Annotated in this window: 74 protein-coding genes and 2 other annotated features (1 of these 76 cut by a window edge); of the genes, 69 read left to right on the plus strand and 5 right to left on the minus strand. The window is 43.8% G+C overall.

The annotated features are described in order from the left end of the window. Nucleotides 1-281 precede the first annotated feature (281 nt). The 27 genes from EDD57_RS06340 (at nt 282) to EDD57_RS06470 (ending at nt 27810) form a co-directional block, all read left to right on the plus strand. Nucleotides 282-767, plus strand: coding sequence for a CarD family transcriptional regulator (locus EDD57_RS06340; protein ID WP_131848639.1), 486 nt, complete (start codon nt 282-284; stop codon nt 765-767). A gap of 109 nt (nt 768-876) precedes the next feature. Next, nucleotides 877-1971, plus strand: a complete 1095-nt coding sequence (locus EDD57_RS06345) for a PIN/TRAM domain-containing protein (RefSeq protein ID WP_131848640.1) — start codon at nt 877-879, stop codon at nt 1969-1971. Nucleotides 1972-2050: 79 nt separating this feature from the next. Continuing rightward, nucleotides 2051-2740 carry a 2-C-methyl-D-erythritol 4-phosphate cytidylyltransferase gene (gene ispD / locus EDD57_RS06350; RefSeq protein WP_131848641.1) on the plus strand — a complete coding sequence of 230 codons (690 nt, stop codon included), beginning with the start codon at nt 2051-2053 and terminating at the stop codon, nt 2738-2740. Next, on the plus strand, nt 2737-3213 hold the full coding sequence (gene ispF, locus EDD57_RS06355) for a 2-C-methyl-D-erythritol 2,4-cyclodiphosphate synthase (RefSeq protein ID WP_131848642.1): 477 nt from the start codon (nt 2737-2739) through the stop codon (nt 3211-3213). The genes ispD and ispF overlap by 4 nt, the downstream gene beginning before the upstream one ends. 799 nt (nt 3214-4012) lie before the next feature. Beyond that, nucleotides 4013-5473, plus strand: coding sequence for a glutamate--tRNA ligase (gltX, locus tag EDD57_RS06360; RefSeq protein WP_131848643.1), 1461 nt, complete (start codon nt 4013-4015; stop codon nt 5471-5473). 29 nt (nt 5474-5502) lie between these two features. Then, nucleotides 5503-5746: a binding site (T-box leader), on the plus strand. Nucleotides 5747-5805: 59 nt separating this feature from the next. After that, a complete protein-coding gene (cysE, locus tag EDD57_RS06365; RefSeq protein ID WP_131848644.1) occupies nt 5806-6552 on the plus strand; it encodes a serine O-acetyltransferase in 747 nt (248 codons plus the stop codon). Next, nucleotides 6521-7918, plus strand: a complete 1398-nt coding sequence (gene cysS, locus EDD57_RS06370) for a cysteine--tRNA ligase (protein WP_131848645.1) — start codon at nt 6521-6523, stop codon at nt 7916-7918. The genes cysE and cysS overlap by 32 nt, the downstream gene beginning before the upstream one ends. Next, nucleotides 7903-8331 carry a Mini-ribonuclease 3 gene (locus tag EDD57_RS06375; protein ID WP_243649466.1) on the plus strand — a complete coding sequence of 143 codons (429 nt, stop codon included), beginning with the start codon at nt 7903-7905 and terminating at the stop codon, nt 8329-8331. The genes cysS and EDD57_RS06375 overlap by 16 nt, the downstream gene beginning before the upstream one ends. 15 nt (nt 8332-8346) lie before the next feature. Continuing rightward, nucleotides 8347-9087, plus strand: coding sequence for a 23S rRNA (guanosine(2251)-2'-O)-methyltransferase RlmB (gene rlmB, locus EDD57_RS06380; RefSeq protein ID WP_131848646.1), 741 nt, complete (start codon nt 8347-8349; stop codon nt 9085-9087). After that, nucleotides 9080-9604 (plus strand): NYN domain-containing protein, encoded by a 525-nt coding sequence (locus EDD57_RS06385; protein ID WP_131848647.1) that lies wholly within the window; start codon nt 9080-9082, stop codon nt 9602-9604. The genes rlmB and EDD57_RS06385 overlap by 8 nt, the downstream gene beginning before the upstream one ends. 83 nt (nt 9605-9687) lie before the next feature. Then, complete coding sequence (gene sigH / locus EDD57_RS06390) at nt 9688-10350, plus strand: RNA polymerase sporulation sigma factor SigH (RefSeq protein WP_072332884.1); 663 nt, start codon at nt 9688-9690, stop codon at nt 10348-10350. Between the two features lie 234 nt (nt 10351-10584). Further along, nucleotides 10585-10734, plus strand: coding sequence for a 50S ribosomal protein L33 (rpmG, locus tag EDD57_RS06395; protein WP_131848648.1), 150 nt, complete (start codon nt 10585-10587; stop codon nt 10732-10734). Between the two features lie 35 nt (nt 10735-10769). Continuing rightward, on the plus strand, nt 10770-10997 hold the full coding sequence (secE, locus tag EDD57_RS06400; RefSeq protein ID WP_207896804.1) for a preprotein translocase subunit SecE: 228 nt from the start codon (nt 10770-10772) through the stop codon (nt 10995-10997). A gap of 54 nt (nt 10998-11051) precedes the next feature. Further along, nucleotides 11052-11585 (plus strand): transcription termination/antitermination protein NusG, encoded by a 534-nt coding sequence (gene nusG, locus EDD57_RS06405; protein ID WP_131848649.1) that lies wholly within the window; start codon nt 11052-11054, stop codon nt 11583-11585. A 158-nt stretch (nt 11586-11743) separates the two neighbouring features. Then, entirely contained in the window at nt 11744-12169 is a 426-nt protein-coding gene (rplK, locus tag EDD57_RS06410) for a 50S ribosomal protein L11 (RefSeq protein WP_072332875.1), read from the plus strand. Nucleotides 12170-12256: 87 nt separating this feature from the next. Beyond that, a complete protein-coding gene (rplA, locus tag EDD57_RS06415; protein ID WP_131848650.1) occupies nt 12257-12955 on the plus strand; it encodes a 50S ribosomal protein L1 in 699 nt (232 codons plus the stop codon). A 58-nt stretch (nt 12956-13013) separates the two neighbouring features. Further along, nucleotides 13014-13137 (plus strand) — a sequence feature (ribosomal protein L10 leader region). A gap of 23 nt (nt 13138-13160) precedes the next feature. Then, a complete protein-coding gene (gene rplJ, locus EDD57_RS06420; RefSeq protein ID WP_131848651.1) occupies nt 13161-13667 on the plus strand; it encodes a 50S ribosomal protein L10 in 507 nt (168 codons plus the stop codon). 79 nt (nt 13668-13746) lie between these two features. Next, entirely contained in the window at nt 13747-14109 is a 363-nt protein-coding gene (rplL, locus tag EDD57_RS06425) for a 50S ribosomal protein L7/L12 (protein WP_131848652.1), read from the plus strand. A 69-nt stretch (nt 14110-14178) separates the two neighbouring features. Continuing rightward, nucleotides 14179-14778, plus strand: a complete 600-nt coding sequence (locus EDD57_RS06430; RefSeq protein ID WP_131848653.1) for a class I SAM-dependent methyltransferase — start codon at nt 14179-14181, stop codon at nt 14776-14778. A gap of 266 nt (nt 14779-15044) precedes the next feature. Beyond that, entirely contained in the window at nt 15045-18596 is a 3552-nt protein-coding gene (rpoB, locus tag EDD57_RS06435) for a DNA-directed RNA polymerase subunit beta (protein ID WP_131848654.1), read from the plus strand. Nucleotides 18597-18670: 74 nt separating this feature from the next. Next, a complete protein-coding gene (gene rpoC, locus EDD57_RS06440; RefSeq protein WP_131848655.1) occupies nt 18671-22279 on the plus strand; it encodes a DNA-directed RNA polymerase subunit beta' in 3609 nt (1202 codons plus the stop codon). A 97-nt stretch (nt 22280-22376) separates the two neighbouring features. Further along, on the plus strand, nt 22377-22625 hold the full coding sequence (locus EDD57_RS06445) for a ribosomal L7Ae/L30e/S12e/Gadd45 family protein (protein WP_131848693.1): 249 nt from the start codon (nt 22377-22379) through the stop codon (nt 22623-22625). Nucleotides 22626-22779: 154 nt separating this feature from the next. Then, on the plus strand, nt 22780-23193 hold the full coding sequence (rpsL, locus tag EDD57_RS06450; protein ID WP_131848656.1) for a 30S ribosomal protein S12: 414 nt from the start codon (nt 22780-22782) through the stop codon (nt 23191-23193). A gap of 46 nt (nt 23194-23239) precedes the next feature. Next, nucleotides 23240-23710, plus strand: a complete 471-nt coding sequence (rpsG, locus tag EDD57_RS06455) for a 30S ribosomal protein S7 (protein ID WP_131848657.1) — start codon at nt 23240-23242, stop codon at nt 23708-23710. A gap of 44 nt (nt 23711-23754) precedes the next feature. Further along, the gene (gene fusA, locus EDD57_RS06460; RefSeq protein WP_131848658.1) at nt 23755-25830 is read left to right on the plus strand and encodes an elongation factor G; all 2076 of its coding nucleotides are present in this window, start codon (nt 23755-23757) and stop codon (nt 25828-25830) included. Nucleotides 25831-25944: 114 nt separating this feature from the next. Further along, complete coding sequence (gene tuf, locus EDD57_RS06465; protein ID WP_131848659.1) at nt 25945-27132, plus strand: elongation factor Tu; 1188 nt, start codon at nt 25945-25947, stop codon at nt 27130-27132. 234 nt (nt 27133-27366) lie between these two features. Continuing rightward, the gene (locus tag EDD57_RS06470; RefSeq protein ID WP_131848660.1) at nt 27367-27810 is read left to right on the plus strand and encodes a hypothetical protein; all 444 of its coding nucleotides are present in this window, start codon (nt 27367-27369) and stop codon (nt 27808-27810) included. A 134-nt stretch (nt 27811-27944) separates the two neighbouring features. Here EDD57_RS06470 and EDD57_RS06475 read toward each other — a convergent pair whose 3' ends face one another. The 5 genes from EDD57_RS06475 to EDD57_RS06495 are packed head-to-tail and all read right to left on the minus strand — an operon-like array spanning nt 27945 to nt 31833. Then, complete coding sequence (locus EDD57_RS06475; RefSeq protein WP_165873693.1) at nt 27945-28811, minus strand: ATP-binding cassette domain-containing protein; 867 nt, start codon at nt 28809-28811, stop codon at nt 27945-27947. After that, nucleotides 28811-29227 carry a GntR family transcriptional regulator gene (locus tag EDD57_RS06480; RefSeq protein WP_131848662.1) on the minus strand — a complete coding sequence of 139 codons (417 nt, stop codon included), beginning with the start codon at nt 29225-29227 and terminating at the stop codon, nt 28811-28813. Before EDD57_RS06480 ends, EDD57_RS06475 begins: the two co-directional genes overlap by 1 nt. 16 nt (nt 29228-29243) lie before the next feature. Continuing rightward, on the minus strand, nt 29244-29951 hold the full coding sequence (locus EDD57_RS06485) for a hypothetical protein (RefSeq protein ID WP_131848663.1): 708 nt from the start codon (nt 29949-29951) through the stop codon (nt 29244-29246). Nucleotides 29952-29965: 14 nt separating this feature from the next. Then, a complete protein-coding gene (locus EDD57_RS06490) occupies nt 29966-31090 on the minus strand; it encodes an ABC transporter permease (protein ID WP_131848664.1) in 1125 nt (374 codons plus the stop codon). Continuing rightward, nucleotides 31087-31833 carry an ABC transporter ATP-binding protein gene (locus EDD57_RS06495; RefSeq protein ID WP_131848665.1) on the minus strand — a complete coding sequence of 249 codons (747 nt, stop codon included), beginning with the start codon at nt 31831-31833 and terminating at the stop codon, nt 31087-31089. Before EDD57_RS06495 ends, EDD57_RS06490 begins: the two co-directional genes overlap by 4 nt. Before the next feature lie 190 nt (nt 31834-32023). On the opposite strand from EDD57_RS06495, the gene EDD57_RS06500 reads away from it, so the two are divergent. The 42 genes from EDD57_RS06500 to EDD57_RS06705 all read left to right on the plus strand — a co-directional run. Continuing rightward, on the plus strand, nt 32024-32410 hold the full coding sequence (locus tag EDD57_RS06500) for a GntR family transcriptional regulator (protein WP_131848666.1): 387 nt from the start codon (nt 32024-32026) through the stop codon (nt 32408-32410). Further along, nucleotides 32407-33105 (plus strand): ABC transporter ATP-binding protein, encoded by a 699-nt coding sequence (locus tag EDD57_RS06505; protein ID WP_131848667.1) that lies wholly within the window; start codon nt 32407-32409, stop codon nt 33103-33105. The genes EDD57_RS06500 and EDD57_RS06505 overlap by 4 nt, the downstream gene beginning before the upstream one ends. Next, nucleotides 33102-33824: a hypothetical protein gene (locus EDD57_RS06510; RefSeq protein ID WP_131848668.1), complete on the plus strand. Its 723-nt coding sequence runs from the start codon at nt 33102-33104 to the stop codon at nt 33822-33824. The genes EDD57_RS06505 and EDD57_RS06510 overlap by 4 nt, the downstream gene beginning before the upstream one ends. A 323-nt stretch (nt 33825-34147) precedes the next feature. Continuing rightward, nucleotides 34148-34456 carry a 30S ribosomal protein S10 gene (gene rpsJ / locus EDD57_RS06515; RefSeq protein WP_093291968.1) on the plus strand — a complete coding sequence of 103 codons (309 nt, stop codon included), beginning with the start codon at nt 34148-34150 and terminating at the stop codon, nt 34454-34456. A 33-nt stretch (nt 34457-34489) separates the two neighbouring features. Next, nucleotides 34490-35119: a 50S ribosomal protein L3 gene (gene rplC / locus EDD57_RS06520; RefSeq protein WP_131848669.1), complete on the plus strand. Its 630-nt coding sequence runs from the start codon at nt 34490-34492 to the stop codon at nt 35117-35119. A 25-nt stretch (nt 35120-35144) separates the two neighbouring features. Continuing rightward, on the plus strand, nt 35145-35771 hold the full coding sequence (rplD, locus tag EDD57_RS06525) for a 50S ribosomal protein L4 (RefSeq protein WP_131848670.1): 627 nt from the start codon (nt 35145-35147) through the stop codon (nt 35769-35771). Next, on the plus strand, nt 35768-36055 hold the full coding sequence (rplW, locus tag EDD57_RS06530) for a 50S ribosomal protein L23 (RefSeq protein WP_093291965.1): 288 nt from the start codon (nt 35768-35770) through the stop codon (nt 36053-36055). Before rplD ends, rplW begins: the two co-directional genes overlap by 4 nt. A 34-nt stretch (nt 36056-36089) precedes the next feature. After that, nucleotides 36090-36920 carry a 50S ribosomal protein L2 gene (gene rplB / locus EDD57_RS06535; RefSeq protein WP_072332812.1) on the plus strand — a complete coding sequence of 277 codons (831 nt, stop codon included), beginning with the start codon at nt 36090-36092 and terminating at the stop codon, nt 36918-36920. Between the two features lie 42 nt (nt 36921-36962). Further along, a complete protein-coding gene (gene rpsS / locus EDD57_RS06540) occupies nt 36963-37244 on the plus strand; it encodes a 30S ribosomal protein S19 (protein ID WP_072332809.1) in 282 nt (93 codons plus the stop codon). 31 nt (nt 37245-37275) lie between these two features. Next, on the plus strand, nt 37276-37608 hold the full coding sequence (rplV, locus tag EDD57_RS06545) for a 50S ribosomal protein L22 (protein ID WP_072332806.1): 333 nt from the start codon (nt 37276-37278) through the stop codon (nt 37606-37608). A gap of 24 nt (nt 37609-37632) precedes the next feature. Further along, nucleotides 37633-38298 carry a 30S ribosomal protein S3 gene (gene rpsC, locus EDD57_RS06550; RefSeq protein ID WP_093291964.1) on the plus strand — a complete coding sequence of 222 codons (666 nt, stop codon included), beginning with the start codon at nt 37633-37635 and terminating at the stop codon, nt 38296-38298. Nucleotides 38299-38301: 3 nt separating this feature from the next. Continuing rightward, complete coding sequence (gene rplP / locus EDD57_RS06555; protein WP_072332801.1) at nt 38302-38724, plus strand: 50S ribosomal protein L16; 423 nt, start codon at nt 38302-38304, stop codon at nt 38722-38724. Further along, nucleotides 38721-38933, plus strand: a complete 213-nt coding sequence (gene rpmC, locus EDD57_RS06560) for a 50S ribosomal protein L29 (RefSeq protein ID WP_072332798.1) — start codon at nt 38721-38723, stop codon at nt 38931-38933. The genes rplP and rpmC overlap by 4 nt, the downstream gene beginning before the upstream one ends. After that, a complete protein-coding gene (gene rpsQ / locus EDD57_RS06565; RefSeq protein WP_093291962.1) occupies nt 38930-39196 on the plus strand; it encodes a 30S ribosomal protein S17 in 267 nt (88 codons plus the stop codon). The genes rpmC and rpsQ overlap by 4 nt, the downstream gene beginning before the upstream one ends. 39 nt (nt 39197-39235) lie before the next feature. Then, nucleotides 39236-39604 carry a 50S ribosomal protein L14 gene (gene rplN, locus EDD57_RS06570; protein WP_072332792.1) on the plus strand — a complete coding sequence of 123 codons (369 nt, stop codon included), beginning with the start codon at nt 39236-39238 and terminating at the stop codon, nt 39602-39604. A 58-nt stretch (nt 39605-39662) separates the two neighbouring features. Then, nucleotides 39663-40019, plus strand: coding sequence for a 50S ribosomal protein L24 (gene rplX / locus EDD57_RS06575; RefSeq protein WP_131848694.1), 357 nt, complete (start codon nt 39663-39665; stop codon nt 40017-40019). Nucleotides 40020-40045: 26 nt separating this feature from the next. Continuing rightward, on the plus strand, nt 40046-40585 hold the full coding sequence (gene rplE / locus EDD57_RS06580; protein WP_131848695.1) for a 50S ribosomal protein L5: 540 nt from the start codon (nt 40046-40048) through the stop codon (nt 40583-40585). Nucleotides 40586-40613: 28 nt separating this feature from the next. Beyond that, on the plus strand, nt 40614-40799 hold the full coding sequence (locus EDD57_RS06585; protein WP_072332786.1) for a type Z 30S ribosomal protein S14: 186 nt from the start codon (nt 40614-40616) through the stop codon (nt 40797-40799). Nucleotides 40800-40825: 26 nt separating this feature from the next. Further along, nucleotides 40826-41224, plus strand: a complete 399-nt coding sequence (rpsH, locus tag EDD57_RS06590) for a 30S ribosomal protein S8 (RefSeq protein WP_131848671.1) — start codon at nt 40826-40828, stop codon at nt 41222-41224. Nucleotides 41225-41255: 31 nt separating this feature from the next. Then, nucleotides 41256-41792 carry a 50S ribosomal protein L6 gene (rplF, locus tag EDD57_RS06595; protein ID WP_131848672.1) on the plus strand — a complete coding sequence of 179 codons (537 nt, stop codon included), beginning with the start codon at nt 41256-41258 and terminating at the stop codon, nt 41790-41792. A gap of 33 nt (nt 41793-41825) precedes the next feature. After that, on the plus strand, nt 41826-42185 hold the full coding sequence (rplR, locus tag EDD57_RS06600; RefSeq protein WP_131848673.1) for a 50S ribosomal protein L18: 360 nt from the start codon (nt 41826-41828) through the stop codon (nt 42183-42185). Beyond that, on the plus strand, nt 42182-42700 hold the full coding sequence (gene rpsE, locus EDD57_RS06605) for a 30S ribosomal protein S5 (RefSeq protein WP_131848674.1): 519 nt from the start codon (nt 42182-42184) through the stop codon (nt 42698-42700). The genes rplR and rpsE overlap by 4 nt, the downstream gene beginning before the upstream one ends. A gap of 11 nt (nt 42701-42711) precedes the next feature. Continuing rightward, on the plus strand, nt 42712-42900 hold the full coding sequence (rpmD, locus tag EDD57_RS06610) for a 50S ribosomal protein L30 (RefSeq protein ID WP_131848675.1): 189 nt from the start codon (nt 42712-42714) through the stop codon (nt 42898-42900). 31 nt (nt 42901-42931) lie between these two features. Next, complete coding sequence (gene rplO / locus EDD57_RS06615; protein WP_072332768.1) at nt 42932-43372, plus strand: 50S ribosomal protein L15; 441 nt, start codon at nt 42932-42934, stop codon at nt 43370-43372. Between the two features lies 1 nt (nt 43373). Continuing rightward, complete coding sequence (secY, locus tag EDD57_RS06620; RefSeq protein WP_131848676.1) at nt 43374-44678, plus strand: preprotein translocase subunit SecY; 1305 nt, start codon at nt 43374-43376, stop codon at nt 44676-44678. A 113-nt stretch (nt 44679-44791) separates the two neighbouring features. Continuing rightward, nucleotides 44792-45445: an adenylate kinase gene (locus tag EDD57_RS06625; protein WP_131848677.1), complete on the plus strand. Its 654-nt coding sequence runs from the start codon at nt 44792-44794 to the stop codon at nt 45443-45445. Then, on the plus strand, nt 45442-46188 hold the full coding sequence (gene map / locus EDD57_RS06630; protein ID WP_131848678.1) for a type I methionyl aminopeptidase: 747 nt from the start codon (nt 45442-45444) through the stop codon (nt 46186-46188). The genes EDD57_RS06625 and map overlap by 4 nt, the downstream gene beginning before the upstream one ends. Before the next feature lie 11 nt (nt 46189-46199). Next, nucleotides 46200-46514 carry a KOW domain-containing RNA-binding protein gene (locus EDD57_RS06635; RefSeq protein WP_207896805.1) on the plus strand — a complete coding sequence of 105 codons (315 nt, stop codon included), beginning with the start codon at nt 46200-46202 and terminating at the stop codon, nt 46512-46514. A 3-nt stretch (nt 46515-46517) separates the two neighbouring features. After that, nucleotides 46518-46736, plus strand: coding sequence for a translation initiation factor IF-1 (infA, locus tag EDD57_RS06640; RefSeq protein ID WP_072332755.1), 219 nt, complete (start codon nt 46518-46520; stop codon nt 46734-46736). A 32-nt stretch (nt 46737-46768) separates the two neighbouring features. Further along, on the plus strand, nt 46769-46882 hold the full coding sequence (gene rpmJ, locus EDD57_RS06645; protein ID WP_072332752.1) for a 50S ribosomal protein L36: 114 nt from the start codon (nt 46769-46771) through the stop codon (nt 46880-46882). A 20-nt stretch (nt 46883-46902) separates the two neighbouring features. After that, nucleotides 46903-47271: a 30S ribosomal protein S13 gene (gene rpsM / locus EDD57_RS06650; protein WP_131848679.1), complete on the plus strand. Its 369-nt coding sequence runs from the start codon at nt 46903-46905 to the stop codon at nt 47269-47271. Nucleotides 47272-47293: 22 nt separating this feature from the next. After that, entirely contained in the window at nt 47294-47695 is a 402-nt protein-coding gene (rpsK, locus tag EDD57_RS06655) for a 30S ribosomal protein S11 (RefSeq protein WP_072332746.1), read from the plus strand. Nucleotides 47696-47926: 231 nt separating this feature from the next. After that, the gene (locus EDD57_RS06660; RefSeq protein WP_131848680.1) at nt 47927-48880 is read left to right on the plus strand and encodes a DNA-directed RNA polymerase subunit alpha; all 954 of its coding nucleotides are present in this window, start codon (nt 47927-47929) and stop codon (nt 48878-48880) included. Between the two features lie 26 nt (nt 48881-48906). Continuing rightward, entirely contained in the window at nt 48907-49299 is a 393-nt protein-coding gene (gene rplQ, locus EDD57_RS06665; protein WP_072332740.1) for a 50S ribosomal protein L17, read from the plus strand. An 80-nt stretch (nt 49300-49379) separates the two neighbouring features. Next, entirely contained in the window at nt 49380-50237 is an 858-nt protein-coding gene (locus EDD57_RS06670; RefSeq protein WP_243649467.1) for an energy-coupling factor transporter ATPase, read from the plus strand. Next, a complete protein-coding gene (locus EDD57_RS06675) occupies nt 50213-51070 on the plus strand; it encodes an energy-coupling factor transporter ATPase (protein WP_131848681.1) in 858 nt (285 codons plus the stop codon). The genes EDD57_RS06670 and EDD57_RS06675 overlap by 25 nt, the downstream gene beginning before the upstream one ends. Further along, nucleotides 51067-51861: an energy-coupling factor transporter transmembrane component T family protein gene (locus tag EDD57_RS06680; protein ID WP_131848682.1), complete on the plus strand. Its 795-nt coding sequence runs from the start codon at nt 51067-51069 to the stop codon at nt 51859-51861. Before EDD57_RS06675 ends, EDD57_RS06680 begins: the two co-directional genes overlap by 4 nt. A 7-nt stretch (nt 51862-51868) precedes the next feature. Further along, nucleotides 51869-52618, plus strand: a complete 750-nt coding sequence (gene truA / locus EDD57_RS06685; RefSeq protein WP_131848683.1) for a tRNA pseudouridine(38-40) synthase TruA — start codon at nt 51869-51871, stop codon at nt 52616-52618. A gap of 223 nt (nt 52619-52841) precedes the next feature. Continuing rightward, nucleotides 52842-53279 (plus strand): 50S ribosomal protein L13, encoded by a 438-nt coding sequence (gene rplM / locus EDD57_RS06690; protein ID WP_093291951.1) that lies wholly within the window; start codon nt 52842-52844, stop codon nt 53277-53279. 19 nt (nt 53280-53298) lie between these two features. Next, nucleotides 53299-53691: a 30S ribosomal protein S9 gene (rpsI, locus tag EDD57_RS06695; RefSeq protein ID WP_072332725.1), complete on the plus strand. Its 393-nt coding sequence runs from the start codon at nt 53299-53301 to the stop codon at nt 53689-53691. 153 nt (nt 53692-53844) lie between these two features. After that, nucleotides 53845-54600 carry an N-acetylmuramoyl-L-alanine amidase CwlD gene (gene cwlD, locus EDD57_RS06700; protein WP_131848684.1) on the plus strand — a complete coding sequence of 252 codons (756 nt, stop codon included), beginning with the start codon at nt 53845-53847 and terminating at the stop codon, nt 54598-54600. Nucleotides 54601-54749: 149 nt separating this feature from the next. Beyond that, nucleotides 54750-55168: the 5' portion of a P-loop NTPase gene (locus tag EDD57_RS06705; protein ID WP_131848685.1), read on the plus strand. It continues 676 nt past the right edge of the window; only the first 419 of its 1095 coding nucleotides appear in the window; its start codon is at nt 54750-54752; its stop codon lies off the right edge, out of view.

Raw genomic sequence — 55168 nt, forward strand, 5'->3', positions numbered from 1 at the left:
TTGGATTCGTCAGACTTAAGTGAACCGCCTAGTGCGGAACCGCATGCTAGGTGGTGTGAGAGGTCGGGGGTTAATCACCCCCTCCTACTCGATTATGTATGTTTGTGGTGTCCTTCAAGATATATTGAATTCTTATTTATTTTTGACAAGCTATTTATTATGCAAAAAGATATTGACTCCCATAAAAGTTATGTGCTAAGATATTCTTTTTAAAATTCATTGACAGCTATCTTCAGTTGTGATATCTTGGAAATAGATATTGTCTCTGGGGGTGGATCTATTTGTTCAATATTGGTGACAAGGTGGTTTACCCGATGCACGGCGCTGGGATCATTGAATCCATTGAAGAGCGTGAGATCTTAGGGGAACGTAAACAATACTACGTGATGCGTATGCCAATTGGAGATCTTAAAGTAATGGTTCCTTTGCAGAGTATCAATAGTATCGGGCTGCGTGAGGTTGTCGACGAAAGTACGGTAGATCAGGTATTAGATCGTATGAAAAATTTCGAAGAAGAAGAAACAACCAGCTGGAACCGCCGTTTTCGTGCCAATATGGACAAGATGAAAAGCGGAGATATCTACGAAGTTGCTGAAGTCGTTCGCTCCTTGATGTTCCGTGATGAGGAGAAAGGACTTTCCACCGGTGAGAAAAAAATGTTAGACAACGCAAGACAAATTTTAATTAGCGAGTTAGCGCTGGCTAGGGATTTACAGGCTGAACAGGTTTTTGAACTTATTGATGAAATTATTTCATCCCACACATAGCTTTGAATTTTCACCTTATTTTTTGCGCTGGATGTAAAAATAGGTTTGTATTTCATTAATTTGTCTATACTGAATACTAGATTTGATTTGAGAGGGGAGGTGAAGCCCCATGATGAATCGTTTTGTGCAATTAGCATTCACACTCCTAGGAGCATCCGCGGGTTGGGTACTCGGTCCGAAGTTTTTTCGGGTGCTTCAAGAATCTCCTCTGAATTTTGGAGAAGTTCCGTTTTCAGGTTATGTTGGTGCTTTTATTGGGGCTGCGCTCTTATTTGTAGTAGCTATTCGTGTTTCGGAAAGTGTTATTAGCTGGATTAAGTGGTTTGAAGAACACCTTGTAAAAATCCCAGCTGCGGATGGCTTATTTGGTGTATTTGGCTTAATTATGGGTCTTCTTATTGCATTTTTAATTCAACAACCCATTTCTGAACTTTCGATCCCAGGAGTAGAACGAGTTTTACCGATTATTGTATCGATTTTGTTTGGATATCTTGGTTTTAGTGTCGGTTATAAGAAAAAGGATGAGCTTATTAGTATCATTACTTTTGGTCGACAAGGAAGAGATAAACAAGCGAAAAAAGAGAATCAAGATATCGTTGAACACAAAATTTTGGATACCAGCGTCATTATCGACGGACGGATCGCCGATATATGTCGGACGGGCTTTCTAGATGGAACGATCGTGATTCCTAGTTTTATTCTAGAAGAGTTGCAACACATCGCGGATTCCTCTGATGTATTGAAGAGAAATCGCGGCCGTCGGGGGCTTGATATCCTCAATAAGATCCAAAAAGAGCTTAATATGAAAGTATTAATCTATGAAGGTGATTTTGAGGATGTTGCGGAAGTGGACAGCAAATTAGTCAAGTTGGCTAAAGTGCTATCAGGTAAAGTGGTAACCAATGATTTTAACTTGAACAAAGTATGTGAACTACAAGGTGTTAGCGTACTAAATATCAATGACTTAGCCAATGCTGTAAAACCAGTGGTGTTGCCAGGTGAAGAGATTAACGTTCAAGTGATTAAGGATGGAAAAGAGCATGGCCAAGGAGTTGCCTATCTAGATGATGGAACGATGATTGTCATTGAAGGAGGTCGGGAGTATATAGGAGATCATATTGATGTCCTTGTAACCAGTGTACTTCAAACCTCGGCAGGCAGAATGATTTTTGCTAAGCCCAAGCTCCTAGAGCGTGCGTTATAATAAGAAATAAACAATAGCCCGTACGGTGTCTTCTGATGCCGGCGGGCACTGTTTTATTTATGTATGAGGAGAATGGATCATGAGTGTTGGAGTTGTCATCCCCGCTGCTGGCCAAGGAAAGCGTATGGGTAGCAAGGTGAGTAAACCGTTCCTATTGCTAGATGGACAGCCCATTTTGGTTCACACACTTCGGCTTTTTGAGACCCATCCTCAGGTGGATGAGATTATCTTGGTCACGAAAAAAGAAGAGATACGTGGGACAGAAGAAATGCTCAGACCATATGGCTTTGCTAAGGTAAAGGCGATTGTTGAAGGTGGACGAGAGAGACAAGAGAGTGTATATATGGGATTGCAACGTTGCCAAAGTGATTGGGTTTTAATCCACGATGCTGTGCGTCCGTTTGTCACACATGAAGCACTGGATTGTTTGATTCGAGAGGTAAAGGCTACCAAGGCAGCAATCTTAGCGGTACCTGTAAAAGATACAATTAAACAGATAAATAGTGATAGCTGGGTCACAAGTACCCCGGCGCGAAGTGAATTGGTCTCGGTGCAGACACCACAAGGATTTAGTAGGGATTTAATTGTACAAGCTCATCAGAAGGCTCTTGAGGATCCGAATTGGGCGACGGATGATTCAATGTTGATCGAGCAGATGGGATTCCCTGTAAAAGTAGTAGAAGGTGAATATAATAATATTAAGATTACTACTCCTGAAGACCTTGTGCTTGCCGAGAAAATATGGGAGATTAGGAGAGTAGAAGTATGATTCGGATTGGACAAGGCTTTGATGTGCATCAGTTAGCAGGGGGGTACCCTCTGATTTTAGGCGGAGTGCAGATTCCGTATGAAAAGGGTCTGGTTGGTCATTCTGATGCAGACGTGTTATTACATACGATTACAGATGCTATTTTAGGTGCGGTTACTATGGGAGATATCGGTAAGCATTTCCCTGATACGGATCCAGCTTACAAAGGTGCAGATAGCGCGAAGTTGTTGACGCATGTATGGGAATTGGTGAAGGTGAAGGGGTATCGTCTGGGAAATGTAGATGCGACGATTATCGCTCAAAAGCCGAAGATGGCTTCGTATATTCCGTTGATGCAGAAACGGATTGCGGAGTTGCTTGAGGCGGAGTTGGAGCAGGTGAATGTGAAGGCTACGACGACGGAACAGTTAGGGTTTGCTGGTCGTGGTGAGGGGATTGCTTCGATGGCGGTTGTGTTGTTGGAGAAACGGTAGTTTTGAGGTTTTGGGTGATGAGTTGGCTTAAGGATGAAGCCTGGCTGATTAGGGAGTTTATTCGATGTGTTCGGAGTGGGAGTTATTCGGTGATCGAGTAATGGGCTTGTTAGATAATCAGGGCTCGGTGCATGTATCTGTCCACAGCTCAATAGTGAGCCTGCAGGGATGTGGGGTGTGGCCGCTCCGTCTTTCTCCGCTCGGGCAAGTGGCAAAAACTCGCAAAGAACGTTCAAACATTTGCCACAAAACGCCCTCGCTTCTAAGGACTGCGCTGGGTAGACTCACTAACATCGCAGTGGTCAGATACATTGCCCCTAATTCCTCTCGATTGAGCAAAGGGTCCTAGCAAGGACTGAAAACAAGTAAATAACTAGCTAAACAACAATCTAAGTAGAAGCTTTACAATCAAACGATTTTCAAAAAAAGCATGTGTCATAGGCAGAGCCAGAAAACAAACAAAATATAGTGTAGGCATACGATCTGACAGAAATGGTGCAAGTGAATGTACCTTTGACGCCTCTCAGAGTGGAAGCGGGTGGCGCAGGGAAGAAGCGAGCAACATGTTTGAGCGAACTTTGCGAGTTTTGCTCGCGCACGTAGCCACCCGCTGTAGCGGTCTTTTCTACTTCTCTGCAAGGCGGAAAGAGTACTGAACTTGCACCATTTCTGCCAGAACGATAAGCTATCTATACCCCAAAAGATAAAATGAACTTGAACTTAGTTATTTGAACTTAGTATTTGATCCTACTATCTATAAAAACGAAACTAACTAACTTACTACGAGGAGAGAAGAACCATGACAGTTCGCACTCGATACGCACCAAGCCCTACTGGTTACTTACATATTGGCGGAGCACGTACTGCCCTATTCAGCTACTTATTTGCCAAAAAGAACGGCGGACAATTCATCTTACGAATTGAGGATACAGATACCGAACGTAACATAGAAGGTGCAGATTTAGAGCAAATGAACGGCTTAGAGTGGCTAGGCGTCGTTGCAGATGAATCAACGGAAAAAGGTGGACCATGCGAGCCGTATCGTTGTATGCAACGCCTCGATCTCTATACAGAGTATGCGGATCGACTTGTAGCAGAGGGGAAAGCCTACTACAGCTATGCAAACCAAGCTGAGTTAGAGCAAGAGCGTGAAGAACAACTGGCTCGTGGTGAAGCGCCGAAGTTTAGTGGATGGGATCGTCATCTGAGTGAGGAGCAGATTGCGACATATCAAGCAGAAGGGCGTGTTCCGAGTATTCGTTTGGCTGTTCTGCCTGATCAAATGCTAGCTTTTTCGGATTACGTACGTGGTGATGTAGAGTTTGATTCCAATGGAATTGGCGATTTTATCATCGTTCGTCCGGATGGCCGCCCTACTTACAACTTTGCGGTTGTGATTGATGATGCGCTGATGAACATCACCCATGTGATTCGTGGAGAAGAACATATTTCTAATACGCCTCGTCAGCTATGTGTTGCTCAGGCGCTTGGATTTGAAGCACCGAAGTTTGCACATATCCCGTTGATTCTCAATCATGAAGGGAAAAAAATGAGCAAGCGTGATGAATCGATTGTTCAATTTATTAGCCAATATCGTGATCTTGGTTACTTACCAGAAGCGATTGTGAATTTCTTGGCACTACTCGGCTGGTCTCCTGAAGGAGAAGAGGAGATCTTTACCCTTGAAGAATTAACATATCTCTTCTCCCTAGAGAGAGTGTCGAAGTCGCCAGCAACGTTTGATACAGCTAAGTTGAAGTGGATGAACAACTATTATATTAAGAAATCAAGCCTAGAACGGATTACGGATCTTGCCATACCTTATCTAGAAAAGGCAGGTAAAATTTCATCCTCCCTTACTCCGGAGCAAAAGGAATGGATAACACGGTTAGTGGGGCTTTATCAAGAGCAGTTGGACGAGATATCCCAAATCGTGGAGCTATCGGATATTTTCTTCCGCCAAGATATTCACTATTCTTCAGAGGCTGAGCAAATTCTGGCTGAGGATTCTGTGCTGGCGGTTATTTCAAGCTATGTCTCACAAGTTCAAGCGCAAGATGAATTAGATGTGGCAACTGTTAAATCCATGTTTAAAGCAGTGCAAAAAGAGACTGGCTTTAAAGGAAAGCAGCTCTTTATGCCAGTGCGTGCGGTGATTTCTGGAGAGACACACGGTCCAGACTTGACTGAAACGATTTTGCTTCTAGGAAAAGACACAGTTGTAAAACGTTTACAAAGCTTCGTTGACAAACGTTCCTAGAATCAGAGAGAATAGAGTTAAATTCATACGGGTTTGCGATGATTGGGAAAAGTATAGATGATCGTTGTTTTCAGAGAGAGGTCGAGCGGTGAGACGGCCTTAGCGATGTCATCTAGAAGTGCCCCCAAGAGCTAATTTCTCAAACAGATGGTTGATCGGTTGACTATCTCAGTAGAGGAGTTCGGTATCCTACCGTTATCAAGGACTTAAGGGGAATCGACTTTTGATGGGTGGATTCAAACAGAGTGGAACCGCGGGCAAACCGTCTCTGTAGCAACTGTGCTATGGAGACGGTTTTTTGTTTTATTCGACAGATGAGGGGAGAACGTTGTATGTCATGGTTGAGTAAAATGGGCGCAATTCGGAGAGCGATTCAGGCAGATATCCAAGCTGTCTTTGATCGAGATCCAGCGGCAAGAAATACGATTGAAGTCATTTTTACGTATGCAGGGTTACATGCGATTTGGGCTCATCGAGTAGCGCATTGGTTTTATAAGAAAGGTTGGTACCTGATTGCTCGTTTGATTTCACAGAGTAATCGGTTCCATACAGGTATCGAAATCCACCCAGGTGCCAAAATAGGGATTGGATGTTTTATTGATCACGGGATGGGTGTGGTAATCGGGGAAACATGTGAGATCGGCAACTACGTAACCATCTATCAAGGAGTTACATTAGGCGGTACAGGAAAAGAAAAGGGAAAACGCCATCCCACGGTTGAGGATCATGTACTCATTGCCTCAGGTGCTAAGGTCTTAGGATCGATCCGTGTTGGACGGTGCGCTCGCATTGGAGCAGGTTCGGTTGTGTTAAGGGAGGTACCTGCAAACTCAACGGTTGTAGGTGTTCCTGGACGAATTGTGGTTCAGGATGGGGTTCGGGTTCAAACGGATCTCGACCAAGTAAACCTCCCAGACCCTGTAGCAGAGATGTTTCGTGGATTACAGGGAGAAATCGGGTTGCTAAAACAAGAAATAGAACGCTTAAAACAAGCACAAAATGGACAAACGAAGCTGATATCAGAAGGACAACAAGGAGGTAACAACCATGACAATCAAGCTGTTCAATACACTGACTAGACAAAAAGAAACTCTTACCACCCTAGAGGAAAATAAGATTAGTATGTATGTTTGTGGTCCAACCGTCTATAGTTATATTCATATCGGGAATGCTCGCTGTTTTGTATTCTTCGATGTAGCAAGGCGTTTCTTAGAGTATCGCGGATATGAGGTAAACTATGTACAAAATTTCACCGATGTAGATGATCGTTTGATTAATGCTTCGATTGAGACAGGGTTATCGGTGCCAGAAATTGCCGAGCGCTATATTGAGGCATACTTTGAGGATATGGATTCCCTAGGAGTAAAAAGGGCAACCACTCATCCACGGGCTACTGAAAACATTCAAGAGATGATTGAATTTATTCAGGGGCTAATCGAAAAAGGATATGCCTATGAAACAAACGGCGATGTCTACTACCGCTCCTTGAAAAAAGAAGGATACGGGTGCCTGTCGCATCATTCATTAGAAGACTTGAAGTCGGGTGCTCGTGTAGAAGTGAATGATTTAAAGGAGAGTCCACTCGATTTCGCGCTATGGAAAGCTGCGAAGCCAGGTGAAATTAGTTGGGATACTCCATGGGGGACGGGGCGTCCGGGATGGCACATTGAATGTTCAGCTATGGCTCGCAGATATCTTGGGGATACTTTGGATATACATGCTGGAGGAATTGACCTTTGCTTCCCACACCATGAAAACGAAATTGCCCAGAGTGAAGCGATGACAGGTGAGACGTTTGTTCGTTATTGGCTGCATAATGAATTTATCAATATGAACAATGTAAAGATGTCTAAATCAATTGGAAACGTCATGAGTGTAGTAGAGTTGCGTAAACATTTCCAGCCACTTGCTTTGCGCTATTTCTTGTTATCGACTCATTACCGGAACCCAATGAATTTCACGGAAGATACGCTCAAACAAGCAGATGAGAGTGTATCTCGCATCCAGACAGCCTATGAAAATCTACAGCACCGCACCCTGTCTGCACAAGTTGGAGAAGTAGATGGAAGCATTGTGTCTCAATTAGAGGATTTAACCAGCCGATTTGTAGCAGAGATGAGTGATGATTTTAACTCTGCTAATGCGATTACGGTCGTGTTTGATGGTGTTAGGCTGGCAAATGATTTGGTGTCTCGAGAAGTAATCACAGAAGAAACGGGCAAACTTGTAGTAAAGTGGTTTGAAACGTTTGCCGGAACTATTTTAGGGTTGATTCATAGCGATGGGAAGTCTTTGGAAGATGAAATCGAAGCGCTCATTGAAGAACGGCAGCAGGCTAGAAAGGATCGCGATTTTGCTCTAGCAGATGCGATTCGTAATCAATTATTGGAGCAGGGGATTATCCTAGAAGATACTCCTCAAGGTGTGCGATGGAAGAGAAAATAAATCCGTATTTGTTAGGGATGGGGGGAGCAGGCCTAGATAAGTCCCCATCTCATATCCATCCCCTATTACAAGCATATGTAGGGGACTCCGTGTATGAAGTGTATGTACGGTACCACCTTCTTGCCATTGGAGTGGTTAAGCCGAATGAACTACAAAAAAGAGCTATCCAATATGTATCGGCAGTGGCGCAAGCAAAAGCGAGTCGTATTATTGAAAGTGAATTGACAGAGGAAGAAGCGGATGTGTTTCGTCGAGGACGTAATGCCAAATCAGGTAGTGTGGCGAAAAGTGCTTCGGTAGCGCAGTATCGCTATAGTACAGGCTTAGAGTCATTGATTGGATATCTGTATCTATCGAGTCGGCAAGAGAGACTCGAACAATTAATGAAGCAAATTATAGCAGCGTGTGAATGATAGGAGGAGATCATCATGGGAACAGATTGGATTATTGGCAGACAGGCTCTCTCAGAGACGCTTAGCTCGGGCCGGCATATTGAGAAGGTATTTGTGGCAGAAGGGGTTCAGAAGAAGACGATTGCCGACATTCTCAAACAATTAGAGGATCAAAAGATTTCGTATCAATGGGTGCCTCGTTCGAAGTTGGATCAACTAGCGGATGGCGGAAACCATCAAGGAATCGCAGCTCAGATTGCGGCTTATGAATATAGCACAGTAGAGCGGATCTTAAAACGTGCTCAGAAAAAAGGTGAAATGCCGTTTTTACTCTTACTTGATGGGATTGAAGATCCGCATAATTTGGGCTCGATCCTTCGTTCGGCCGATGCTGCGGGAGTTCACGGTGTCGTGATTCCAAAACGTCGTGCAGTGGGCCTTACCTCTGTGGTAGCAAAAACCTCTGCCGGAGCGATTGAGTATGTTCCAGTGGCACAAGTTACCAATTTGAACCGGGTTGCGGATGAATTAAAAAAAGAAGGTATTTGGTTGGTGGGAACAGATGGAGCGGCCAAACAATCCTACAATCAAGTAAATTTTGACATGCCAGTGGCGCTCGTTATCGGTAATGAAGGGCAAGGAATCAGTCAGTTAATGAAGAAAAAGTGTGATTACCTAGTAAGGCTCCCTATGAAGGGGCGTGTTTCTTCCCTAAACGCATCTGTGGCTGCCGGGATTTGTATGTATCAAGTAGCGCTAGGACGGAACAATGGCTAGCAGGCGTGAAGAATGGCTGGTGGTGGATGGTTATAATGTGATCGGCCTCCAGTCAAACATTCATCGGAAGGAACGACGCTTAGAGGAACAACGAAACCAGTTAATCAGCCAGCTATCTGAATATCAGGCGATGACAGGCCGTAAAGTGTATGTCGTATTTGATGCCCATCAGACTCCCGGAGCGCGTGTGCAAAAAATACAAGAAAAGGTGGAAGTCATCTTTACATGTAAAGATGAGACGGCGGATGAATACATTGAGCAGTTTGTACGTAAATCTAAAAATCCACATCGCAGAATCTTTGTTGCGACTTCTGATTATCTGGAACAGCGAATGGTATTTGGCCAAGGGGCGTATCGGGTTTCCTCAAGGGAGCTGTTAGAGCAGATTCGAAGTGCGAGGGTGCAATTAGGGGAAGATTTGCGGACTCAGGAGTCAACGAGTCCGAAAAATAAGCTAGGGGATTATCTGTCTCTTAATTTGCAGAAAGAATTCGAAAAGTTAAGAAGGAAAAAATAGGTGGAAAATTGACGATTTTGTTTCATTTCAGATATAATAGCCTTACATGCGGTTTACATGCTACTTTTGCCGGGGGGATCGCAGTGAGTGTAGACCTACAAACAAGTAATGCTATTCAGTATGAGAAGGTCGTCGAGTACAAAACATTACCAGACGAAGAGCTGGTAGAAGAAGTTCGGATTGGATGCCAAGAAGCCCTCGAATACTTGATTCATAAGTATAAGAACTTTGTTAGAGCTAAAGCTCGCTCCTATTTCCTGATTGGAGCAGACCATGAAGATATTGTGCAAGAAGGCATGATTGGCTTGTATAAAGCAATACGTGATTTTCGTGGGGACAAGCTGGCGTCGTTTAAAGCTTTTGCTGAGCTTTGCATAACCAGACAAATTATCACAGCCATCAAGACAGCAACTCGTCAAAAGCATATTCCGCTTAATTCTTATGTCTCATTGGACAAGCCTAGCCACGATGATTCTGATCGCACTCTGTACGATACGCTCACCGGTGGCAGGCTGAATCCAGAAGAGATTTATATTAATCAAGAAGAATATAGCGATATCGAGGATCAAATTTCCCAAATTTTAAGTGACCTCGAGCGAAAAGTGTTGATGTTATACTTAGATGGGCGAAGCTACCAAGAAATTGCCGTGGACCTAAACCGTCATGTAAAGTCCATCGATAATGCGCTACAACGTGTGAAGAGAAAACTAGAACGCTACTTAGAAGTAAGGGAGATCTCCCTATAACAGTGAAAATAACGAATGAAATAAAAAACAGGGGTCCAGCCTGTTTTTTATTTCATTCGACAAAAAAGGACAAATTCCTTTTTGTTTCTATCAAGAAAATTTGACCAATAATGGGTAAGAAATAGGCTTTCATTGACAGAGCATGCGAGGTTATGATAAATTAACTTGGGTGTTTTCTAATCATTTACCATCATGATTTGATCGGACTGATATTTGTAGGGGAGGTGTTTTTCAATGCGCGTAAACGTTACTATGGCTTGCGTGACTTGCAAAATGCGCAACTATGCGTTGACCAAAAACAAGCGTAAGCATCCAGATCGTATGGAGTTGAAGAAGTATTGCCCTCGTTGCAACACTCATACTGTTCATCGTGAAACCAAGTAATAACTTCTTCCTTAAGGAAAGATGGGGGTGACAATATGACTTTTCTTGCCAATATCGGACGTGGTATCAAGAAAAGCGTGGGCGGTACTGTGGGTTTCTTTAGCGGTAGCGTTCAAGAGCTCAAACGTGTTCGTTGGCCATCCCGTAAGGAAATGGTTAACTACACATTAGTCGTTGTATCTACTGTTGTTGTTCTAACCATCTTTTTGTTCCTAGTTGATTTAGGGATTCAGGAGATATTGAATTTGATTCCAAAAAAATAGGTTGATTTGAATCGATTGTCGTAAGGGGGGACAGGGTAAGCTACCCTGGATTACATGGAAAAGAATTGGTATGTCGTTCACACGTATTCCGGCTACGAAAACAAGGTAAAGACAAACCTAGAGAAGCGCATCGAATCAATGGAGATGCAAGATAAGATTTTTCGCGTACTCGTTCCTATGGAAGAAGAGACGGAACTGAAAGATGGTAAGAAGAAGACTGTCATGCGAAAAGTGTTTCCTGGGTATGTCCTAGTCGAAATGGTCATGACAGACGACTCTTGGTATGTAGTAAGGAATACACCAGGTGTAACCGGCTTTGTTGGTTCTTCTGGTGCTGGTTCGAAACCAACGCCCCTTTTACCAGACGAGGTTCAAGTCATTCTTGCTTCGATGGGCGTAGATGAAGCTCAGATCATCGTAGATTACGAGGTAGGAGAATCTGTACGTGTCAAAGAGGGTCCATTTGCGGGTACCATTGGACTGATTGAAGAAGTCGATGCCAAAAATGGTAAGTTGAAGTTGTTAGTCAACATGTTCGGTAGAGAAACACCAGTAGAACTAGAATTTTTCCAAGTGGAAAAAATTTAACATCAGGAAAAACTTTTGTTTCTCCTGAAAGTGTGATAGATTGTTATAGTTATTACCCAGCCGCTTAAGGCGGAACAGAAGCGTTTGTGCGCTTGCTGTGACCGTGGGAGGGGAATTCCCCGCAAAATACCACATTGTGTTGAAGGAGGTAGTTAGCGATGGCCAAGAAAGTCTTTAGAGTGGTCAAGCTACAAATCCCTGCTGGCAAAGCTAACCCAGCGCCACCTGTTGGACCAGCTCTCGGAGCAGCTGGTGTTAACATCATGGGATTCTGTAAAGAATTTAATGCTCGTACTGCTGATCAAGCAGGCATGATCATTCCTGTGGAGATTACTGTATTTGAAGATCGTTCATTCACCTTCATTACAAAAACTCCACCAGCTGCAATTCTCTTGAAAAAAGCTGCTGGAATCGAATCCGGTTCTGGAGAGCCTAACAAGAAAAAAGTAGCAACCGTTAAACGCGACAAAGTGCGCGAAATTGCTGAAACAAAAATGCCGGATCTAAACGCAGCTGATGTAGAAGGCGCTATGCGTATGGTAGAAGGCACTGCCCGTAGCATGGGGATCGTCATCGAAGACTAATAACGTCTTCGTTGCCTAGGCTTTCTGCCACGATTGTCTAGGTAAGTGGGAGGATCATCCGTTACAACCACGAAGGGAGGAATTGAAGTGGCTAAACATGGTAAAAAATACTTGGAAGCTACCAAGAAAGTAGACCGTTTCAAACAATACGATGTAGCCGAAGCGCTTACTCTCGTAAAAGAACTTTCTACAGCTAAATTTGATGAAACTGTTGAAGCTGCATTCCGCTTAGGTATTGATACCAAAAAAGCAGATCAACAAGTGAGAGGTGCTGTTGTTTTACCGCATGGTACTGGTAAAACACAACGCGTACTTGTTTTTGCTAAAGGTGAGAAAGCAAAAGAAGCTGAACTCGCTGGAGCGGATTATGTAGGGGATGAGGATCTCATCAACAAAATCCAACAAGGTTGGTTCGAATTCGATGTTGTTGTAGCAACTCCTGATATGATGGGACAAGTAGGTCGCTTGGGTCGTGTTCTCGGTCCAAAAGGTCTTATGCCAAACCCAAAAACAGGCACAGTAACATTTGAAGTCGAAAAAGCGATCAACGAGATCAAAGCAGGTAAAATCGAGTACCGTGGAGATAAAGCAGGTATCATTCATGCTCCAATCGGTAAAGTGTCCTTCACAGAAGCACAACTCGCTGAAAACTTGCAAGCTCTTGCTGATGCTCTTACAAAGGCGAAACCAGCGGCTGCGAAAGGCACATACATGAGAAGTGTAACAGTTTCTTCGACCATGGGTCCTGGAGTATCTGTTAACGCACTTCGCTTTTCTGGTCGTTAATAATAGATTAGGCTTTTATTTGACAAAGGCTTACAGTTTCTTGTAAACTGATAAAGCTGATTGAAATCGAATAGAACCGTAGACAGTAGGGGTGCTTGGAGCACTTAATGTTCCCTACCGAGGTGTTTTTTTGATAAAACCCTTGGCCTTCGACTGTCTACGAAGGCTTTTCTTTTTCCTACAACTCTTTAAGGAGGTGTCCCCTATGTCCAAAGCGGTTGAACAGAAAAAACTTGTGGTAGCTGATATCGTTTCTAAGCTAGAGCGTAGTAAAACGACTGTAGTTGCTGACTACCGCGGTTTAACTGTAAAACAAACAAACGAACTTCGTAAAGAATTGCGTGAGGCTGGTGTAGAACTTCAAGTTCTGAAAAACACGATGACTCGTCGTGCATCTGAGCAAGTTGGTTTGAGTGAACTTGGTGAATATTTGACTGGTCCAAGCGCAGTTGCGTTTAGCTACGATGATGTTGTAGCACCGGCACGTGTTCTTCATAAGTTTGCAAAAGATAACAAAGCGTTGGAGATTAAAGGTGGCGTAGTAGAGGGGAAAGTAGTTGGCTTAGAAGATATCCAAGCTCTTGCTGAACTTCCATCTCGCGAAGGTCTTCTTTCCATGCTTCTCTCTGTTATGCAAGCTCCAGTCCGTAACTTTGCACTTGCTGTTAAAGCAGTTGCAGATAAAGACGGAGAAGCTACTACTGAGGCGTAAGGGTAATTTTCTTTTCGCTTAGATTATTGATTATGTAAGAAAAAATTTTATTGATAAATTTACTGGGAGGTATAACTCAATGTCTAAAGAACAAATCATTGAAGCGATCAAAACTATGAGCGTTCTAGAATTGAACGATCTTGTAAAAGCAATTGAAGAAGAATTTGGTGTAACTGCAGCAGCACCTATGGTAATGGGTGGCGGCGCAGTAGCAGCTGAAGCAGCAGCACAAACTGAGTTCGATGTAATCCTAACAAGCGCTGGTAACAGCAAAATCAACGTAATCAAAGCAGTTCGTGAAATCACAGGCCTTGGCTTGAAAGAAGCAAAAGCACTTGTTGATGGAACACCTGCACCAGTTAAAGAAGCAGTTAGCGAAGATGATGCAAATGCAATCAAAGCAAAACTAGAAGAAGCTGGTGCTAACGTAGAAGTTAAGTAATTAACTTTCGTTCCAGTTTGGCCCGTCGTCATCGGTCGGCGGGTCATTTCTATATAGGAGGCTGTCTAGATGAGTGATCATTACTACTCGAAGAATCCTACCTCTAAAAAAGAGGATCGCGATTTTGAAGTGATTGTTCGAGGAGAAAAGTTGTCCTTTCAGACAGATGCAGGTGTGTTTTCGAAGAAGGGGCTAGACTTTGGCAGTCGATTTTTGATTGAATCGGTAGATTTAGAAGGGGCACAGCTTGTACTTGATCTAGGCTGCGGCTATGGCCCAATTGGTTTATCGATTGCAAAAACGAATCCTAACATCCGAGTTACGATGGTTGATATAAATGAGCGTGCTGTTGAACTCGCGAAGAAGAATGCTGTATCTAATCGACTCTCCGAGCGAGTGAATATTTTCGTCAGTGATAGATTCGAAAAAGTAGCTGGCATGAAGTTTGACTGTATCTTATTAAATCCACCGATTCGAACAGGGAAAGCAGTGATCTACCAGATGTTTGCTGAGGCGAAAAAACATCTACAAGACTCCGGTTCGTTTTGGATTGTGATTCGTAAGCAACAAGGTGCAGAGTCAGCATGTACAGGATTGCATGATCTATTTCCATCTGTGGATGTAGTGGAACGAAAAAAGGGGTACTGGGTAATTCGAGCTGGTTTCTGAGAAATTTTGTAATTTGATTGACAAACGAAATCGGCCTGTGCTAGTGTTATAAAATGCAGAAAGTCTAGTTTAGATGATATTTCCTGCATTTTTTTGTGCCATTACAGGAAAACTAGTGAGATTTGTTTAAATATGGAAATCACTGGTTAAGATAGGAAAATAGACTACTTTATAGTTAAAAATGTGGTAATTCGACCCATTTTTCTTTTTTCGCTTTTATCCTTAGTACGCAACAGATTGCGTCTGGATCCGGGGGGGGAATTTGTTTGGCTGGTAAACTTGTCCAGTACGGTCGGCGGCAAAGAAGAAGTTATGCCCGCATTGAAGAGGTACTAGAATTACCCAACCTTATTGAAATTCAACAAAAATCCTACGAATGGTTCTTAGAAGAAGGTCTCCGTGAGATGTTTCATGACATTTCGCCGATTGAAGACTTTACGAAAAACCTCGTATTGGAGTTTGTTGACTACAATCTGGGAGAACCCAAGTACAACGTAGAACAAGCGAAAGATAATCAGGTCACCTATTCGGCTCCACTACGCGTAAAAGTTCGTCTGATTAATAAAGAAACAGGCGAAGTGAAGGAGCAGGAAGTTTTCATGGGTGATTTCCCGCTCATGACTGAAACAGGTACGTTTATTTACAACGGAGCGGAACGTGTCATTGTCAGCCAGTTGGTTCGTTCACCTAGTGTGTATTATAACACGAAAGTCGACAAAAACGGTAAGCCAACTTATACAGCTACAGTGATTCCGAATCGCGGTGCATGGCTGGAGTTGGAAACCGACGCGAAGGATATTATTTATGTGCGAATCGATCGTACAAGAAAAATTCCTGTGACGGTTCTTTTGCGTGCTTTAGGCTTTAGTTCTGATGCTGAGATCATCGATCTATTAGGTGATGATGAGTATGTGCGCAATACATTAGATAAAGACAACACGGGCAACACTGAAAAAGCGTTAATTGAAATCTATGAGCGTCTTCGTCCAGGTGAACCACCAACGGCAGATAATGCTCGTAGTCTTCTGTTCTCTCGTTTCTTCGATCCAAAACGTTATGATCTAGCAAGCGTAGGTCGTTACAAGATGAATAAGAAGTTACACATTAAGAATCGCTTATTAAATAAAAAGCTAGCCGAAGCCATTGCTGATCCTGAAACAGGTGAAGTTTTAGCAGAAGCAGGTACAGTGCTTGAGCGTCGGGTACTTGATAAATTATTACCTGCTTTAACAGGCGAAAGCCCATACGGTCTAACAGAAACGACTGTACGTGGTGGAGTACCTGATGAAGGTCCAATCCATTTACAATCGATTCATATTTTCTCTCCAATTGATGAAGAGAAAGTAATTAAAGTGATTTCCAATGCAGAAATTGATATGTCTGTGAAAAATATCACACCTGCTGATATCATCTCATCGATTAACTACTTTGTTAATCTCTTACACCGTGTAGGAGATACCGATGATATCGATCACTTGGGGAATCGTCGCCTACGTTCTGTTGGGGAGCTATTGCAGAATCAGTTCCGCATCGGTCTATCTCGTATGGAGCGTGTGGTTCGTGAGAGGATGTCCATTCAGGATGCCAATGCGATCACACCACAAGCATTGATCAATATTCGTCCGGTTATTGCTTCGATCAAAGAATTTTTTGGTTCTAGCCAGTTGTCCCAGTTTATGGACCAAACCAACCCATTGGCTGAGTTAACTCATAAGCGTCGTCTATCAGCACTTGGGCCTGGTGGTTTGACTCGTGAGCGTGCGGGCTTCGAAGTTCGAGACGTCCACCACTCTCACTACGGTCGTATGTGCCCGATTGAGACACCGGAGGGTCCGAACATTGGTTTGATCAACTCCTTGTCCAGTTTTGCTCGTATTAACAATTATGGCTTTATTGAAACACCATATCGCCGTGTAAATCCAGATACGAACCAAGTGACAGAAGAAATCCATTATCTAACTGCAGATGAAGAGGATAACTACTATGTAGCTCAGGCAAATGCAGAGATTGATGGAGAAGGTAACTTCCTCACGCCTGGGGTTATCACTCGTTATCGTGATGAGCTTCTAACTGTTACAAAAGATCGCATCGATTATATGGACGTATCCCCAAAACAAGTTGTTTCGGTAGCGACGGCGTGTATTCCATTCTTGGAAAACGACGACTCCAACCGTGCTTTGATGGGTTCTAACATGCAGCGCCAAGCGGTACCATTATTGGTTCCTGAATCTCCATTTATCGGTACAGGTATGGAGCATAAAGCAGCGGCAGACTCTGGTGTTATGATCCTAGCGAAGAATCCGGGTACAATCGAGCGCGTTACGGCTAACGAGATTTGGGTTCGTAAGGAGCAAGTATTGGATGGTCGTCTTGTAAAAGGTGACTTGGATAAATATAAATTGACCAAGTTTTCTCGTTCGAACCAAGGTACTTGTATTAACCAACGCCCTGTGGTCAGCAAAGGTGAGAAAGTACTAAAAGGTGCTGTTCTAGCTGATGGTCCATCTACCGAACAAGGAGAAATGGCTCTTGGTCGAAACGTTGTCGTAGCCTTTATGACGTGGGAAGGTTACAACTACGAGGATGCGATTCTCTTAAGTGAGAAACTAGTAAAAGAGGATGTCTATACTTCGATCCATATTGAAAAATATGAATCAGAAGCGCGAGACACGAAGCTAGGTCCAGAGGAAATCACGCGTGACATTCCAAACGTGGGTGAAGATGCTTTGCGGAATCTGGACGAGCGTGGGATTGTTCGTGTCGGTGCTGAGATTAAAGTAGGAGATATCTTAGTAGGGAAAGTAACTCCAAAAGGGGTAACGGAACTTACGGCTGAAGAGCGTCTTTTGCATGCAATCTTTGGTGAGAAGGCACGTGAAGTTCGTGATACTTCACTCCGCGTACCACACGGTCAAGACGGAATTATCGTGGACGTGAAAGTGTTTACTCGTGAAAACGGTGATGAATTGCCACCAGGTGTAAATCAACTTGTACGTGTTTACATCGCGCAGAAGCGTAAGATTTCTGAAGGGGATAAAATGGCGGGACGTCATGGTAACAAAGGTGTTATCTCACGGATTATGCCGGAAGAAGATATGCCATTCTTGCCAGACGGTACACCTGTACAAATCGTCTTAAATCCTCTGGGTGTTCCTTCGCGGATGAATATCGGACAAGTCTTGGAAGTCCATCTCGGTATGGCGGCGAAGTCACTAGGTCTTCATATGGCGACTCCAGTATTTGACGGAGCTCGTGAAAATGAGGTATTTGATGCTCTTCAAGAGTCTGGCGGAGACCGCGATGGTAAGACGATGTTGTACGATGGACGAACAGGTGAAGCGTTTGAAAACCGTGTCACAGTTGGGGTCATGTATATGATCAAACTTGCGCACATGGTTGATGATAAGATCCATGCTCGTTCTACAGGTCCATACTCTCTCGTTACTCAACAACCATTGGGTGGTAAAGCTCAATTTGGGGGTCAGCGTTTCGGAGAGATGGAGGTATGGGCACTCGAAGCATACGGCGCAGCATACACACTACAAGAAATCTTGACTGTTAAGTCGGATGATGTAGTGGGTCGTGTGAAGACGTATGAAGCGATTGTCAAGGGTGAAAATGTACCAGAACCTGGTGTTCCTGAATCATTCAAAGTATTGATCAAAGAACTTCAATCTCTTGGTATGGATGTAAAAATTCTTGCTGAGAACGAAGAAGAAATCGAAATGCGTGAGTTGGACGAAGATGATGAGCCAGGCAATGAAAGGCTTCACTTTGATCTAGAAGGCAATGATGAAGGACCTCGGTCCGTTTCGTAGTCCTAGATGTGGAGAGGTGAGCTTGTCAGCATCACTTCTCCGGCTAGGAGGAACCCAGAGGGAGGAATGCCCACATGCTCGATGTGAATAACTTTGAGTATATGAAGATCGGTCTGGCCTCGCCAGAAAAAATCCGTTCTTGGTCTCGTGGTGAGGTTAAGAAGCCGGAAACAATTAACTACCGTACATTAAAGCCAGAAAAAGAAGGGCTTTTCTGTGAGAAAATCTTTGGTCCTACGAAGGACTGGGAGTGCCACTGTGGGAAGTACAAACGCGTTCGTTATAAAGGTGTTGTCTGTGATCGTTGTGGTGTAGAGGTAACCAGACAAAAAGTCCGTCGCGAACGTATGGGGCATATTGAGCTAGCTGCGCCTGTTTCCCATATCTGGTACTTCAAAGGAATTCCTAGCCGTATGGGTCTTGTTCTCGATATGTCTCCACGTTCGTTGGAAGAAGTAATCTACTTTGCTTCCTATGTGGTTGTCGATCCAGGCCAAACCCCACTTGAAAAGAAGCAACTTCTATCTGAGAAAGAATTCCGTAGTTATCGCGAGAAATATGGTAGCTCTTTTGTAGCGAAGATGGGAGCAGAAGCGATTCGCCGTCTGCTTGCTGATATCGATCTCACAAAAGAAGTGGATAGCCTCAAAGAAGAGTTGACGACAGCTCAAGGACAGCGCCGGAATCGTGCTGTAAAACGTTTGGAAGTACTAGAGGCATTCCGTAGTTCTGGTAACAGACCAGACTGGATGGTTCTCGATGTATTGCCGGTTATTCCACCAGAACTGCGCCCAATGGTGCAATTGGATGGAGGACGTTTTGCTACATCCGATTTGAATGATCTCTATCGTCGTGTGATTAACCGTAATAACCGTCTCAAACGTTTACTTGATCTTGGAGCGCCTGATATCATCGTCCAAAACGAAAAACGGATGCTTCAAGAAGCAGTAGACGCACTGATTGATAATGGTCGTCGTGGTCGTCCTGTAACAGGTCCTGGTAACCGTCCATTGAAATCCCTTTCTCATATGTTAAAAGGGAAACAAGGTCGTTTCCGTCAGAACTTGCTTGGGAAGCGTGTAGACTACTCGGGTCGTTCCGTAATCGTTGTAGGACCGAACCTCAAGATGTACCAATGTGGTCTTCCAAAAGAGATGGCACTGGAACTCTTTAAACCATTTGTAATGAAAGAGTTAGTCGCAAAAGGGCTTGCTCATAACATTAAGAGTGCGAAAAGAAAAGTAGAACGAGTTCATCCAGAAGTATGGGACGTTTTAGAAGAAGTGATTCGTGAACACCCTGTTCTGTTGAACCGTGCACCTACGCTTCACCGTCTTGGAATTCAAGCATTTGAGCCAATCTTGGTAGAAGGTCGCGCGATCCGTCTTCATCCACTCGTATGTACTGCGTATAACGCGGACTTCGATGGTGACCAAATGGCGGTTCACGTACCATTATCTGCAGAAGCTCAGGCGGAAGCTCGCTTACTGATGCTAGCGGCGCAAAACATCTTGAACCCAAAAGACGGCAAACCTGTCGTAACACCTTCTCAGGATATGGTACTTGGTTGTTACTACCTTACCATGCAAAAAGAAGGAGAAAAGGGTGAAGGCTCTGTTTTCCAATCAATTGCAGAAGCAATTAACGCTTATCAACATGGATATGTAACGTTGCATAGCCGTATTGCAATTCCAGCCAAAACGTTGAAGAAAACCTCCTTCACAGAAGCTCAAGAGGGAGCATTGCTAGTAACGACTCCTGGTAAGTTGATCTTCAACGAAGTTTTCCCAGAAGAATTCCCGTATATTAATGAGCCTGGTAAAAAGAACTTTGTTCAAACAAGTGATCAGCACTTTATGTTTGAAAAAGGTACGAATGTTCGTGAGTTTATTCAATCACTACCAGATCCAGGTGCATTGCGGAAAAAAGATATGGGTGCTATTATCGCAGAATGTTTCCGTCGTTTTGGAACGATGATGACTTCTGTCGTTCTAGATAAAGTGAAGCAACTTGGATATACGTACTCCACGCGTGCGGGTATCACGATGGCTGTATCGGACGTAAACGTTCCTGCTGCGAAATATGATATTTTGAAAGAAGCAGATCAACAGGTAGATGCAGTCGTGAAGCAGTATCGCCGTGGTCTCATTACCGATGATGAGCGTTATGAACGTGTTATCTCCATCTGGAGTAAGACAAAAGATCGTGTGACCGAAGTTTTGATGAAGAACATGGGTAAATACAACCCAATCTTTATGATGGCAAACTCGGGTGCTCGGGGTAACGTATCACAGATTACCCAGCTTGCGGGTATGCGCGGACTCATGGCGAACCCAGCTGGTAAAATTATTGAGCGTCCGATTCGTACGAACTTCCGTGAAGGCTTGACTGTATTAGAGTACTTTATCTCTACTCACGGTGCGCGGAAAGGTTTGGCGGATACTGCCCTTCGTACAGCTGACTCTGGATACCTCACTCGTCGTCTTGTAGACGTAGCGCAGGATGTTATTGTTCGTGAAACGGATTGTGGAACGGATCGCGGTCAGCGAGTATCCCGCATTCATGATGGCAATGAGATTATCGAGGAGTTATTTGACCGTATCGTAGGTCGTACATCCTTTGAGACAGTCAAACATCCAACGGATGGCCATGTGATTGTGGATCGTAATGAACTAATTACGGAAGAACATGCCGAAGAGATTGTAGAGGCTGGTATTGAGAAAGTAGTCATTCGTGCGGTTCTAAGTTGTCGTACGAAGCATGGGGTTTGTAAGAAATGTTATGGGCGTAACTTGGCACTTGGCACACAGGTGGAAATCGGTGAAGCTGTCGGGATCATCGCGGCTCAATCGATTGGTGAGCCTGGTACTCAGTTGACCATGCGTACCTTCCATACTGGAGGGGTAGCGGGTGACGATATTACGCAAGGTTTGCCTCGTATCCAAGAGCTATTTGAAGCTCGTAATCCAAAAGGTCAAGCTGTTATCAGTGAGATTACAGGTAAGGTAACCGATATCCGTGAGGTAAAAGATCGTCGTGAAGTTGAAGTGGAAAATGAAGTAGAAAGCAAAGTACACTTGATTCCATATGGCTCAAGACTTCGTGTAGTTGTCGGCGACGAAGTTCAATTTGGTGACGAGCTTACGGAAGGTTCGATTGATCCAAAGGAATTGCTTCGTGTCAAAGGTGTACATGGCGTTCAAAGTTATATCTTGCAAGAGGTCCAAAAAGTATACCGTTTACAAGGGGTAGAAATTAACGATAAGCACGTCGAGGTTATGATTCGTCAGATGATGAGAAAAGTCCGGATTACAGATGCAGGTCAAACGGTTCTTCTACCAGGTTCTGTGGTAGATATACATGAATTTGAAGCTGCAAACCGTGATGTACTTCTACGTGGCGAAGAGCCTGCTGTTGCTCGTCCACTCTTGTTAGGTATTACCAAAGCTTCTCTAGAAACGGAATCCTTCTTGTCGGCTGCTTCCTTCCAAGAGACGACCCGTGTTCTAACCGATGCGGCAATCAAAGGAAAAGTGGACCGCTTGCTAGGTCTGAAAGAGAATGTTATTATCGGTAAGCTTATTCCTGCTGGTACGGGTATGTCTCGTTATCGCAATCTACAGGTGAAGATGGCGAATGAAGTAAATGATCTTCAAGCGTCTGATTCCGTGCTTATCGATTAGGTTAGATGGAAGTACAATGTTGTTGACATTGCGAATAACGGGTGGTAAGATACACTCGTGTGCTTGGAACGTTTCACTTTGGAGGGCTGATGACTTGATGTCTTATGAAAAAGTGAAAGTAGCAAAAGCAATGGCGATTGGAACCAAGCAAACGAAAAAGGCCGTTGAGAATCTGTCTGCTGTAGAAGTGATTGTAGCAGATGATGCAGATCAAAAGATTCAGCTCTTGATCTCCTCAATGTGTCAGGCTCGGGGAATCCCTGTTGTGCACGGGTTCTCGATGAGAGAGCTAGGTAAAACGTGTGGCATTGATGTCGGTGCAGCAACAGTAGCGATTTGCAAATAACGATGAAACACTTGAGATAAATTGGGTCGAACTGCATGTATCCTAGGCAATCATGCGGTTCGTCTCCACTTATTTGTTCTCATGAATGTTTTTTACTCTCCTACGATCCGCCTGGATCTGTGGGCTTACAAGATAAGTAAGGGGGTGCCAAGAGATGCCAACAATTAATCAGTTGATTCGTAAAGGTCGTACTGACAAAGTGAGAAAGTCAAAATCTCCAGCTCTTCAGTACACTTACAACAGCATGAAAAAGGCCATTGTGCCACAAAATTCTCCACAAAAACGTGGTGTATGTACTCGTGTTGGTACGATGACTCCGAAAAAGCCAAACTCCGCGTTGCGTAAATATGCTCGTGTGCGTTTGACAAACGGTACGGAGGTAACTGCTTACATCCCGGGAATCGGTCACAACTTGCAAGAGCATAGTGTTGTACTCATTCGTGGTGGTCGTGTAAAAGACTTACCGGGGGTACGTTACCATATCGTACGTGGTGCGCTTGATACTGCGGGTGTAAACAACCGTAATCAAAGTCGTTCTAAATACGGTACAAAGCGTGCTAAGAAATAATTTATTTACCACTTAGATTATCTACTATAAAGAAGGAGGGAAAAGCATGCCACGTAAAGGCCCAGTACCTCGCCGTGATGCACTTCCAGATCCAATATACAACAGCAAGTTGGTTACTCGTTTAGTCAACCGTCTGATGTACGATGGGAAAAAAGGAAAAGCGCAAACTATTTTGTATGATGCTTTTAACCTAATCCAACAACGTTCTGGTAATGACCCGATGGAAGTTTTTGAGCAAGCTCTTAAAAACGTAATGCCTGTACTTGAAGTAAAAGCTCGCCGTGTAGGTGGTTCTAACTATCAAGTGCCAATCGAGGTAAAACCAGAGCGTCGTACAAGCCTTGGACTACGCTGGTTGGTAAGTTATGCACGTCTGCGTAACGAAAAAACCATGGAAGAACGTTTGGCGAATGAAATTCTTGATGCAGCAAACAACTCTGGTTCTGCTGTGAAGAAAAAAGAAGATGTTCACCGTATGGCGGAAGCAAACCGCGCGTTTGCACATTACCGCTGGTAATATACATTGTTTATCTGTCTGACAGATGAAGGGAGAAATTCCAGATGGCACGTGAGTTCTCCTTAAAAGATACACGGAATATCGGGATCATGGCTCATATCGATGCTGGTAAAACTACTACTACTGAGCGTGTTCTTTTCTATACCGGTCGTGTACACAAAATTGGTGAGGTGCACGAAGGTGCGGCTACCATGGACTGGATGGAACAAGAACAAGAGCGTGGAATTACGATTACTTCCGCTGCTACCACTGCACAGTGGGATGGCCACCGTATCAACATTATTGATACTCCTGGTCACGTAGACTTTACCGTTGAGGTTGAGCGTTCCCTACGTGTACTCGACGGAGCTGTAGGTGTATTCTGCGCTAAAGGTGGCGTAGAACCACAATCTGAAACTGTATGGCGTCAAGCTGACCGTTATGGTGTTCCTCGTCTCGCTTATGTGAACAAGATGGACATCTTGGGAGCTGACTTCTACGGTGCAGTAGAACAAATGCGTGAGCGCCTTGGTGCAAACGCAGTACCAATCCAACTTCCAATTGGTTCTGAAGATAAGTTCCTTGGAATCGTTGACTTGGTAACCATGAAAGCAATGATTTATACCGACGACTTGGGAACTACCTCTGAATCAGGTGAAATCCCAGCTGAGTTGAAGGATAAAGCAGACGAGTATCGTACGATACTTGTAGAAGCTGTAGCAGAACTTGATGAAGCGCTAATGGAAAAGTACTTGGAAGGTGAAGAGCTCACCGAAGAGGAAATCGTAACTGCACTTCGTAAAGGTACATGTGAAGTGAAAATTACACCTGTTACCTGTGGTTCTTCCTACAAAAACAAAGGGGTTCAACCTTTGCTCGATGCAGTAGTGGCGTATCTCCCATCTCCACTTGATGTTCCTGCGATCCAAGGTCAGTTGCCAGATGGCACTGAAGCGGTTCGTGAATCAAGCGATGAAGAGCCATTCTCCGCTCTTGCATTCAAAATTATGACAGACCCATATGTAGGGAAACTTACATTCTTCCGCGTTTACTCTGGTACATTAGAGTCAGGATCTTATGTTCTAAACTCTACAAAAGACAAGCGTGAACGTGTAGGTCGGATCCTTCAGATGCATGCTAACTCTCGCGAAGAGATTAGCAAAGTGTACGCTGGAGACATCGCAGCAGCAGTAGGTCTTAAAGATACGACTACTGGTGAAACTCTCTGTGATGAGAAAAATCTGATCGTACTAGAATCAATGGAGTTCCCTGATCCAGTAATCGAGATCGCAATCGAACCAAAATCGAAAAGCGATCAAGATAAAATGTCTATCGCTTTGACCAAACTAGCTGAAGAGGATCCAACTTTCAAAGCTTGGACCGATGAAGAAACAGGTCAAACGATCATTGCTGGTATGGGAGAGCTTCACCTCGACATCATCGTAGACCGTATGAAACGTGAATTCAAAGTAGAAGCGAACATTGGTGCGCCACAAGTAGCTTACAGAGAAACGTTCCGCAGCGCTGCGAAAGTCGAAGGGAAGTTCGTTCGTCAGTCCGGTGGTCGCGGTCAATTCGGTCACGTTTGGGTTGAATTCGAACCTATGGAAGCTGGCGAAGGCTTCGAGTTTGTAAACAAAATCGTTGGTGGTGTGGTTCCACGTGAATACATCCCTGCGGTTCAGTCTGGTATCGAAGAGTCTATGAAAAATGGTGTCCTTGCTGGATTCCCATTAGTAGACGTTCGTGCTAGACTTGTAGATGGATCTTATCATGATGTTGACTCCTCTGAGATGGCGTTTAAGATCGCTGGATCGATGGCGCTAAAAGCTGCGAAATCCAAGTGTAACCCTGTTATTCTTGAGCCAATGATGAAAGTCGAAGTAACGGTTCCTGAAGAGTACATGGGTGACATCATGGGTGATGTTAGCTCTCGTCGTGGACGAGTAGAGGGCATGGATGCTCGTGGTAACTCTCAAGTAGTACGCGGTATGGTTCCACTATCTGAGATGTTTGGTTATGTAAATAGCCTACGTTCTCGTACACAAGGTCGTGGTACGTTCTCAATGGTATTTAGTCATTATGAAGAAGTACCAAAGAGTGTCGCAGAAGAGATCATTAAAAAGGCTTCTGGTAACTAATTTAACAAGAACCTGGTAGAGTGTCACCCCGATCACTTTACCAGATTCCTATACATCTTTTTACCAAAACCAAAACCCAAAATACTTATTTCCTTATCTGAGGAGGATTTTATCATGGCAAAAGCCAAGTTCGAGCGTAATAAGCCACACGTTAACATTGGTACTATTGGTCACGTTGACCACGGTAAAACAACATTGACTGCTGCAATCACAACTGTATTGGCTCAAAAAGGTGGAGCAACTGCTACCGCTTACGACCAAATCGATAAAGCACCAGAAGAGCGTGAGCGTGGTATCACCATCTCAACTGCACACGTTGAGTATGAAACAGACAACCGTCACTATGCACACGTTGACTGCCCAGGACATGCTGACTATGTTAAAAACATGATCACAGGTGCTGCGCAAATGGACGGAGCGATCCTAGTTGTTTCTGCAGCTGACGGTCCAATGCCACAAACACGTGAGCACATCTTGCTATCTCGTCAGGTAGGCGTACCTTACATCGTTGTATTCATGAACAAAGTTGACATGGTTGACGATGAAGAGCTACTTGAACTCGTTGAAATGGAAATTCGTGAACTTCTTTCTGAGTACGAATTCCCAGGCGATGACATCCCAGTAGTAAAAGGATCTGCTCTAAAAGCACTTCAAGATCCAAGCAGCGAGTGGGCTGAGCGTATCGTTGAATTGATGAACGAAGTAGATGCTTACATCCCAGAACCAGAACGTGCTACAGACAAGCCTTTCTTGATGCCAGTAGAGGACGTATTCACCATTACTGGTCGTGGTACTGTTGCTACCGGTCGTGTAGAACGTGGAACCATTAAAGTGGGCGACGAGATCGAAATCATCGGTCTTACTGAAACTCGTAAATCCATCGTAACGGGTGTTGAGATGTTCCGTAAACTTCTTGACTCCGCAGTTGCAGGTGACAACGTAGGTGCATTGCTTCGTGGTGTAGACCGCAAAGACATCGCTCGTGGTCAAGTACTTGCTAAAACTGGTTCTGTGAAACCACATACCAAGTTTAAAGCACAAGTATACGTATTGAGCAAAGAAGAGGGCGGACGTCATACTCCATTCTTCTCTAACTATCGTCCACAATTCTATTTCCGTACAACTGACGTAACTGGTGTTATCCAGCTTCCTGAAGGTACTGAAATGTGTATGCCTGGCGACAACATCGAAATGACTGTTGAGCTTATCGCTCCAATCGCTATCGAAGATGGTACTCGTTTCGCGATCCGCGAAGGTGGACGTACTGTTGGTGCTGGTGCCGTAACTACAATCATCGAGTAGTTTTTGATTCGTTACACTGCTTGACTATCTTTATAAAAGAAAAGCCTTACGGTCTGATCCGGACAGACTGTAAGGCTTTTTTGTATTGAAAAATAGGTGAATCGAAAGGTCAAATGACGTTTCCATTTGCATTTTATTCTCATAGTATACGATTGAACAATGAAAGGTTCATATAAAGCTAAAATATAAAAATGTGCCCTTTATGTTCAAATATTGTACAGGGGGAATTTGAAAATGGTTCATTTGGTGGATATTCGATATCATCAATATGGAAGCACGACACCTGGAGGCACTTCTACGCCCATTTCTACAAGCCCAACTGCTCCATCACGGGTTGCAACGGTTCGTTTTCCGTTAGTTTGTGGAACAAGCCTAGTGGAATTAGATGGAATCATTCATGTTAATAATGATAATACCAATGCTACAGGTACTCAATTTGTAACGGTGGAAATTAGAAGAGGTGCTACACTTATTTATCAATCCAATATTGAAATTGATGATGAAGTGTTAGACGACTATACGTTTGTCACATTTAAGCACATCGATCCACTACACGTAAGATGCATGGAGGATGTTGTCTATACTCTAAGTATTCACTCCAATGTAACCAATATGTTTTTCCACACCCCTGTCAACTTTACAGCAAAGAGATATTTGATTGATAGTAACGCACGTTAATTGGCTTTATGTTCTGCCTACTATGATATAAGAGAAGCCCCATGATCTGATCCGGACAGATCATGGGGCTTTTTTTGTAGCGAGTGTTGGTTATGATTCTAATCGATTGATCAAAGTTAAAGAAATGTATTTGACTATCTGGTACATGTATCCATTGTTTTATACATCCATTCGAGAATCTCATTCATTTGCATAGCGTTGTGTCGATAGTCGATTTGTTTTGATTCGAGCATGGATCTCGTTTTAGGGAGATTTTGAGTGATCCATTGGGTCATGCTCGATGGGATTGTGGTTACTACTTCTTTTGGAATTGAGATTGTAGATTGACTAGAGATCCATACTTTACCCCATAGACCTAATTCTTCATCTTTCCCAAAGGACCGAACCTGCTTTCCATGATGGATCAGCGTGATGTGGTCCATCAGTTTATTGATCTCATCTACATCATGAGAGGCAAGTAAGATTGATCGCTCTGAATTCTCCATCCAAGTCTGTATGGATTCGTACAAGACGGTTTTGGATAGGAAGTCTAGACCATTAGACGGTTCATCTAGGAGTAATAGATCTGATTCGGTAGACAAGGCAAGACTTATCAATAATTTTCGCTGATTCCCCGTGGATAGCTTTTCATAAGGCACATGTAATTCTAATTGAAATTGCTTCACAAACTGTTGCATTTGATTTTGATTCCATTTGGGATACCAATGATGATACCAAGAGATTAGATCATTTCCAGTCCAGTAAGGGGATCCTTGGTAGTTGCTTGGGACATAGGCGATTCGTTTACCTACTCGGTATAAGGCGGCAATGGGCTTGCCGAAAATCGAAATCTCTCCGTGGTCCCGGTGTTCTGCTCCAGAAATCATTTGTAGAATTGTGCTCTTCCCAGAACCATTCGGTCCAACTAGACCTGAGATGATTCCAGATTCGACGGATAGTTGTATGGGCCCGATCTCTTTGTGTGGATATTTTTTCTCTAATTGATGTGTAGTTAGGAGCATCATGTGTCCTCCTCTGTTTTCTCTAGGTGCCATTTTTGAAAGGAATTGAGTTGCTCCGTAAGAATCGTTTCTACTTTCTCAGGAGATGCATGAATCCGTTTTAGAAATTGGAAAAGCTCTTGAATGGCATTTTCAACTTCTTTCTGTTGCGCTGAAGTCACATCGATCTCTTCGAGCGAGGAGACGAAGGTGCCACGCCCTTGCTTAACAACGATTAATCCTTTCTGCTCTAATTCCTGATACGCACGTTTGGTCGTAATGATACTACAGGATAAGTCGATTGCCAGAGCACGGATTGAAGGAAGTGGGCTTCCTGGAGGTAGTTGTCCGCTTAGGATAAGTTGGCTTAGTTGTTCTTGAATCTGTTGATAGATCGGTAAGGCATGATCTAGTTGGACTTGGATGGGTAGTTGCATGTTATTTGCTCCCTCCCTATTTGAGGCGAACACGTCGAATGATAAGCTTCATTATCATATACAGAAGCCCCAATGAAGCGAGTAGTAAGATTAGGCAACCGAAGATTGTAATGTAATCTACGAATGTAGTTGCTATGGGTATTAAGCTTTGTTTATAACCCATTTGAATAGCTGTTAGAGAGAGTATGGTTAGTGTAGATAGAAGCACCGAAAACCAATAGAAAACTTGATATGAATAGACAAGTTCCACATAAAGTTGAATGATAGTTATGGAGAAGGATGTGGCTATTCCTAATACGAGAACTCCAAAGATCTGCGTGTGAGTAAGCTGATAGTGCTCCTTGAGTCCAAAATACAATAATAGTAAGGAGAATACGACATACCCCCCACCTATTAAGACACTACTTAGAAGGCGTCCGTATACCATGGATCTCGAATCGATCGAGAAAGTACGGAAAAAGGATAATTCTTTTCTGCTTAAGTCATCCTTGACTCGTGCAAATGAACTATGATGACGTTTTGTTACATAAGGACCGTAGAGTAAGAAAAATACAAGCGTAGAAGTAGGCAGCATTATATTCTTGTAGGGTAGGCCATTCTTCTCAATTCCAAATGCAAGGATAAATACGAGTACGATGACCCCAGTAATGAAGAAATTTAAAGCAATATACCCTTTTGTATCTTTGAGATTTTGTTTCGATAAAAACCAAGCATCTTTCCACATAAAACATCCATCTCCTAAAGCATATGTTTGGGTTTTTGAAAGAGAAAGGCTCCGTACGCTACTAGTGCAAGGCTTAGAGCAGAGCAGGAAGCAAACGTGATGACGATGTCCATCAGCCCTACGCTTTGATGAAGGATTTCATAAAGAACGGCATGCACATTCCAAAGTGGAATCCAGAACAGATAATTCGGTAACTGGGAGCCGCTTTGTTGCATGATAATAAAGGTTCCTGCCATCGCCACGAACATGAGTGGGCTTATATAGTTTTGAGCTTCTTTAAAGCTTCGGGCAAATGTACTCATAATGAGTAATAAGGCAGATATAACCAGTACATAGAAGAGGATACAAAGTGCAAAGCCGACCAATGGAGCGGTTCCGATGGAAGCTAGTTGGTCAAGCTGAACGGCTGGATGGGTCAAGTATGGCTGGATTCCCAGAACAGAGCCTAGGGAGATCAAGGTGGTTACCATAATCATTCCCGTAACGCCGATCCATTTTCCAACCCATAATTTCCATGTTGGAATAGGTAGTCCGAGTAAGGAGACAATAGTTCGACGCTCTTTTTCTCCGGCAATGGAGTCAATGGCAATCATCATTCCACCTGAAAGCGGAGTGATTGCTATGAGAATGGAAATAAGGTAGAAGCCAGAAAAAATGTTAGGTGCCCCTTCAGCTGGTTTTATTTGTAGCTTAGGTAACTCAGCAGGGAAGATATTTTTCTGAGCGAGATATTGTTGTAAAAGTTGTTGATCGATATGGGATTGGAGAACCGTTTTGTATCCTGAGCCATCCGGAATTTCTAGGGTCCACTGCTTCGGGATTCCCGATTGATCTGTTTCTGCTCCTAGGTATGCAGTTAGATCCCCTTGCTTCATGAGCTTCTTTGCTTCTTCGGGTGACATGGTTTTTAGCTCCAGTTTTCCAGGGGCTGATTTCGTAATAGCCGTTTGTAAATCAGCCGGTACTTGTGAGCTAACACCTATTTCAATTTTTGGTTCATCGGATGATTGCATGCGATCCATTAACAGAAAGATCCCTGGGATAAGTAATAATGGGATCAGGATCGACAGCCAAAGTGTTCGTTTATCTCGAAATTGCTCCATTAATTCTTTCTTCGCAATATGCCACATTAGCTTCATGATGAAACTCCTCCTTGAATCCAATTTCGCAAGATATCCCGCAAGTTATCTGTTTGAAACTCTTGATAGAGATTGGGAATCGTTCCGTTATAAATCATTTTTCCTTGTGATAAGGTGATGATTTTATCCGTTAAGTGAGTAACTTCTTCCAAGATATGAGTGGAGAAGAGGATAGTCTTTCCTGATTGTTGGAGTGATTTTACTAAGTCTTGAAACGCAAGTGACGCGGCAATATCCAGGCCTGTAGTAGGCTCGTCAAAAAATAGATAGTCTGGGTTATGGATGAGTGTTCGTAAGATAGCGGTTTTCTGTAGATTTCCTTTAGAGAGTTCTCCTGCTTTTTTGTGAAGATGGGAGGTAAGTAGAAGTTGTTCTGCCCACTCATCGATTCGCTTACGGGCGACAGCATCGGGTACATCATAAAATTTTGCAAAATATAAGATGTTCTCATAGGCGGTTAAACGATGATAAAGTCCAGAATCATTGCCAAATAAGAGTCCGATTTGTTTTTTACAAGCGATTGGATTTTGCGATAAGTCTTGCCCTCCAATTTTAATGGAGCCGGTGGTGGGTGTAATAAGTCCAGTTAAAAGTTGAAAGAGAGTAGACTTACCAGCTCCATTTTCTCCGAGTAATGCAATCAATTCCCCCGAGTGTATGGAGATATCCATGTTCTGTAAAGCTTTCGTAGAGCCGTAGTGCTTTGATAGCCCTATTGTCTGGATTGCGACGTTTTGTGACATTTGTTCCCCTCCTGCTAGCTGTGAAATATGTTATAGTCTATATATTTATATATACAGTATGTCGTTTAGATCTGTCAATGAAAAGGGTTGACAATATAGTGTGTGGTGTAATACCATACATACAAATATAGTGTATGGTGTGTAGCCATACTATAGATACAATATAACATACAAAGATGCGGTGGAGCTTATGGAGACTCGTGTTGTCGGTTCTTATCGCTTTATCCTTGATTTTTCGCAACCGATCTACGAGCAATTGGTACAACAATTTCGTCAGATGTTAGCAAAAGGGGAGATCGAATTGGGCAGTAAACTTCCTTCTGTTCGTGATTTTGCAGTACAGATGAAAATCAATCCAAGTACAGTAGTCAGAACGTATCAAGAGTTAGAAAGGGATGGGCTTTGTGAGAAGAGACGTGGTCAAGGAACGTTTATCACCTCCTCGGCTAGTCAAGTATCAGAGCTACGGAAAGAGATTGCGGAGGGTGCTCTAGGGTCATTCGTTCGAACCTTACAGATACTAGGTGTTACTCGGGAAGAGGCACAAAAAATGATTGCGGAGGTGGACTGGAAATGATGAATGCTGCCATTCGTTTTCATGGAGTAGGAAAATCGTTTAAGAAGAAGAGCGTGTTAGACAATATTTCATTTACTGTTCCTAGAGGCGAAGTGTATGGGATCTTAGGAGAAAACGGTGCGGGTAAATCGACGATGCTGAAGATGATGGCAAATCTATGTTTGCCAGATCAAGGGGAGATTGAAGTACTAGGGCAAAAGCCTAGCTGGGAATTGTATCAGAAAATAGCATACCTATCGGATCGTGCAAAGTGGTATAGCGACTATACAGTAGGAGAAGCACTGCAGTATGGAAAGAGTTTTTATCCCGATTTCCAGATGGAGAGAGCAGAAGAGCTGGTAGAGTTTTTTAAACTGGATAGGAAACTGTTAGGGAAAGAGATGTCGAAAGGTCAAGAGGCCCGATTGCAATTTCTACTCTGTTTCTCCCGTGATGTGGAGTTAATGTTGCTAGATGAACCCTTTTCAGGAATCGACTTGATTACTCGAGAGAAAATGATTGAGCTGATTATTGAGAGTATCTCTGAAAGAGAGTTAACATTGGTGATTACGACGCATGAGATTGATGAAGTAGAAGGACTTCTAAATAGAGTCTCTTTTGTAAAGGATACGAAGATTGTAGTAGAAGGAGAAGTAGAGGAATTGCGCCTTAAGAGTGGTTCTCTAAAAGACCTTTATCGGGGGGTATATGCATGAGTACTTTTTTCAAATTGGTACGACATGAGATGAAATTTCCAGCTAGCTCCACTTCATTCATAAAGAAGCTTATGTCACTCATTACATTTGTGGTCTTTTTGGGCCTTACAATCGGTATTGTACTTGGTCTAGAGAATGGCATGGGTAATTTCCAATACTTCAATCAAACTTTTAATGGAATTATGTTTGTTGCCTTTGGAATGGGAATGGGTTTTATAAATAAGGAATTTCAGAAAAACACTGCTTCGTGGTGGCTAACTCTTCCCTATTCTAGAGAACTTCTCTATCGAGCAAAGTTTCTCTCCATCATGATTTATTATCTCTACGTATACCTATATAGCTACTTAATCATCAAAGCCTCCATCATCACAGCGATAACTTATACAGGGAAATGGAGTCAGTTTTCGTTAAGTGATGTTTTCCATAATGATTTGATTTTCTTCCTGACTAGCTTTCTCGGTGCTATGCTACTGGGAACCTACGCTATCTGTATTATGTTGTTTACAAAAAAGTTTAAAGCGGTTTCCATCATTTTGTGGATTCCCTTCGGCCTTATTGCTGGTTTCATGATGCCTAACTTCCTTATGGAAATGGTAATGCCAGCCGCAAACGGAGAATCCATTTCGATACCGATCCATTTATTGATTGGATCACCCATTCTTACGACACTGCTTTACATTTTCGGTGTTCACTTATTGAAGAAACATACGAATCTCTAAACACGTTACTCAAGGATTATTTACAACTACCAATTTCTTCAAATCAACTTGCTATAACCATCCGGATCTGATAAAATATCTCCTGCAGTCTTCTCTATAACTTTACTTACAACGCTTCGCTTACATCATAGAATTTACCTATTAGACAGATGCTTTTTTCCCTTGCATCTGTTTTATATTTTCTATATAATAGCGAATGTTGGTCATGAACAGCGATGAAGCAGAAGGTTGCCGACACACCCGGCCCCTTTGCCATGGCCTAGGTCGGGAGAAATTTCTGCGGAGAAGTTCATTTAAGAAAAATGAGCGAAGGAGGGTTACTAATGGCAAAACAAAAGATTCGCATTCGGCTGAAAGCCTATGACCACCGTGTCCTAGATCAGTCAGCGGTGAAAATCGTTGATACTGCGAAGCGTACGGGCGCTAGCGTGTCAGGTCCGATTCCGCTTCCAACAGAGAAATCTGTTTATACGATCTTGCGGGCGGTTCATAAATATAAAGATTCCCGTGAGCAGTTCGAAATGCGCACTCACAAGCGTCTGATCGACATCGTGAATCCTACACAACAAACTGTAGATGCATTGATGAGATTAGATCTGCCATCGGGTGTTGACATCGAAATTAAATTGTAATGCTTAACTTCGATATGGTAGGAGGTGTACGGCGTGAAAGGTATTCTTGGTAAAAAGATCGGCATGACTCAAGTCTTCAATGAGGACGGTACAGTTGCTACTGTAACAGTTGTTGAAGCGGGGCCATGTGTCGTTCTTCAAAAGAAAGAAATCGGTACGGATGGTTATGAAGCGATCCAAATCGGTCTCAAAGAAAAGAAAGAACATCGTGCTACTCGTCCTGAGATGGGACATGCAAAAAAAGCAGGTGTGGCACCACAACATTTCGTAAAAGAAATTCGTGGGGTTGACGTTGCAAGCTACGAGCTTGGAAGTGTTCTAAAAGCCGACTTATTCGCTGCTGGTGAATTTGTAGACGTGGTTGGAACATCGAAAGGTAAGGGCTTCGCAGGTGCGATCAAACGTCACAATCAATCTCGTGGACCAATGAGTCACGGTTCTCGTTACCACCGTGGACCAGGTTCTTTGGGTGCGGTTGCTCCTAACCGTGTATTCAAAGGGCAAACTCTTCCGGGTCAAATGGGTCATGAGCGTATTACTACACAAAACCTTGAGGTTGTACGTGTAGACGTTGATAAGAACCTGATCTTGGTAAAAGGTAGTATTCCAGGTCCTAAGAACGGTTATGTAATCGTAAAATCATCTGTTAAGAAAAGCGTATAACTGAGCAAAGAAAGGAGGACATAACATGCCTAAATTGACTGTAGTAGATGTGCAGGGGAAAGAAGTGGGCGAGATCGAACTAGCTGATGCGGTGTTCGGAATCACTCCAAACCAACACGTACTACATGATGCAGTTGTTATGCAACAAGCATCCCAGCGTCGTGGTACCCATGCGGTAAAAGGACGTTCTGAAGTTCGTGGTGGTGGTCGTAAGCCATACAAACAAAAAGGTACTGGTAATGCTCGTCAAGGTAGCATTCGCTCCCCACAATGGGTTGGCGGTGGTACAGTCTTCGGACCGGTTCCACGTAGCTACGCTTACAAATTACCAAAGAAAGTACGTCGTCTTGCTATCAAGTCTGCTCTTTCTTCCAAAGTATTGGATAACGAACTAGTAGTGCTAGATTCTTTAGTTCTTGAAGCTGCGAAAACTCGCGAGCTAGTACAAGTGCTAAAAAATCTTGGCATGGCGAAAAAGACTTTGATTGTATTGGGCGAATTAGAGGAGAAAGCAGCTCTTGCTGCACGTAACATCCCAGATGTGAAACTAATCGTAGCTGATGGTGTTAATGTGCTCGACGTCCTCTACCATGACAAAGTGATTTTCACTCGTGGGGCTGTAAATCGTGTTGAGGAGGTGTTTGGCCAGTGAAGGATCCACGCGATATCATCCGTCGCCCAGTAGTAACAGAAGCTTCTACTGAGATGATGGAACAAGGTAAATACGTTTTCGAAGTAGACGTACGTGCGAACAAAGTAGAAGTGAAAAAAGCGGTTGAAAGCATTTTCGGCGTAAAAGTAGCTTCTGTGAACACTCACCGTCTTCTAGGAAAACAAAAGCGTCACGGTCGCTACACAGGTCGGACGCCAGAACGTAAGAAAGCAATCGTTACTCTTGCTGAAGGTAGCAAAGCGATTGAAATCTTCCAAGCTTAATTACACATTTGATTAAAAAAGGAGGGAAATCGAAGTGGGTATTAAACAATACAGACCAACGACTCCATCACGTCGTCATATGACTAGCTCTACTTTTGAAGAGATCACTACTAGCACTCCTGAGAAGTCGCTATTACAACCTCTAAACAAAAAGGCAGGTCGTAACAACCAAGGTAAAATTACGGTACGTCACCAAGGCGGTGGCCACAAACGTAAATACCGTGTGATCGACTTTAAACGTAATAAAGACGGTATCGTGGGTAAAGTGGCTACGGTTGAATACGATCCAAACCGCTCTGCGAACATCGCATTAATTCATTACGTTGATGGTGAAAAACGTTACATCTTGGCTCCAAACGGTCTAAAAGTAGGACAAGAGATCATCTCCGGTCCTGAATCAGACATCAAGCCAGGTAACGCTCTTCCACTTCGCAACATCCCAGTAGGTACTGTTATCCATAACATCGAGCTTAAACCAGGCCGTGGTGGACAACTCGTACGTGCTGCAGGTACTAGCGCACAGCTTCTTGGTAAAGAAGGTCGCTATGCTATTATTCGTCTTGTATCCGGTGAAACTCGCATGATTCTTCTTGAGTGCCGTGCGACCATCGGTCAAGTAGGTAACTTGGATCATGAATTGATCAACATCGGTAAAGCAGGTCGTTCTCGCTGGTTAGGTAAACGCCCAACTGTTCGTGGATCTGTAATGAACCCTGTAGATCACCCACACGGTGGTGGTGAGGGACGTGCACCAATCGGTCGTAAGTCTCCTGTTACTCCTTGGGGTAAACCAACTCTTGGTTACAAGACTCGTAAGAAAAACAAAGCGTCTGACAAGTACATCGTACGTCGTCGCAAGAAGTAATAAAAACTATTATCTAGCCTCACTCGAAGGGAGGTTTCAGCTATGGGCCGCAGCCTGAAAAAAGGACCCTTTGCAGATGATCACTTAATCAAGAAAGTGGTTGAGCTGAACGAAAAAGGCGAAAAGCGTATTGTCAAGACTTGGTCTCGTCGTTCTACCATCTTCCCAGACTTCGTTGGTCATACCATTGCAGTTCACGATGGACGCAAACATGTTCCTGTATACGTAACGGAAGATATGGTCGGTCATAAACTTGGTGAGTTTGCTCCAACCCGTACCTACAAAGGTCATGGTAACGATGATAAGAAGACGAAACGTCGGTAGATGATCGATTCGCGAGAGAGGAGGTCTTCGTATGCAAGCAAAAGCGATTGCGCGTAACATTCGAATTGCACCACGTAAAGTGCGTTTGGTAATTGATTTGATTCGCGGTAAGTCTGTAGAAGAGGCTTTCGCAGTACTTCAGTTTACCCACCGTGCTGCCTCGCCGGTCATCGAGAAAGTGTTAAAGTCTGCTGTTGCGAATGCAGAGCATAACTACAACATGGATGCAAACAACCTCGTTGTAGAAACAGCTTTCGTAGATGAAGGGCCAACGTTGAAACGCTACATGCCTCGTGCAATGGGCCGTGCAAGCCGAATTAACAAGCGTTCAAGCCACATTACTGTGGTTGTTAAAGAAAAATAATCTCTAAATAAGGAGGGATAAGCTATGGGTCAAAAGGTGAATCCAATTGGACTTCGTGTTGGTGTCATTCGTGACTGGGAATCCAAATGGTTCGGCGGAAAAGACTTCGCAGATCTACTTCATGAAGACTTAAAAATTCGTGACTTTGTGAAAAAGCGTCTGAAAGATGCAGCTGTTTCTAAAGTAGAAATCGAACGTGCAGCGAACCGCGTAAACATTACTGTTCATACCGCAAAACCGGGTATGGTAATTGGTAAAGGCGGTACAGAAGTAGATGCACTTCGTAATGCTCTTGTGAAACTAACAGGCAAAAAAGTACACATTAACATTCACGAAATTAAACACCCTGAGCTAGATGCAAATCTAGTTGCGGAAAGCATTGCTCAACAATTAGAGCGCCGTGTTTCTTTCCGTCGTGCTATGAAACAATCAATCGGTCGTACATTACGTGTTGGTGCGAAAGGTGTTCGTACTCTAGTAAGCGGTCGTTTGGGTGGAGCAGATATCGCTCGTAGCGAAGGTTATAGCGAAGGTACTGTACCACTCCATACACTACGTGCTGACATTGACTACGGTTTTGCTGAAGCAGATACTACTTACGGTAAAATCGGTGTTAAAGTTTGGATCTATCGTGGTGAAGTTCTCCCAACAAAAAACACTCCAAAGGGAGAAGTGGAAGGAGGCAAATAAGCGATGCTATTACCAAAACGCGTAAAATATCGTCGCCCACACCGTGGTAAGATGCGCGGTAAAGCAAAAGGCGGTACGGAAGTAGCATTCGGCGAATATGGTTTACAAGCTCTTGAGCCATCTTGGATCACCAACCGCCAAATCGAGGCAGCACGTCGTGCGATGACTCGTTACATGAAGCGTGGTGGACAAGTTTGGATTAAGATCTTCCCAGACAAGCCAGTTACTCAAAAGCCTCTAGAGGTCCGGATGGGTAGCGGTAAAGGTTCCCCAGAAAAATGGGTAGCTGTTGTAAAACCTGGTAAAATCATGTTCGAAGTTGCTGGTGTACCTGAAGATGTAGCTCGTGAAGCTATGCGCCTAGCTGCGATGAAACTACCAATCAAAACGAAATTTGTGAAACGTGAAGCGGGGGGTAACGAATGAAAGCGAAAGAGCTATTAGAGTTGACCACCGCCGAAATCGAGCAAAAGCTTGCTGAGTTCAAAGAAGAACTGTTCAACCTTCGTTTCCAGTCCGCTACTGGACAATTGGAAAACCCAACCCGTTTGGGCCAAGTTCGCAAGGACATTGCTCGTTGCAAAACGGCTCTCCGTGAGCGCGAACTAGGAATCGAAAGGAGGACACAGGGATGAGCGAACGCACAACACGCCGTAAAGTTCGAATCGGCAAAGTGGTAAGCGATAAAATGGATAAAACCATCGTCGTTTCTGTAGAAACCTACAAACGTGACTCCAAATATGGAAAGCGCGTTAAATTTACCAAAAAATTTAAAGCTCATGATGAAGAGAATACAGCAAAAGCTGGAGACCTCGTAAAAATCATGGAAACTCGTCCGTTGTCTAAGGACAAACGTTGGCGCTTGGTGGAAATCGTAGAAGAAGCGGTTATCATCTAATGATTGACACGTAAAGAGTAGCGGGAAGGAGGGAAACTCATGCTTCAAAACCTATCTCGTCTTCGTGTAGCAGACAATTCCGGCGCGAAAGAAGTAATGGTCATCCGTGTGTTGGGTGGTTCTAATAAAGCCACTGCTGGGATCGGCGATCTCGTCGTTGCATCCGTGAAACAAGCAACACCCGGTGGCGTTGTCAAGAAAGGTGATGTAGTGAGATGTGTAGTCGTACGTACGAAACGTCCTGTACGTCGTCCAGATGGCTCCTACATTCGCTTTGATGAAAATGCCGCAGTTGTGATCAAGGAAGATAAGAGCCCACGTGGTACCCGTATTTTCGGACCAGTAGCTCGTGAACTTCGTGATCGTGATTTCATGAAGATCATCTCCCTAGCGCCAGAAGTTCTCTAGTTGATCGGATCAAATATATGACTTCTGAATGAAGGAGGTGCCGATTGTGAGCGCAAAAATGCACATCAAAAAAGGTGACACTGTACTTGTTATGCGTGGGAAAGAAGCTCCAACTTTCGATGCAGACGGTAAAAAAGTTTTCACTAAAGGTCGTGTAATTAAGGTTCTTGCTAAAGAAGGTCGCGTAGTAGTGGAAGGCGTAAACATGGTAAAACGCCATAGCCGTCCAACACAGACGAACCCTCAAGGTGGCATCATCGAGAAAGAAGCACCTATTCATGTTTCTAACTTGATGATCGAAGACCCAAAAACGAAACAACCAACACGCGTTGGTTACAAATTCGTTGATGGTAAGAACGGCGAACAAAGAAAAGTTCGTTTTGCAAAAAAATCAGGTGAAATTCTAGATAAGTAATTCTTCGCATGAAAGGAGGTACCCAGATGGCTCGCTTAAAAGAACTTTATTTGAATGAGGTAGCTCCAGCTTTACAGAAGAAGTTTGGTTACAAATCTGTAATGCAGTTACCTAAAGTCGAAAAAGTTGTAATCAACATGGGTGTTGGTGAAGCCGTTCAAAACTCTAAAGTATTGGACAACGCAGTGGAAGACCTTACCTTGATCGCTGGTCAAAAACCAGTTATCACTAAAGCGAAAAAATCCATTGCTGGATTCAAACTCCGTGAAGGTATGCCAATTGGTGTGAAAGTAACCCTACGCGGTGAGCGCATGTACCACTTCTTAGATAGATTGGTAAACGTTGCGCTACCACGTGTTCGTGATTTCCGCGGTGTTTCTGCGAAATCTTTCGATGGACGCGGTAACTACACGCTTGGCTTGAAAGAACAGCTGATCTTCCCAGAGATCTCTTATGATAAAGTTGATAAAGTTCGTGGGATGGATGTAGTAATCGTTACTACAGCTAAGTCTGACGAAGAAGCTCGTGAACTACTTACTTCTATGGGAATGCCATTCCGTAAGTAGAAATCCTAATGCTAAAGGAGGGAATCCGTTGGCCAAGAAGTCGATGATCGTGAAGAATCAACGTACGCCAAAGTTTAAAGTTCAAGGCTATACTCGCTGTGAGCGCTGTGGTCGTCCACATTCCGTATACCGTAAGTTCCGTCTCTGTCGTATTTGCTTCCGTGAACTGGCCTACAAAGGGCAGATTCCCGGCGTGAAAAAAGCTAGCTGGTAATTGTTTGAGGAAGGAGGGTTCTCACAATGGTGATGACAGATCCAATTGCAGATATGTTAACACGTATTCGTAACGCAAACATGGTTCGCCATGAAAGCTTGGAAGTTCCTGCTTCTCGCATGAAGCGTGAGATTGCTGAGATCTTGAAGCGTGAAGGTTTCATCCGCGACGCTGAGTACGTTGAGGATTCGAAACAAGGCGTGTTACGTATTTTCTTGAAATATGGCTCAAATAACGAAAAAGTTATTTCTGGTCTAAAACGTATCTCGAAACCAGGATTGCGTGTATACGCAAAATCCACCGAGATCCCACGCGTTCTTCGTGGACTCGGGATTGCAGTTATTTCTACCAACAAAGGTGTAATGACTGATAAAGAAGCTCGTCAACAAAACGTTGGTGGCGAAGTTCTCGCATACATCTGGTAATTTTCTTATAGAAGATCGGAGGTGACTTCGAATGTCTCGTATTGGTAAAAAACCGATTGTGATTCCAGCGGGTGTGGAATTCAAGCTAGAGGGAAACGTTGCGACTGTTAAAGGTCCAAAAGGAACCCTTACACGTGAATTCAATCCAGACATCACGATCACCGTTGAGGATAATCAATTAACAGTAGGTCGTCCAAGTGACCACCGTACACACCGTGCGCTTCATGGTACAACTCGTAGCTTGCTTGCAAACATGGTTGAGGGTGTTTCCAATGGGTTTACGAAAACCTTGGAACTAGTGGGTGTTGGTTACCGTGCTGCTAAAAAAGGTAACAACGTTGTACTAAATGTTGGCTACTCTCATCCAGTAGAGGTTGAGCCTTTGGCAGGGATTGAGTTTGATGTTCCTTCACAAACTCAAGTGATCGTTAAAGGAATTGATAAGCAAGTGGTTGGAGAAATGGCGGCAAACATTCGCGCGAAACGTGAACCTGAACCGTACAAAGGTAAAGGTATCAAGTACAGCGATGAAGTGGTTCGTCGTAAAGAAGGTAAAACTGGTAAGTAATAAATTTGCTAGTTGAAGGGAGTGAACTAGACCGTGATTCAAAAGCCGGAGCGCAATAAAGGTCGTAAGAAACGCCATTTACGCGTACGTAAAAGAGTTTTTGGCACGGCTGTGCGTCCTCGCCTTAATGTTTTCCGTTCATCGAAAAACATCTACGCTCAGTTGATTGATGATCAAACTGGCGTAACAGTGGTCGCAGCATCTTCTTTGGATAAAGGTTTCGAAGAAAAGGGTACTACCGTTGATGCTGCTCGTGCTGTAGGTGAATTGATCGCAAAACGTGCAATCGATAAAGGTTTTAAATCTGTTGTATTCGACCGTGGTGGTTATATCTATCATGGACGTGTGCAAGCACTGGCTGAAGGAGCTAGGGAAGGAGGTCTAGACTTTTGAGCAGACAAGACAGACCACGCAAAAAAGATGCAGTTCAGTCCGAGTTCACTGAGAAAGTGGTTAACATTAACCGCGTATCTAAAGTTGTTAAAGGTGGACGTCGTTTTAGCTTCAGCGCACTCGTAGTAGTGGGCGATGGCAAAGGACGTGTTGGTGTCGGCATCGGTAAAGCTGCTGAAGTACCAGAAGCGATCCGTAAAGGTGTAGATGATGCAAAAAAGAATCTGATCTCTATTCCATTACAAGGTAGCACCATTCCTCACGATATCATTGGTCGCTTTGGCGCTGGTAGCGTTATTCTAAAACCAGCTTCCAAAGGTACTGGTGTAATCGCGGGTGGTCCAGTTCGTGATGTATTGGCTGTAGCAGGTGTGGGCGATATTCTCACAAAATCTACAGGTTCCAATAACCCAATTAACATGGTTCGCGCAACCCTCGCAGGTCTTGCAGGTCTGAAACGCCCTCAAGATGTAGCTAAATTGCGTGGCAAAACAGTAGAAGAGTTGTTAGGATAGGAGGGATACCCGTGGCAAAGAAAGTAGCGATTACCTTTACAGGTAGCATGATCGGACGTCCGGAATCCCAACGTGTTACCCTGCGGACACTCGGCTTCACCAAACGTGAACAAACGATTGTCCACAATGACAATCCTGCGATCCGTGGTATGATTAATAAAGTAAGCCACTTGGTTGAAGTAAAAGAAATTAACGAGTAGTAGTAGGACATGTTGAAGAGGAGGTGCGAAGATGAAACTACATGAGTTAAAACCAGCTGAAGGCTCTCGTCATACGAGAAAGCGTGTAGGTCGTGGTACAGGTTCTGGCTTAGGTAAAACCTCTGGTCGTGGACACAAAGGACAAAACGCTCGTTCGGGCGGTGGTGTTCGTCCTGGATTTGAAGGGGGCCAAAACCCAATCTATCGTCGTCTGCCGAAACGAGGCTTTACCTCTCCAAATCGTGTAGAGTATGCAGTTGTCAACTTAGACACTTTGAATCGCTTTGAAGATGGTACTGTAGTAACCCCAGAACTTTTAGTAGAGACTGGTGTTGTGAAAAACCTAAAAGCAGGCGTAAAAGTTCTTGCGAATGGCGAACTAACGAAAAAGCTTACTATTAAAGCTCATAAGTTCTCCCAAAGCGCACAAGAAAAAATTACCGCCGCTGGTGGAGCGACGGAGGTAATCTAATATGTTTACAACCCTGGGCAACATTTTTAAGGTGGAAGATCTTCGTCGTCGTATTTTGTTCACGTTGTTGTTGTTGGTTGTTTTCCGTATCGGAAGCTATATTCCCGTTCCTAATACGGACGCAAATGCACTACGAGATTATTTGCAAACACAAGGAGGGGGAGTCTTCGGACTTATCAATACCTTCTCGGGTAACTCTCTGCATAACTTCTCGATCTTTGCGATGGGGATTATGCCGTATATCACTGCTTCGATTATTGTGCAACTTTTGACGATGGACGTGATTCCCGCCTTTGCCCGTTGGGCGAAAGAGGGAGAGACAGGACGACGTAAGATTGCACAAGTAACTCGTTATTTTACGATTGCTCTTGGCATTATCCAGTCCATCGGGTTGTCTATCGGGTTTGGTCGTGCTGCTAAAGCATTCATTATAGGCGACGGTTTTTGGACCTATGCCTCGATTTCTTTGACACTTACAGCAGGAACGGCTTTCTTAATGTGGCTAGGTGAGCAAATTACGGATAAAGGAATTGGAAATGGTATTTCCATTATTATCTTTGCCGGAATTGCTGCCGGGATTCCTGGAGTTGGCTCACAAGTGTGGACAACATTCTTTACTGGTAAGGCTGATGTGACGATGGGAATTCTTAAGCTTGTTGGAATTCTACTTGTTGTATTAGTAGTGATTGTCGGTATTATTTACATTCAGCAAGGTGTGCGGAAAATTACGATTAACTACACCAAGCGTGTGGTAGGTCGTAAGATGTATGGAGGACAATCCACACATATTCCGTTTAAGGTAAATGCTGCGGGTGTGATCCCTGTGATCTTTGCAGTATCCTTGCTTATGTTCCCTCCGACGATTGCTCGATTCTGGGAAGGTAACGCAATTGCGAATTGGGTTATCCAACATTTCGACTATACTAGTTCCACATTAGGCATGATCTTGTATGTTCTGTTGATTCTTGGATTTACGTATTTCTATACGTTTGTTCAGATGAATCCGATTCAGCTTTCCGATCAGTTAAAGAAAAATGGTGGCTTTATTCCGGGTGTACGTCCAGGTAAAGCAACTACTTCTTATTTAACTCGGATCATGAACCGCCTTACATTGACAGGAGCACTTTTCTTAGCCGCTGTGGCTATTTTACCGGTTATTTTTATCAAGCTGGCTGGTTTACCAACTTCTGTTCAAATTGGTGGTACTTCGCTCTTGATCGTGATTGGTGTAGTGCTTGAAGTCATGAAGTCGATTGAAGCTCAATTGGTAAAACGTCATTACAAAGGTTTCATGTCTTCCAAGTAACATGAGTCTTGCCCCGGTAAGAAATCTCCGGGGACTCGTGTGCGCTTGGGACTTACAATTTTTAACTTTTCATTGCGGACCGCCCGCAGAAGATTCACCGGGAGGTAAGACGCTTGAACATTATCTTGATGGGTATGCCCGGTGCTGGAAAAGGTACACAAGCTGCGAAGATCATAGAGCAGTTGAATATTCCTCATATCTCAACAGGTGATATGTTTCGTGCAGCTGTGAAAGAACAAACGCCTCTAGGAGTAGAAGCAAAATCGTTTATGGATCAAGGACAATTAGTTCCTGACCGTGTAACGATTGGAATTGTTCGTGAGCGCCTGGCAAAAGATGATTGTGCGAATGGCTTCTTGTTAGATGGTTTTCCGAGAACGGTACCTCAAGCAGAAGCACTAGATCAATTATTAATCGATTTGAATCGCGAATTAGATCACGTTATCTACATCGATGTAGCGATGGATGAGCTTTTACGCCGCCTCACAGGTCGTTGGATTTGTCGTGATTGTGGTGCTACCTACCATGCAGTATTCGCTCCTCCTGAAAAGGAAGGAGTTTGTGATCATTGTGGTGGAGAGCTATACCAACGCGAGGATGATCGTGCAGAAACGGTTGCAAACCGTCTTAAGGTCAACTTTGAACAAACAAACCATTTACTTGCTTATTACGAGTCAAATGGCAAGCTAGAACGTGTATACGGAGCTTTGCCAATTGATGAAGTAAGTAAGCATATCTTGTCTGTGGTTCGAGGAACAGTTTCATGATCACGGTTAAGTCGTTAACTGAGATCGAACGTATGAGGCAAGCCGGCAAAATTGTTTATCTAACTCACCAAGAGTTAAAGAAATGGATTGAGCCGGGCATCACTACGAAAGAGATTGATCACGTTGCAGAGAAGTTCATCAGGAGTTTGGGAGCAACCCCTTCTTTTAAGGGATATAATGGCTTTCCAGGAAGTGTATGCACTTCAGTAAATGATGAGCTCGTGCACGGTATCCCAAGTAAGCGTAAGCTTCTAAATGGTGATATCATCTCTGTCGATATTGGTGCTTATTACGAAGGCTTTCATGGTGATTCTGCGTGGACTTATCCAATAGGAACCGTAACCCCTGAAGCGGAGCGTTTACTTGCTGTCACTCAACAATCGTTGTATGCTGGTTTAGCAGTATGTAAACCAGGAATACGATTAGGTGATGTATCTCATGCGATTCAATCTGTTGCTGAGGCAGCGGGATTCTCGATTGTGGAAGAGTATGCTGGACATGGGATCGGTCGTGAGCTTCATGAAGATCCTTCTGTTCCAAACTTCGGTGAACCTGGAAAAGGCAGACGTCTTTCCAAGGGAATGACCTTAGCAATCGAGCCGATGGTGAATGCGGGAAGCCGCTTTGTTCGTACATTAGATGATCAGTGGACAGTTGTAACCACAGACGGTTCTCTATGTGCTCACTTCGAGCACACTATCGCGATTACGGACGATGGCTATGAGATACTTACCACAGCGTAAGGTGAAGGGTGATGGATGTGACAGGTGTTGACAGTCGTATATGTGTTGGGCAGATCGTTCAAGTGAAAACTGGACGAGAAGCGGGTGCTTACGCGGTTGTCATCGACTTGGAAGAACCTCACTTTGTATGGTTAGCGGATGGGAAAAAGCGAATGGCTGAGAGGCCTAAGCGGAAAAACCAGAAGCATGTAAAACCAACCATTCAGGTGGCGCAAGAGGTAGTTAGTAGCTTGCAGGTTACAGGTCGTGTCACCAATGCACTGTTGCGGTACGCCCTGAACCAATACCTGCTCCAAATACGTTCTGAAGAACAGAAAGGAGTGTGAGTCATGGCCAAGGAAGATGTAATTGAGGTGGAAGGAATCGTAGTTGAATCCCTACCTAACGCAATGTTTAAAGTGGAGTTGGAGAATCGTCATACAGTACTCGCGACTGTATCAGGAAAGATTCGCATGCATTTTATCCGAATTCTTCCGGGGGATAAAGTGACGGTTCAACTCTCTCCATACGACTTAACCCGCGGACGGATTACTTATCGTTATAAGTAACCTTTCGGGAACGAGAAGGAGGTAAACCGGTAATGAAAGTACGTCCATCGGTGAAGCCCATTTGCGAAAAATGTAAAGTTATCCGCCGCAAAGGGGTAGTAATGGTAATTTGTGAAAATCCAAAACACAAACAAAAACAAGGTTAACAGAAAGGGAGGTGTAGCGTATGGCACGTATTGCAGGTGTTGACTTGCCACGTGAAAAACGCGTTGAGATCGCCCTAACCTATATCTATGGTATTGGTCGCTCTCAATCTAAAAAAATTATTTCTGAGACTGGTGTAAATCCAGATACTCGTGTCCGTGATCTAACGGAGGAAGAAGTAAACAAACTTCGTACTCACATTGACAAGACTCTTACAATCGAAGGAGATCTACGTCGTGAAATCTCTCTTAACATCAAGCGTTTGATGGAGATTGCTTCATACCGTGGAATTCGTCATCGTAGAGGCTTGCCAGTTCGTGGTCAAAAAACCAAAACGAATGCACGTACTCGTAAGGGACCACGTCGTACCGTTGCGAACAAGAAAAAATAATTAGATAAGGAGGGACTTACCAATGGCACCAAAACGTAAAGGCGCGAACCAACGCGTGAAACGCCGTGTTAAAAAACATGTTGAGTCTGGCGTTGTACACATTCGTTCTACTTTTAACAACACTATCATCACCATTACCGATCCACGTGGTAACTCAATCGCTTGGGCATCTGCAGGTACCATGGGCTTCAAAGGCAGCCGTAAAAGCACACCTTTCGCAGCTCAAATGGCAGCAGAAGTGGCAGCGAAAACCGCTATGGAAAACGGTATGAAGACCGTTGAAGTAATGGTAAAAGGACCTGGTTCCGGTCGTGAAGCAGCAATCCGTTCTCTTCAAGCAGTAGGGTTAGAAGTTAGCTTAATTAAAGATGTGACACCAATCCCTCACAATGGTTGTCGTCCGCCGAAACGTCGTCGTGTATAATGCGTTGACAAGATAACTTTAGGGTTTATCTTAGAACCAGATTGTGTATACTGGATAAGACTGGAAAATTTTTTCAGCACTCTTACTTATGCACATGTAGTTGCACGGGCACGTTAGAGTAGGATGACACGTCTTCTCAAACGTGTGATTGGCGTTGTTAAACGATGAACGAGCCTATGTAACCTGATAGATCCAGAACTACGACGTTCTGAAGGAGGGTTTGTGAGCCGTATGATTGAAATTGAAAAGCCAAAGATCGAAGCTGTTGAGATTAGCGAAGATCATCGATACGGGAAATTTGTGGTGGAACCTCTTGAACGAGGCTATGGTACAACCTTAGGAAACTCGCTACGCCGTGTACTGCTCTCCTCTTTGCCAGGAGCAGCTGTTACAGCGATTCAAATCGACGGTGTATTACATGAGTTCTCTACAATTCCTGGTGTGGTCGAGGATACAACAGAACTGATTCTCAACTTGAAAAAGCTCGCCCTCAAAATTCATTCCGATGAACAAAAAACGCTAGAGATTGATATTGATGGCGGAACGGATGGTTATGAGATTCTTGCTGGTGACATTCGTGCCGATAGCGATGTGGAGGTTCTTAATCCAAATCTGCACATTGCTACGCTTGAATCAGGAGCACATCTTCGGATTCGTATGACAGCGAATCGCGGAAGAGGATATGTGGCCGCTGACAAGAATAAAAACGAAGATCAGGCAATTGGTGTTATTCCAATTGACTCCATTTATACTCCAATTGAACGTGTAAACTATCAAATTGAGAATACACGTGTTGGACAAGTTACCAACTACGACAAGCTCACTTTAGAAGTTTGGTCGAATGGTAGCTTGAAACCTGATGAAGCTGTTAGCCTTGGCGCAAAAATTCTCAACGATCATATTATGCTTTTTGTTGGTCTGACCGAAGAAGCAAAAGATGCTGAGATTATGGTGGAAAAAGAAGAAGATAAGAAAGAAAAAGTGATGGAAATGACCATCGAAGAACTTGATCTTTCGGTTCGTTCTTATAACTGCCTAAAACGCGCTGGAATTAATTCCGTCCAAGAGCTTACGCAGAAATCAGAAGAAGATATGATGAAAGTCCGTAACCTCGGGCGTAAGTCCTTAGAAGAGGTACAAGAAAAGCTTGCCGAGCTTGGTCTTGGCTTGCGCAACGAAGATTAATCCGCTTTTAGGGGGAGGGAAAATAGATGGCATACTCTAAATTAGGTCGCAATAGCTCAGCTCGTAAAGCTCTTTTTCGTGACCTCGTAACCGATCTAATCCTCAACGAACGTATCCAAACGACTGAGTCCAAAGCGAAAGAAGTTCGCTCAATTGCTGAGAAATTGATCACTTTGGGTAAACGCGGTGATTTACATGCTCGCCGCCAAGCAGCCGCATTCGTTCGTACTGAGCGTTCTTATACCGAAAAAGATGGCGAAGAATTAACCCATCATAAGAATGTAGATGCAGTAAAAAAATTGTTTGATGAAGTTGCGCCACGTTATGCAGAGCGTAATGGTGGTTATACTCGCATCTTGAAAATTGGACCTCGTCGTGGTGACGGAGCTCCTATGGTATTTCTTGAGCTTGTAAAATAACTGCTTGCTATGTTTTGAAAGGGTGAGGGCAGGATCTAACCGGTCCTGACGTTTACCCTTTTTTCTTTAGGTGGGAATATATGAAGCACATAAAATCTCTCATAGAACTATCTGGGGTATGGTTTGATTATCATCCAGATCGCCAAATGAAGGAGCAATGGGCATTACAAGACATTAATCTTACGATTCAATCAGGTGAGTATGTAGTTGTGATGGGGCCAAATGGCTCTGGTAAATCCACGTTTGCTCGTTTACTAAATGGGCTATTGATCCCCACAGAAGGCGAAGTTCGAGTGGGGGATTTTTCTACTTCGAACGGCCTTGGACGGTTCCATATTCGTAGAAAAGTAGGAATGGTCTTTCAAAATCCAGATAATCAAATTGTAGCGACAACCGTACGCGACGATGTGGCGTTTGGACTTGAAAATCTGGGAATTCCAAGAGAAGAGATGATTCCACGTATAGAACGGGCTCTAGAAGTGGTTGGATTAGTTGGTTTTGAAAATCGTGAACCAGCTCATCTTTCGGGTGGTCAAAAGCAACGCCTTGCGATTGCGGGTGTGCTTGCGATGAATCCAGAGATTATTGTGTTTGATGAATCTACCTCTATGCTCGACCCACAAGGACGAGAAGAAGTGCGAGAATTGATGAAAGAACTCCATCAACAGGGCCAAACAGTGATTCATATTACTCATTCTGCACAGGAAGCTTTTCTGGCAGAGCGAGTCATAGTGATTGCCCATCATCGTCTTCAGTTAGATTATCCATCTAGGGATTTATATAACCAATCGAATTTGTTAGAGCAGTGGGGTTTGGAAGTTCCTCTTCCGATTCGTGTACGTGCATTGCTGAAGAATCAGGGAGTGGAGCTGAATGAACCGATTGGAAATTCGGATGAAATGGTGGCTCAGATATGGAGATATCTTTCCAAGACATAACCTATACCTATTCCATTGGGACTCCTTTCGAACACCGAGCACTTCAGGCTATTCAGGTTCAATTCAATCAAGGCGACTATGTTGCCGTTATTGGCAAGACGGGCTCTGGCAAATCTACATTGGTTCAACTTTTGGCCGGTTTGCTCCTTCCTACGAGCGGTGTCTTGCAGGTATGGGATACCCGGATTCACTCTCGCTCTAAGAAATTAGGGGAGTACCGTAAAAAAGTTGGCGTTGTGTTTCAATATCCAGAGCATCAGCTTTTTGAAGAAACAGTGGCCAAGGATATTGGCTTTGGGCCGAAAAATCTTGGTTGTGATGTAGCTGAAATCGAACATCGAGTGTCTGAAGCGATGTCGTGGGTGGGTCTCTCTCCTGATTTAAGGGATCGATCACCGTTTGAGTTATCAGGTGGTCAGATGAGACGAGTAGCCATTGCGGGAGTACTTGCTATGCGCCCTGATATCTTGATCCTAGATGAACCGACTGCGGGATTAGACTTTCGGGGGCAGAGAGATCTGCTGTCTATTCTAAAGAGGTTTCATCAGCACTTTGGGTGTACAGTGGTTCATGTTACACACAATATGAACGAAGCTGCAGAACTTGCTGAGCAGATCGTCCTCATGAGTGATGGGAAAGTGATTGCTACTGGGAGACCAGTTGACATCTTTCGGAATCTGCCAAACCTACAAGTGAGTGGACTAGATGTTCCAGATGTGACGAAGTGGATTATGTCGTTAAATCAGAAGCTATCTACACCGATCTCTACCGAGATTTATGAGTTATCTACACTCGTAGATGAGCTTATTCATCGTGGGAGGAGAGGCTCATGAACTCTGTTATGATTGGCCAGTACATACCGATAGACTCATGGCTCCATCGACTCGATCCGCGTTCAAAATGCATTTTTGTCTTCTGTATGTTGATTTTGATTTTCTTCGCCAACAATGTAGAAACCTATACTCTTTTGCTTTTAGTTGGATTGATGGGAGTGGCTCTTTCTCGAATTTCAGTTCTTCTGTTCTTGCGTTCGATGAAGCTGATTATCTGGATGATTTTGTTTACAACCCTGTTTCATTTGATTTTTACTCAGAGTGGAAGCATTGTTTTGCAAACTCCGATTCTTACGATTTATGAAGAAGGAGTTCGCCAAGCCGCCATTATTTCGGTTCGTTTCATCTTATTAATGATCTTTGCTTCCTTGTTGATGTTTACGACTTCACCGATTGATTTGACGGATGGACTGGAGTCGCTTCTTTCACCTCTTCGCCGGTGGAGGTTTCCCGCTCATGAGTTTGCGATGATGATGTCGATCGCTTTGCGTTTTATTCCCACGCTATGGGCAGAGACGGATAAGATTATCAAAGCACAAAAAGCTCGTGGGGCTGACTTTGAAAGCGGAAACGTATACCGTCGTGTCAAGGCGTATATTCCTGTGTTAATCCCACTTATGATCTCGTCGTTTCGCCGGGCAGAGGATTTGGCAACCGCGATGGAGGCAAGAGGCTATGCGGGTGGCGTAGGTCGTACCAAACTGCGAGTGCTTTCCATACGCCGCGCTGACATTCTTTTGCTTGTATGTTTTGCTATCGTGGCAACTGCCCTTTTTTGGATGAGAAAGTAGGACAATCATGAAAAATATTCAACTAATCATTTCATATGACGGTACTGATTATGCAGGATATCAACGTCAACCGGAGCAAAGAACTGTACAAGGAACGCTTGAAGAAACATTGAAGCGCTTAACAGGGGAAGAGATTCACATTCATGGTTCGGGGCGGACAGATGCAGGTGTTCATGCCTGGGGACAGGTGTGCCACTTTGAAACTGCTTCACCTATTCCGGGGGAGAAATACACGTATATACTACGTAAGATGCTTCCTCGTGATTTGATTGTCCGTTCGAGCCAAGAGGTGTCTATGGATTTTCACTCGCGAAAAAGTGCGCATTGGAAAACGTATCGCTATAGCATTGATACGAATCGTGTACCGAATGTATTTGCGAGACGTTTCCAAACGCATGATCCTAGATCACTTGATCCGATTTTGATGCAAGAAGCAGCTAATTATCTAGTGGGAACGCATGTGTTTACGTCGCTTTGTTCGACGAAAACCGTTGCCCCGGACCATCAGCGTACCATTTATCGTTGCATGATTCATGAAGACCAAGGTATCGTGTCCATTGAAGTATCGGGGAGTGGATTTCTGTACAACATGGTCCGAATTATTGCCGGTACATTGGTGGAAGTTGGCAGAGGCGAGCGTGACCCTCATTCGATCCCAGCACTACTAAGCGCTTGTGATCGAAGACTAGCGGGGCCTACTTATCCGCCTGAGGGGCTCGCTTTAATTGAAGTAGGCTATGAACCTCTAGAAGTTTGAGCTCTTAACTTGACATTCTCGAATAAGTGGTATATGATTACGCTTGGTATTTTCCACTCCACGCCCCGGTGGAATTAGTTCGGCGCAAACAAAAAGATTGTTCTTTTTTGCTCGTCGTTCCGCCCATCCTTCCGCTTCAAAGGGTGAGCGAAATTTGAATGGATATCATTGAATAGGGCTGGCATAGCCGCAGTCCATTGCACATAGAGGAGGGAAACATACGATGCGTACAACATTTATTGCAAAGCCACATCAAGTGGAACGTAAATGGTATGTGGTAGATGCTCAAGGCAAAACACTTGGTCGTCTAGCTACTGAAGTTGCTACTTTGCTTCGTGGTAAACATAAACCTGAGTTTACCCCGCACGTAGATACAGGTGATTTCGTAATCGTAATTAACGCTTCCGGTATCGAACTTACCGGTAACAAACTAAACAAAAAGATCTACTACCGTCATTCAGGTCATCCAGGTGGCTTGAAGCAGACAGTAGCTGCTGATCTTCGTGCAACTCGTCCAGAGCGCATGATTGAACTAGCAGTAAAAGGTATGCTTCCAAAAGGTAGCCTAGGTCGTCAACAATTGAAAAAACTAAAAGTATACGCAGGAACCGAACATCCTCATCAGGCACAATCGCCAGTTGAGTATGAACTACGCGGTTAATAAAAAGGAGGTACCGATTTTGGCACAAGTTCAGTTTTATGGAACCGGTCGCCGTAAGGAGTCGGTTGCCCGTGTACGTCTCGTTGCTGGCGATGGCCGCATCGTGGTAAACGGTCGTGACTTGGACACTTACTTCGGACTTGAAACTTTGAAAGCGATCGTTCGTCAACCACTTGTATTGACAGATACTCTTGGACGTTATGATGTACTTGTTAATGTAGGTGGCGGTGGTTTTACCGGACAAGCTGGTGCAATCCGTCACGGAATCGCACGTGCACTTCTAAAAGTAGATGCAGAGCTTCGTCCTGCATTGAAAAAAGCTGGCTTCTTAACACGTGACCCACGTATGAAAGAGCGTAAAAAATACGGTCTTAAAGCAGCTCGTCGTGCTCCTCAGTTCTCCAAACGGTAATACTGTTTATTTCATAAAAGCTTCCAATCATGCAAATGGTTGGGGCTTTTATTTTTTTGCCATAATCCAAAGTGTTTTTTTCAAGACTCCTTCATAGCTTGTACTGCGGAAGCATACCCATTAGTAACATAGCTGTGTATGGAGGGTGTTCGAATGATACTATTTAAATCGATCTATCGCGCAATCAGTACGTTTCGTTGGCGGAGAATGTATTGGATTCCTCTGATGGGGGTAATCCTATTCACTTGTAGCTTTATGATTGAGCCCATTCGGAGCACATGGATGTCACGGAATCAGCCGATATTTGGAAAAGTAATTGTGATTGATGCAGGTCACGGAGGAGTAGATGGGGGAGCGGTTAGTCCTTCAGGAATCGTGGAGAAAGAGATAACACTGAAGATTGCTGCTTATTTGCAACAGCTTCTTGGACAAGCGGGGGCTCAGGTTGTGATGACTAGAGAGACGGATACAGACCTCGCAAACCCTGACACCCGGAAAATCTCACGCCGGAAAGCAGAAGATTTATCTAACCGGATCCGTTTGGTCAGGGAGAGTGGAGCGGAACTGTTTATCAGTATCCATCTTAACTCGATGGCCGCAGGCCCCTGGAGGGGAGCCCAAACCTTCTATAATCCGACTAAGGAAGAGAATAAACGTCTTGCCTCCTTAATTCAGTCTGAAATCATTCGTACCATTGCTAACACAGACCGTCTACCCAAAGCGAAAAATGACGTATTTCTCATGAAGTATTCACCTGTTCCGATGGCCTTAGTGGAGGTTGGCTTTTTATCAAACTCTGAGGAGGCTCGGTTACTAGCTACAGAAGCTTATCAAAAAAGGGTTGCATCGGCAATTTATTACGGAATGCTTGCCTATTACGATGGTAAAAAAGTACCAGATGTTAAATAGCAAGAAACAGATTTGACCTCTAGTATGCTATAATCAATCTGGGTATGTTGACCTACATAAGGTAACAACAAGAGAGTGGGGTTTGTTTCAGGCCCATTTAAATCAACATAACTGAACTTTAGTATATAACTCCGAGGTGTGTTTAAAATATGCTAACGACTGAGAGCATTATGGAAGCTTTACGGGAGGTAAAAGACCCTGAGCTTAATAAAAGTCTTGTAAGTTTGAATATGATTCGCAATATCCAGATACAGGGGAACGACGTATCGCTGGATGTAATCCTAACTATTCGAGGATGTCCATTAAAAATAAAGATTCAGGAAGACGTGGAAAATGCGATCCGGCAATTAGGTGCGGAGCGTGTGACAGTCACGTTTGGAGCCATGACCGATGAAGAGAGGGCAGCATTATCTGCTTCATTACGTGCAGAACAACACGCAAGTCGTGAAAAAGCACCTACTCAGAGCGGAAAAGCACCTTCTACACCAGGAATTCCTCAAACCAACTATATTGCGATTGCTTCCGGAAAAGGTGGAGTCGGTAAGTCCACTGTAACGGTTAACTTGGC

This window comes from Baia soyae, from assembly GCF_004341445.1.
Taxonomy (GTDB): domain Bacteria; phylum Bacillota; class Bacilli; order Thermoactinomycetales; family Thermoactinomycetaceae; genus Baia; species Baia soyae.

Coding starts and splice junctions, on each gene's coding strand:
- EDD57_RS06345 (WP_131848640.1), top strand. CDS start 877: ATGATGAATCGTTTTGTGCAATTAGCATTCACACTCCTAGGAGCATCC.
- ispD (WP_131848641.1), top strand. CDS start 2,051: ATGAGTGTTGGAGTTGTCATCCCCGCTGCTGGCCAAGGAAAGCGTATG.
- ispF (WP_131848642.1), top strand. CDS start 2,737: ATGATTCGGATTGGACAAGGCTTTGATGTGCATCAGTTAGCAGGGGGG.
- gltX (WP_131848643.1), top strand. CDS start 4,013: ATGACAGTTCGCACTCGATACGCACCAAGCCCTACTGGTTACTTACAT.
- cysE (WP_131848644.1), top strand. CDS start 5,806: ATGTCATGGTTGAGTAAAATGGGCGCAATTCGGAGAGCGATTCAGGCA.
- cysS (WP_131848645.1), top strand. CDS start 6,521: ATGACAATCAAGCTGTTCAATACACTGACTAGACAAAAAGAAACTCTT.
- EDD57_RS06375 (WP_243649466.1), top strand. CDS start 7,903: ATGGAAGAGAAAATAAATCCGTATTTGTTAGGGATGGGGGGAGCAGGC.
- rlmB (WP_131848646.1), top strand. CDS start 8,347: ATGGGAACAGATTGGATTATTGGCAGACAGGCTCTCTCAGAGACGCTT.
- EDD57_RS06385 (WP_131848647.1), top strand. CDS start 9,080: ATGGCTAGCAGGCGTGAAGAATGGCTGGTGGTGGATGGTTATAATGTG.
- rpmG (WP_131848648.1), top strand. CDS start 10,585: ATGCGCGTAAACGTTACTATGGCTTGCGTGACTTGCAAAATGCGCAAC.
- secE (WP_207896804.1), top strand. CDS start 10,770: ATGACTTTTCTTGCCAATATCGGACGTGGTATCAAGAAAAGCGTGGGC.
- nusG (WP_131848649.1), top strand. CDS start 11,052: ATGGAAAAGAATTGGTATGTCGTTCACACGTATTCCGGCTACGAAAAC.
- rplK (WP_072332875.1), top strand. CDS start 11,744: ATGGCCAAGAAAGTCTTTAGAGTGGTCAAGCTACAAATCCCTGCTGGC.
- rplJ (WP_131848651.1), top strand. CDS start 13,161: ATGTCCAAAGCGGTTGAACAGAAAAAACTTGTGGTAGCTGATATCGTT.
- rplL (WP_131848652.1), top strand. CDS start 13,747: ATGTCTAAAGAACAAATCATTGAAGCGATCAAAACTATGAGCGTTCTA.
- EDD57_RS06430 (WP_131848653.1), top strand. CDS start 14,179: ATGAGTGATCATTACTACTCGAAGAATCCTACCTCTAAAAAAGAGGAT.
- rpoC (WP_131848655.1), top strand. CDS start 18,671: ATGCTCGATGTGAATAACTTTGAGTATATGAAGATCGGTCTGGCCTCG.
- EDD57_RS06445 (WP_131848693.1), top strand. CDS start 22,377: ATGTCTTATGAAAAAGTGAAAGTAGCAAAAGCAATGGCGATTGGAACC.
- rpsL (WP_131848656.1), top strand. CDS start 22,780: ATGCCAACAATTAATCAGTTGATTCGTAAAGGTCGTACTGACAAAGTG.
- rpsG (WP_131848657.1), top strand. CDS start 23,240: ATGCCACGTAAAGGCCCAGTACCTCGCCGTGATGCACTTCCAGATCCA.
- fusA (WP_131848658.1), top strand. CDS start 23,755: ATGGCACGTGAGTTCTCCTTAAAAGATACACGGAATATCGGGATCATG.
- tuf (WP_131848659.1), top strand. CDS start 25,945: ATGGCAAAAGCCAAGTTCGAGCGTAATAAGCCACACGTTAACATTGGT.
- EDD57_RS06470 (WP_131848660.1), top strand. CDS start 27,367: ATGGTTCATTTGGTGGATATTCGATATCATCAATATGGAAGCACGACA.
- EDD57_RS06475 (WP_165873693.1), bottom strand. CDS start 28,811: ATGCTCCTAACTACACATCAATTAGAGAAAAAATATCCACACAAAGAG.
- EDD57_RS06480 (WP_131848662.1), bottom strand. CDS start 29,227: ATGCAACTACCCATCCAAGTCCAACTAGATCATGCCTTACCGATCTAT.
- EDD57_RS06485 (WP_131848663.1), bottom strand. CDS start 29,951: ATGTGGAAAGATGCTTGGTTTTTATCGAAACAAAATCTCAAAGATACA.
- EDD57_RS06490 (WP_131848664.1), bottom strand. CDS start 31,090: ATGAAGCTAATGTGGCATATTGCGAAGAAAGAATTAATGGAGCAATTT.
- EDD57_RS06495 (WP_131848665.1), bottom strand. CDS start 31,833: ATGTCACAAAACGTCGCAATCCAGACAATAGGGCTATCAAAGCACTAC.
- EDD57_RS06500 (WP_131848666.1), top strand. CDS start 32,024: ATGGAGACTCGTGTTGTCGGTTCTTATCGCTTTATCCTTGATTTTTCG.
- EDD57_RS06505 (WP_131848667.1), top strand. CDS start 32,407: ATGATGAATGCTGCCATTCGTTTTCATGGAGTAGGAAAATCGTTTAAG.
- EDD57_RS06510 (WP_131848668.1), top strand. CDS start 33,102: ATGAGTACTTTTTTCAAATTGGTACGACATGAGATGAAATTTCCAGCT.
- rpsJ (WP_093291968.1), top strand. CDS start 34,148: ATGGCAAAACAAAAGATTCGCATTCGGCTGAAAGCCTATGACCACCGT.
- rplD (WP_131848670.1), top strand. CDS start 35,145: ATGCCTAAATTGACTGTAGTAGATGTGCAGGGGAAAGAAGTGGGCGAG.
- rpsS (WP_072332809.1), top strand. CDS start 36,963: ATGGGCCGCAGCCTGAAAAAAGGACCCTTTGCAGATGATCACTTAATC.
- rplV (WP_072332806.1), top strand. CDS start 37,276: ATGCAAGCAAAAGCGATTGCGCGTAACATTCGAATTGCACCACGTAAA.
- rpsC (WP_093291964.1), top strand. CDS start 37,633: ATGGGTCAAAAGGTGAATCCAATTGGACTTCGTGTTGGTGTCATTCGT.
- rplP (WP_072332801.1), top strand. CDS start 38,302: ATGCTATTACCAAAACGCGTAAAATATCGTCGCCCACACCGTGGTAAG.
- rpmC (WP_072332798.1), top strand. CDS start 38,721: ATGAAAGCGAAAGAGCTATTAGAGTTGACCACCGCCGAAATCGAGCAA.
- rpsQ (WP_093291962.1), top strand. CDS start 38,930: ATGAGCGAACGCACAACACGCCGTAAAGTTCGAATCGGCAAAGTGGTA.
- rplN (WP_072332792.1), top strand. CDS start 39,236: ATGCTTCAAAACCTATCTCGTCTTCGTGTAGCAGACAATTCCGGCGCG.
- rplX (WP_131848694.1), top strand. CDS start 39,663: ATGCACATCAAAAAAGGTGACACTGTACTTGTTATGCGTGGGAAAGAA.
- rplE (WP_131848695.1), top strand. CDS start 40,046: ATGGCTCGCTTAAAAGAACTTTATTTGAATGAGGTAGCTCCAGCTTTA.
- rpsH (WP_131848671.1), top strand. CDS start 40,826: ATGGTGATGACAGATCCAATTGCAGATATGTTAACACGTATTCGTAAC.
- rplF (WP_131848672.1), top strand. CDS start 41,256: ATGTCTCGTATTGGTAAAAAACCGATTGTGATTCCAGCGGGTGTGGAA.
- rplO (WP_072332768.1), top strand. CDS start 42,932: ATGAAACTACATGAGTTAAAACCAGCTGAAGGCTCTCGTCATACGAGA.
- secY (WP_131848676.1), top strand. CDS start 43,374: ATGTTTACAACCCTGGGCAACATTTTTAAGGTGGAAGATCTTCGTCGT.
- map (WP_131848678.1), top strand. CDS start 45,442: ATGATCACGGTTAAGTCGTTAACTGAGATCGAACGTATGAGGCAAGCC.
- EDD57_RS06635 (WP_207896805.1), top strand. CDS start 46,200: ATGGATGTGACAGGTGTTGACAGTCGTATATGTGTTGGGCAGATCGTT.
- infA (WP_072332755.1), top strand. CDS start 46,518: ATGGCCAAGGAAGATGTAATTGAGGTGGAAGGAATCGTAGTTGAATCC.
- rpmJ (WP_072332752.1), top strand. CDS start 46,769: ATGAAAGTACGTCCATCGGTGAAGCCCATTTGCGAAAAATGTAAAGTT.
- rpsM (WP_131848679.1), top strand. CDS start 46,903: ATGGCACGTATTGCAGGTGTTGACTTGCCACGTGAAAAACGCGTTGAG.
- rpsK (WP_072332746.1), top strand. CDS start 47,294: ATGGCACCAAAACGTAAAGGCGCGAACCAACGCGTGAAACGCCGTGTT.
- EDD57_RS06660 (WP_131848680.1), top strand. CDS start 47,927: ATGATTGAAATTGAAAAGCCAAAGATCGAAGCTGTTGAGATTAGCGAA.
- rplQ (WP_072332740.1), top strand. CDS start 48,907: ATGGCATACTCTAAATTAGGTCGCAATAGCTCAGCTCGTAAAGCTCTT.
- EDD57_RS06670 (WP_243649467.1), top strand. CDS start 49,380: ATGAAGCACATAAAATCTCTCATAGAACTATCTGGGGTATGGTTTGAT.
- EDD57_RS06675 (WP_131848681.1), top strand. CDS start 50,213: ATGGAGATATCTTTCCAAGACATAACCTATACCTATTCCATTGGGACT.
- EDD57_RS06680 (WP_131848682.1), top strand. CDS start 51,067: ATGAACTCTGTTATGATTGGCCAGTACATACCGATAGACTCATGGCTC.
- truA (WP_131848683.1), top strand. CDS start 51,869: ATGAAAAATATTCAACTAATCATTTCATATGACGGTACTGATTATGCA.
- rplM (WP_093291951.1), top strand. CDS start 52,842: ATGCGTACAACATTTATTGCAAAGCCACATCAAGTGGAACGTAAATGG.
- cwlD (WP_131848684.1), top strand. CDS start 53,845: ATGATACTATTTAAATCGATCTATCGCGCAATCAGTACGTTTCGTTGG.